The following is a 56,888-nucleotide window of genomic DNA, read 5'->3' as shown; positions in this document are numbered from 1 at the left end:
TCATGCCGGTCCCCGTCGCGATCATCGCGCTGTTCGCGGCCATGAAGGTCCTGCCCAAGCGGCGTGAGGAGAGGGCGGAGAGCGGTCACGACCTCATCGGCGCGGTGACGATCACCGCCTCGATGCTGCTGCTCGTCTTCACCGTCGTCGAGGCGCCCGCCGCGGGCTGGTTCTCCCTGCGCACCATCGGCTCCCTGGTCGGCTCCGCCGTACTGCTCGGCCTGTTCGTGCTGACCGAGTCGAAGGTCAAGCACCCTCTGGTACGGCTCGGCATCCTGCGCTCCGGGCCCATCGTCCGGGCCAACCTCGGACTGGTGATCCTGTTCGGCTCCTACGTCGGCTTCCAGTTCGTGGCCATGCAGTACTTCCAGAACTTCCTGCACTGGTCGGCCCTGGAGACCGCGCTGGCCTTCCTGCCCGCCGGAGTCCTGGTGGCCGTGACGTCGACCAGGATGGGCAGCCTGGCCGACCGGTTCGGCACCGGCAAGCTGATCGCGGTCGGCTCGGCCTCGCTTGCGGGCGCCTTCGCCCTGTTCCTGCGGGTCAACGCCGATCCCAGCCTGGCCACGCTGATCATCCCCGGCATGGTCCTGCTGGGCATCGCCTTCGCCCTGTCCTTCCCCTCGCTGAACATCCAGGCGACCAACGGCGTCGCCGACGACGAGCAGGGCCTGGCCTCCGGCCTGCTCAACACCTCGGGGCAGGTCGGAGGGGCGATCGTGCTGGCCGTCGTGACGGCCGTGCTCACCTCGAACACCGGTGCCGACCCGCTGGACGCCTTCCGCGCCGCGATCACGGTCTCCGCGATCCTCGCCGTGGTCGGCCTGCTGGTCGCCCTCACCGGGCTGCGCCGCCCCCGTTCGGAGTCCGCGGCTGTGGACGCCGGGGACGCCGGAGAGGGCAGGGTGCTGGAGACCGTCTGAGACGCGCGGGCCGTACGGCCCGCGGAACCCGGTCCTCAGGGCCGCCGACGCAGGAACCGGGGCGCGTCGGCGGCCCTGAGGCCGTGTGCCGGGTGTGGATCTTCGCAGGTGGTGAACCCGGACCGGCCTCTGGGCATCTAACCGGACAGGAGGCCATAATGAAGCGCACCCGCGTCGCACTCGCCCTTGCCCCGTTCGTCCTGCTGACCGGTTGCGGCCTGTCCGGCGGCCCGCCCTCGGCCGCTCCGGGGACGACCACCCCGACCACCCCGACCGTCACGGCCACCGTCACCGTCTCACCCTCCGTCTCCTCCGCCGCCCCGGCCTCCCCCGACTTCCCCGGGGAGACCCGGCTCGGGCCCCCGACGAGCACGCGGGAGGTCACGGTCAGGCGGACCACGGACAACCCGCCCCTCGTGCTCGGGGCGCGCTTCGCCAAACACGACGGGTTCGACCGGGTGGTGATCGACCTGAACGGCGGGCAGCCCGGCTACAGCGTGCAGTGGGTGCCCAGGCTGGTCCAGGACGGCTCGGGCGACCCGATCGACGCCCCGGGAGGGGCCTACCTCCAGGTGACCATCACCCCCGCCAACGCGCACGGTGAGACCGGCTCCCCGACCTGGGTCGGCGGCCCGGTCTTCCACGCCGGGCTGGGCAACGTGCGCAGCGTGGTCAAGACCGGAGACTTCGAGGCCGTGGTCGGCGTGGGCATCGTCCTCGACCACCGGGCCCCCTTCCGGGTCCTGGAGCAGCGCGCCCCGCAGCGCCTGGTCATCGACGTCGCGCACTGACCGCGCACACGGGCCGACCGTACGAAGGTCCGCGTGGGGTTCGCCGGCGTGACGGCACCGACCGCGCACACGGGCCGGCCGTACACCGGCGGACCGGCGTGATCTCCGGGGACGTCCCCCGGCGGCGCGGCCGGCCCGCGCGCTGGCAGACTGGCCCGATGGTACGCAGAATCGACAACGCCACCCGCATCCCCGTCCCCGGCGGCAAGACCATCGACGAGTACGTCGGCCGGGTCAACAGCGGCGACACCCAGATCTCGATCGCCCACATGACGGCTCCTCCCGGGTGGGACGAACCCGCCCAGACGCCGGAGTTCGCCGAGTACACCCTCGTGCTCAGAGGCACGGTCGTCGTCGAGCACGACGGGGGCGTCACCGAGGTCGGCGCGGGCCAGGCGTTCGTGAGCGAGCCGGGGGAGAGGATCCGGTACAGCTCCGGCCCCGAGGGCGCCGAGTACGTCGCGGTGTGCCTGCCCGCCTTCTCCCCGGAGAGCGCCAACCGCTCAGAATGACGACCGGAGGGCTCCGGGCTTGACCTGGAGTGCACTCCACATCCCAGACTCCTTTCCCGGGGCCCGCGAACGCCGGGCCGTACCGGAAGGACACCATGAAGTACCGCACCATCGGCACCGACCCGAAGACCCGCCGCGAGGTGAGCGTGATCGCCCTGGGCGCCATGCTCTTCGGGTCGGCGACCGACGAGAGCACCTCCTACGCGATCCTCGACCGCTACGTCGAGGCGGGCGGGACGTTCGTCGACACCTCGAACAACTACGCCTACTGGGTCGACGGAGGCCTGGGCGGGCGGAGCGAGGAACTGCTCGGGCGGTGGCGGCGCAGCCGCGGCGTCGGGGACGAGATCGTCATCGCCACCAAGCTGGGCGCCCGCCCGCTCGTGCCCGGCACCGGCTACGCCGACGGCGCCGACGGGCTGTCCGCGAAGGCGATCAGGGAGTCCGCCGAGGCCAGCAGGCAGCGGCTCGGGGTGGACAGGCTCGACATGCTCTACGCGCACATCGAGGACAGGAGCGTCTCGGCGCGGGAGACCGTCGAGGGCTTCGCCGAGCTGGTCACCGAGGGAACCGTCGGGCTGCTCGGGGTGAGCAACCACGCGGTCTGGCGGGTCGAGCGGGCCCGTGCCATCGCCGCCGAGGCCGGGCTGCCCGGCTACGAGGTCCTGCAGTACCAGCACAGCCTGCTGCGCCCGCGCTACGACATGCCCTACGGCATCTTCCCCGAGGGCAGTCTCGGTCACGCAGGGGCCGAACTGCTGAGCTACCTGAAGGAGGAGCGCGACCTCACCCTGGTCGCCTACTCCCCGCTGATGGGCGGCGTCTACGCCCGGCAGGACAAGCAGCTGCCGCCGGACTACGACCACCCGGGAACGCCCGTCAGGCTCGCGGCGCTGCGCGAGGTCGCCGCGGAGACCGGGGCGACGGTCAACCAGGTGGTGCTTGCCTGGCAGCTCGGCGGGCCGTACCCGATCATCCCGCTGGTCGGCGCCTCCTCCGTCGCGCAGCTTGAGGAGAGCCTGGCCGCCGTTGACCTGGAGCTGACGGAGGACCAGCGAGCCCGCCTGGACGTGTTCTGACGGCCGTCAGGCCGTCTCCCCACGCCCGAAGGCGCCAGGGCCCGCGTGGAAGAGGCCGATGAGCAGGACGCTCACGCCGATGGAGGCGAAGGCCGGTCCGGGGTGCCGGTCGATGTGCGCCCACCACAGCAGCGCGCCGCCGAGGACGAGGCCCGCCCATCCCGCGACGAGGTTGGGGACGGGCCCGTTGCCCAGGGCGCTCGGGTAACGCCTTCTGGTGATGCCGCGGACGAAGTGCGGAAGTCCGTTACCGGCGACGAGGCCGCCGAGGAAACTGAGAACGATCGTCTGCCACATCGTGGAAGTCCTTATGGTCGGTCGAGCTGACGGCTGAGCATGGGAAGCAGCACCGCGTCCACGAGCGTGTGCAGGAAGTGGTCGTCGAGGGGTTCGCCGGTGACGAGGAGACGGGACAGCAGCGCGGCCGAGCCGATTTCGGCGAGGAGCGCGTGGTCGACCGTCTCGGGAACCTCCCCCCTGGCGGCGGCCCTGGCCAGGACGGCCGCGAACACGTCGCGTTTGTGGTCGAGGACGTGTCGCCGTACGGCGTGCGCGAGATCGGGGTCGCGACGCATCGCGACGAGGAGCCCGAGGATGAGCGCGCTGTCCTGACCGGTGAGGCCGGCTCGCAGCTCCAGCAGCACCGCCACCAGGTCGTCACGCAGGTTCGTGGTTTCGGGCGGGGCGGCCACCGGTGTTCCGGCATACCGCCGTACGGCCGTCCCCACCAGCTCGGCCTTGCCCGGCCATCGTCGGTAGATCGTGGCCTTGCTGGCGTGGGCCCGCTCCGCGACGGCCTCGATGGTCAACCGGTCGTAGCCGACCTCACCCAGCAGGCTCATGGCCGCGAGCAGGATGGCTTCCTCCCGGATCTCGCCGCGTCGGCGCGTCGGCATCCCGGCCTCCTGTCGAAACGGTGCCGTTCACATCAAGAAGTGTACGCATGCGTTTCGATTGTGCGGAAGGGATCCTCCCGGATCCGGGCGGGCCGGCCGGTCCGTTCCAGGGCGCCCGGAACGGTCGCGTGGCTGCCGCCGTCCGTTCCGGACCTCGCCCCTAGGATGAGGAGATGAGTCAGCCACTCGCCCTTGAGGAGATCCGTCAGGCTCCCAAGGTGTTGCTCCACGACCACCTCGACGGTGGCCTGCGGCCGGAGACGATCGCCGATCTGGCGCGTGATTCGGGATACGCCGGGCTGCCGACGACGGACCCGGACGCGCTGCGCGCCTGGTTCCGCGAGGCCTCCGACTCCGGGTCGCTCGAACGCTACCTTGAGACCTTCGACCACACGGTCGGCGTCATGCAGACCCGCGAGGCCCTGGTGCGGGTCGCCGCCGAGTGCGCGGAGGACCTGGCCGCCGACGGCGTGGTCTACGCCGAGGTGCGCTACGCGCCGGAACAGCACACCCAGGCGGGCCTCAGCCTCGAAGAGGTGATCGAGGCCGTGATCGAGGGGTTCGAGACCGGCTCGCGGGGCCGCGGCATCAAGGTGGGCACCCTGCTGACCGCGATGCGCCACCAGGCCAGGTCCATGGAGATCGCCGAGCTGGCCGTCCGCTACCGCGACGTGGGCGTCGCGGGCTTCGACATCGCCGGGGCCGAGGCGGGCTACCCGCCGACCCGTCATCTCGACGCCTTCGAGTATCTCCAGCGGGAGAACGCCCACTTCACCATCCACGCCGGTGAGGCCTTCGGCCTGCCGTCGATCTGGCAGGCGCTCCAGTGGTGCGGCGCGGACCGGCTCGGCCACGGGGTCCGCATCATCGACGACATCACGGTCTCCGAGGACGGACAGGCCAAACTGGGCAGGCTGGCGGCCTACGTCCGTGACAAGCGCGTCCCGCTGGAGATGTGCCCGACCTCCAACCTCCAGACCGGGGCCGCCCCCTCCATCGCCGAGCACCCGATCGGGCTGCTGCGGTCGCTGAACTTCCGGGTCACGGTCAACACCGACAACCGGCTGATGAGCGGCACCTCCCTGTCCGAGGAGTTCGCCAAGCTCTCGGAGACCTTCGGGTACGGCTGGGACGACCTGCAGTGGTTCACCATCAACGCGATGAAGTCGGCGTTCCTGCCGTTCGACGAACGGCTGGCGCTCATCAACGGCGTCATCAAGCCCGGGTTCGCACGACTCAAGTGGCGGGCGTGATTCCCCGCGGATGTGTTGAAGTCTCCCGCGATCGGGTTGGATGGAGGTTCGTGACGAGAGTGGGAGCTGTGTGATGAAACAGGCGTTCCGATCGACGGCCGTGCAGGTGCTCGGCTGGATCTGGATGGCCTTCGCCGCCTTCAACGCGGTCGATCTGATCGTCCGGTTCAGCGGGCGGCCCTCGATGATCGCCGCCGCGGTGCTGACCGTGCTGACCGCGGTGGTCCTCATCACCTGCCTGCGCCCGGTGACCAAGTTCGTCGAGGACGGTGTGCTGGTCCGCAACCCCCTCAGGAACTTCTTCGTGCCGTGGCTGCTCGTGGACGACGTCAGCGTCTCCCATTCGATCATGATCACCTCGGGAGGCAGGAAGATCCGCTGCTGGACGCCGCAGGCCTCGGGGCGTGAGCGGGTCTCCGCCATGCGCAGGGCCCTGCCGAGCAAGGGGGGCCGGCTCAGGACCGAGCCCGCGCGGTCGAAGGGCGAGCAGGCGGCGGTCGAGGCGCTGGCGGGCAAGACCCACGCCGACTGGGTCGCCGAGCAGCTGCTCGAACGAGCGCGCTCGGCCAAGCGGACGGCGTCGAAGGCCACCGGCACCGTGCCGGAGCCGGGGACGGTCAAGGTGACCTGGTCGCCGACCGCCCTGGCGGCCCTGGCCGTCTCGGTGGCCATGATCGTCGCCGCCCTCCTCTCCTGACGCCCGGCCCCAGGTGCCGGGCGTCGGAGAGCGCGTCAGAGGGTCAGAAGACAGGGTGGATGCCGAACACCGGGGCGCGGACCCCCGCCGGCAGCAGCACCACCCACTTGGGCAGCAGGCTGCGGTCCTCGATGAGGTTGCGGCCGATGTACTGGTCGGTGCCCGCCAGCCTGATCCTGGCCGTCCGGATCACCTCGCCGGGGCCGTCGGGGGTCAGGTCGGAGGTGGGGCCGGAGGCGAGGTCGTCCTCGATGGGAGTGGCCGCCTCGATGACGAAGACCGAGTGCGGGGGCACATGGCCGGGGCCGCTCACGCGCAGCTGGGTGAAGGGCTCGGTTTCGGGGACGTAGACCAGGCCGTGGGTGCGCTCGTCAAGGAACCGGACGCCGCCGCGGGCGGGCAGAAGGCGGAACCTGGTGGCCGGGGGTGAGGGCAGCAGGGCGGCGAAGACCCTGCCGTCGATGTTCACCACGTGCCCTCCGCCGATGGTGAGCGTCACCCTGGGTGGCAGGGGGGGCCGGGGCGGTCTCGGCGGAGGCGGCGGTGGACAGCCCGGGCACCAGCATGGTGGCCAGAACGGTGGTCAGGGCGGTGGCCAGCACGGCCAGGTGGGCGTGGATCGGACGCATACTCTCTGCCTTCCTTGTGGAGGGAGACCGGATGCGCGAACGCCCCGGCCTCGTCTGCATCAGAAAGCATGCATTCGATTACTCAGAGTAGCTGTAGCCGTGGAGTGAGGGCTGTCCTACCGCCCGGGGCCGACCGGCGGTTCGCCGGCCCGTACCGGCAGGTCGCATTTCCAAGACCGCAGGTCACGGATCCAGGACGACGGGCCGCCGGCCCGGCGTGGCGGGTCACAGGCCCAGGGCGGCGGAGAGGTCGGCGCGCAGGGCGCCGAGGTCGCGTACGGCCCGCTCCCTGGCCGCCGAGACCTCCCCCCCGACCGGCACCACGACCTCCAGATAGCACTTGAGCTTCGGTTCGGTACCCGAGGGGCGGACCACGACGCGGGCGCCCCCGGACAGGCGGTAACGCAGACCCTCGGTCGGCGGCAGCCCGTCCAGGCCCGCACCCAGGTCGTCGACCGCCTCGACCTTGCGCCCGCCGAGTTCGGCCGGGGGTACGGCGCGCAGCCCGGCCATCGCCTCGGTGATCAGCGACAGGTCGGCGACCCTGAAGGACAGCTGGGACGTGGCGTGCAGGCCGTACCTCCTGGCCTGGTCGTCAAGGAGGTCGAGCAGGGTGCGTCCCCGCTCCGCGGCCTCGGCGGCGAGCCCGGCGACGGTCAGTGCGGCGCCGATGCCGTCCTTGTCGTGGACGGGCAGGCCCGCGTCGGAGCCGACGCTGTAGCCCAGGGCCTCCTCGTAGCCGAAGACCAGCCCGGGCCCGGCCTTCATGATCCATTTGAAGCCGGTGAGGGTCTCCGCGTGGCGGACGCCGTACTCGGCGGCGATCTTGCCGAGTAGTGAGGAGGAGACGATCGTGGTGGCGACCAGGCGGTCCTCGCCGGAGGTGTGCCTGATCACGTGCTCGCCGAGGAGCGCGCCGACCTCGTCGCCGGTGAGCATCCGGTGACCCCCGCCGGGCAGGCGCACCCCGACCGCGCACCGGTCGGCGTCGGGGTCGTTGGCCAGCACGATGTCGGCGTCGATCCGCCGGGCCAGCCCGAACGCGAGGTCCATCGCGCCGGGTTCCTCCGGGTTGGGGAAGGCGACGGTGGGGAAGTCCGGATCGGGGGCCGCCTGCTCCTCGACGACCACCGGGGCGTCGAACCCGGCCGCCAGGAAGGCACGTGCCGCCAGGTCGCCGCCGACGCCGTGCAGCGGGGTGTAGGCGACCCGCAGCCGCCTGGCCTCGCCGATGGGCAACGCCGTCACCGCCTCCAGATAGGCGGCCACGACGTCGTCGCCGAGTTCGGTCCACGACGAGCCGAGCGGCAGCTCGGAGACCGGCCCGACGGCGTCGATCGCGGTGGAGATCTCCGTGTCGACCGGCGGCACGATCTGCGAGCCGTCCCCCCAGTAGACCTTGTAGCCGTTGTCCCTCGGCGGGTTGTGGCTCGCGGTGACGGTCACCCCGGCGTCCGCCCCGAGACGCCGTACGGCGAAGGCCAGCACCGGGGTCGGCAGCGGGCCGCGGAAAACCGAGGCCCGCAGCCCGGCGCCGGTGAGCACGGCCGCGGTGTCACGGGCGAAGACGTCGGACTTGTGCCTGGCGTCGTAGCCGATCACGACGTGCGCCCCGGGGCCGAGGGCCCGGGCGAGTCCGGCGGCGGCGCGCATGACCGTGACCCGGTTCATCCGGTTGGGGCCCGCGCCCAGCTCACCGCGCAGCCCGGCCGTACCGAACTCAAGCCTGGTGTGGAAGCGCTCGCGCAGCGCCTCCAGGCTCTCCGGGAACCGGTCGAGCAGATCGGTCAGCTCGGCCCTGGTCTCGGGGTCGGGGTCCTGGGCGAGCCAGGCCCGCGCGCGCCGCAGGAGATCGTCGCTCATCGTGGCCTCCCGCTACAGCTTGCAGACGACCTGGGCGAGCAGGTCGCCCATGCGCGAGGCGGTGGCGCGGCCGACCGCCAGCACCTCCTCGTGGTTGAGCGGCTCGCCGACCAGGCCCGCGCCCGGGTTGGTGACCAGGGAGACGCCGAGCACGTCCGCCCCGCCCTCCCTGGCCGCGATGGCCTCAAGCACCGTGGACATCCCGACCATGTCGCCGCCGAGAATCCTGCACATGCGGACCTCGGCGGGCGTCTCGTAGGTCGGCCCGCGGAAGGCCACGTAGACGCCCTCGGTCATGGACGGCTCGACCTCCCGGACGAGGTCGCGCAGCCGGGGGGTGTAGACGTCGGTCAGGTCGACGAAGGTGGCGCCGGTGATCGGGCTGGTGCCGGTCAGGTTGATGTGGTCACTGATCAGTACGGCCTCGCCGACCCGCTGGGTCTCCGGGCGCAGCCCGCCCGCCGCGTTGGTCAGCACGATCGTCCCCGCGCCCGCCCTGATCGCGGTCCGCACCCCGTGCACGACCGGGTCGACGCCCCTGCCCTCGTAGAGGTGGGTGCGGCCGAGGAAGATCAACGCGTTCGTGCCGGACCCGGTGCGCACCGCGCGGATCCTGCCCGCGTGTCCCTCGACCGCGGGAGGGGCGAACCCGGGCAGGTCGGTCACCGGGATCTCGGCGATCGTCTCACCGATCGCGTCGGCGGCCGGGACCCAGCCCGAACCCATCACCAGGGCGACATCGAAGGAGCTCACGCCGACGGCCTTCCTCAGGGCGGCTGCGGCGTCCGTTGCGAGGGCATAAGGGTCGTTGGTCACGAACTGAGGGTACTCGTCCCGCCGTGGGAAACGGCGGGACGGAGCCGGTCAGCCTCCCGCGGACGTGCAGGGACGGCCCCGCAGCCGCCTGACGTAGTCGTCCGGCGCGCCCGCCTTCTCCGCGGCCTCGGCCAGGATGCCGAGATAGCGCGCGGACGGCAGGCCGCCCTCGTAACCGTCGATGACGTAGAACCAGGCGACGACCTCGCCGTCCAGGGTCTGCACTCGGAGCCTGACCTTGTGGTAGAGGCCGCGCGCGGCGCCCTCCCACTGGTCGAGGGAGGTCTCGTCCCACTCGGGCACGTCGTAGAGCACGACGAAGACCTCTTCGAAGGAGTCCTCCACGATGGTGGCGAGGGCGCCCTCCCAGCCGAGGTCGTTCCCGCCGAAGGTGAGGCGCCAGCCCTGAAGCCAGCCCGACCCCCTCATGGGGGAGTGAGGGGCCCGCAGGGCCATCTGCTTCGGGTCCATGTTGGTGCCGTAGGCGGCGTAGACAGGCACAGCGTCCAACACTAATCGAAGATCCGGCGGGTGCTCACGTGTGTCGGTGTGGTGTCGGTGTCTTTTGTCCCACGCCGGTGCCCACCGTACCCGGGTGTCCTTTGCCATAACCGGTCCTTCTGCGACAAGCGAAGGGGCCCCAGGGGGCGAATGCCGCAAAGGATGCGGGACAATGGGGTACGTGACGAGGATCGTGATCATCGGTGGCGGGCCCGGCGGATACGAGTCGGCTCTGGTGGCCGCGCAACTTGGGGCGCGGGTGACCGTGGTCGAACAGGAGGGCCCAGGAGGGGCCTGCGTCCTGACCGACTGCGTGCCCTCGAAGACCCTGATCGCGACCTCGGTCCGCAAGCAGGCCCTGCTCGACGCCAGCATGCTCGGGGTGCACTTCACCGGCGGCCCCGACGGGGAGGTCGGCGGTGTCATCGCCGACATGCCGCTGGTCAACAGCCGCGTCAAGCACCTCGCCCAGGCCCAGTCGGCCGACATCGCCGCGCGGCTCGCCGCCGAGGGGGTCGAGGTGATCAAGGCCGCCGGGCGGCTGGTCGACCCCCAGGTGGTCAGGGCGGGCGACCGGACGATCCGGGCCGACGTCGTGATCGTGGCGACCGGCGCGACCCCGCGCATCCTGCCCTCCGCCGAGCCGGACGGCGAGCGCATCCTCACCTGGCGGCAGATGTACGACCTGGAGGAGCTGCCCGAGCACCTCATCGTGGTCGGCTCCGGCGTCACCGGCGCGGAGTTCGCCGGCGCCTACCGCTCACTCGGCTCCGAGGTCACGCTCGTCTCCTCACGCGACCGGATGATGCCCAACGAGGACGCCGACGCCGCCGAGGTCCTGGAGGAGGTCTACCGGCGCCGTGGGATGAACGTCATGGGCCGCTCCCGCGCCGAGTCCGTCAAACGCACCGCCGACGGCGTGGTCGTCACGCTTGAGGACGGCAGGACGGCCGAGGGCACGCACTGCCTGATGACGGTCGGCATGATCCCCAACACCTCGGGCATCGGCCTTGAGGAGGCCGGGGTCACCCTCGACCGGGGCGGGTTCATTCAGGTGGACAAGGTCTCCCGCACCTCCGCCCCCGGTGTCTACGCGGCGGGCGACTGCACCGGCGTGCTGATGCTGGCCTCCGTCGCCGCCATGCAGGGCAGGATCGCCGTCTGGCACGCGCTGGGGGAGGCCGTGCAGCCGCTGCGCCTGGCCACCGTCGCCTCCAACATCTTCACCGACCCCGAGATCGCCGCCGTCGGCGTCACCCAGAAGGCCATCGAGGCCGGTGAGATCGTGGCCAACGTCGTCAAGCTGCCGCTGGCCACCAACGCCAGGGCCAAGATGCAGGGCTTCAACGACGGCTTCGTGAAGCTGTTCTGCCGCCCGAACACCGGCATCATCCTCGGCGGCGTCGTGGTCGCGCCCCGGGCCTCCGAGCTGATCCTGGCGGTCTCGGTGGCCGTCCAGCAGCGGCTCACCGTGGACCAGCTCGCCCACACCTTCGCGGTCTACCCCTCGCTTTCCGGGTCCGTCACCGAGGCGGCCCGCCGCCTGATGCAGCCGATGACCCCCAGCGGGATCTGACCTCGCCAACCGACGGGAGCGCCATGACACGTCTCGACGTCAACGGGATCGGGCTCAACGTCCAGGTCGAGGGGGAGGGGCCCGCCGTGCTGCTCGTGCACGGCTACCCCGACAGCCACACCTGCTGGCGCTACCAGGTGGCCGCGCTGAACGCCGCCGGATACCGTACGATCGCACCCGACCTGCGGGGATACGGCGACTCGGACAAACCGGCCGGGCTTGAGGCGTACGAGCCCCGGCTCTTCGTCGGCGACCTGCTCGCCGTCCTCGACACGCTCGGCGTCGAGCGGGCGCACGTGGTCGGACACGACTGGGGTTCGGCGCTCGCGCAGTTCCTCGCCGTGTTCGCCCCGGAACGGGTGGCCAGCCTCACCTGCCTGTCGGTCGGCCACCCCGCCGCGCTGGCCGCCGCCGGCTGGCGGCAGCGGGAGAAGTCGTGGTACATGCTGCTGTTCCAGTTCGCCGGTGTCGCCGAGCGATGGCTCAGCCAGAACGACTTCCGCAACGCCAGGGAGATGCTGGAGGGGCATCCCGACGCCGAAGAGGTCGTCGCGCGCATGCGCGATCCGGAGGCGCTCACCGCGGGCCTGGCGATCTACCGGACCGGCGTGCCCCCGGAGAGCCTGGTCGCCCCGCCCTCGGAGCCGCCCGCCCTGCGGGCCCCCACGCTCGGGGTGTGGAGCAGCCGCGACCGCTTCCTCACCGAGGAGTCGATGACCGGTACGGCCGCGCACGTCAGCGGCCCCTGGCGCTACGAACGTGTGGACGGGGCGGGCCACTGGCTGCAGCTGGAGGCATCCGACCGGGTCAACGAACTCCTGCTCACCCACCTGGCCCGCCACCCGGTCTGAGCCCGTCTCAGCGGGACGTCCTGGCGCGCAGCCTGTTCAGGGCGTTCCTGCCGTCCTGTACGGCCCGCGCGACGAAGTGCAGTTCCTCGTCCCGCCTGGCCATCACCAGCGCGTTCTTGGCCGCCTCGTAGGCGTCGAGGGCGTGCCGCCAGTCGGCGTCGGCGGTCATGCCGCCCCGCCCGCTGATCTGGAACTCGTAGTCGAGCTGGTCGATCTCCTCGCCCAGGCGGGTGATGTCCTCCTCGGCCCCGCGCCGCATGAGCGCGAACCTGGCGTTGCGCCTGTTGCGCCGCTGGGCGCTGACCCCCCAGGCCACCACGGTGACCGCCAGGCCGAGCGCGCTGAGCACGACCATGATGAGCCCGACGGACGTCCCTCCCCGTGAGGCCTGGGCGTCCGGGGTGGCCGTGCTCTCCGGCTCGTCGTCGCTCGCCTGCTCCTCGGCGGGCGTCGGCACGGAGAACGGCCCGTCGATGCCCTTGGGGGTTCCCCGGGCACCGGTCAGGTCGGCGTCGTCGGCCTGGGTGAAGGAGGCGTCGTCGACCAGGGCGCCGACGAAGGAGGCGCCGTCGAGCTCGGCCTGGTCGAACACGGCCTCGCGCAGGTCGGCGTCCTTGAAGACCGCGAAGCCCAGGTCGGACTGCCCCATCTTGGCCTCGTGCAGCTTGGCCCGGGTGAAGTCGGCCTTGCGTCCCTTGATCTGGCCGGGCCTGCTCTCGTTGAGGTCGGCGTCGACCAGCTTGGCGTTGACGAAGTTGACCTGGGTCAGCACGGCCCGGGTCAGCTTCGCCCCGGTCAGGTTGGCGTAGGGGAACTCGGCCTGCCCGGCCTCGGCGTCGACCAGGATCGCCCCGCGCAGGTCGGCGTGGTCGGCGTGCATCTGTCCGAGGTCGGCCTCACTGAGGTTCGCCTCACGCAGGTCGGCGTACTTCAGCGTGGCCTGGGTGAGGTTGGCCTGCCTGAGGTCGGCCCCGCGCAGGATCGCTCCGGTCAGGTCCTTCTGGATGAGCTCGACGCCCCCCAGCTTCGCCTTGGTCAGGTCGGCGCAGCGCAGGCTGTACGGCAGCGCGGCGCCCTTGGTGAAGTCCCTGCCGCGCAGGTTGGCGCCCTGGCCGGGCCTGCACGGCCCGGCCGCGGCCGAGGCCGCCGTCTCGGCCTGGGCCGTGACGGGAGAGATCATGGCCCCTGACAGCGCGAAGATCGCGGCGAGGAGTGTCAGGGAAACGGAACGACGCACGGGAACCTCCTTGGAACAGTCCCGATCGTGTCAGTGGATCATTGCATCCCGCTAGACGGAGGCTTGCACGTCGCGGGGGTGTGCCGCACCCCGCGTGCCGGATGTCATCGGGCCACGGCCAGGCGGTAGGCCTCGTCGGAGGCGAGGAGGTTGTGGTGGGTGTCGTCCGCGGTGACGGTGCCGCCGTCCAGGACGAGGACGCGGTCGGCGGCGCCGAGGAAGGCCGGGCTGCTGGTGATCACGATGGTGGTGCGGTCGCGGCGCAGCTTCGCGATGTTGTGCGCGATGAGTTGTTCGGTGACCGCGTCGACGGCCGTCGTCGGGTCGCGCAGGACCAGGATGCCGGCGTCGGAGGCGAGGGCCCGGGCCAGGGACAGCCGCTGGCGCTGCCCGCCGGAGAGGTTCGCGCCGCGGTCCCGGACGCCGTGGTCGAGACCCTCACGGTGGAGGGCGACGACGTCGGTCAGCATGGACGCCTCGACGGCCTCGTGGATCATACGGTCGCCGCCCGCCGGGACGATGTTCGTGCGGAGGGTGCCCGAGAAGATCTCCCCGTCGAACGGGTTGACCAGCATGCGTTCGCGGACCGTCTCGACGGACAGGTCCGCCAGCCTCCGCCCGCCGATCCGCACCGCGCCCTCGTAGGAACCGGGCGGGGCTTCCATGGCCAGCACCGCCACGAGGTCGGCCGCCACGCGCGGCCGGTAGGCGACGATCGCCACGAACTCCCCGGCGGGCACCTGGAACGTCAGATCCCGCAGGCAGCCGTGCCGGACGCCGTCCAGCACGAGATCTCCGCTCTCCTGCAGAGGCTCCCGCCCCGGGGTCGTCACCGCGGGCGCGGCCAGCACCAACGCCATCCGCTCCGCCGAGGCACGCGCGATCATCACGTACTTCGGCATCTCGGAGAACAGTTTCAGCGGTTCCATGATGAACTGCGCCAGGCCCACGGCCATGACGAGTTCCCCGACGGTGATCCGGCCGTCGAACGCCAGCCAGCCCGCGGTGAGGGTCACCGCCGTGGCGAGGAGGGCGTTGAGCGCCAGCGCGACGCCCGCGTACGCGCCGTTGACCCCGGCGACGGCGACCGCCTGGTCCCTGGCCTCCGCGCTGACCCTCCGGTAGGACAGGAACGCCGCGTGGTTGCCGCCGAAACCGTGCAGCGGGCGCAGGCCGGCGATCAGGTCGGCGACCTTCGCGGCCGCCCGGGCCACCCTGGCCTGCTGTTCACCGGTGGCGGTGCCGATCCGTCTGGACATCACACTCAGGACGGACAGGGTCGCGGCGGTGCCCACGATCACCAGCAGGCCGAGCCGTACGTCCGCCGCGCCCAGGGCGACCGCGGCGACCAGCACCGCGACCAGTGAGCTGACCAGCAGCGGCACCACCTCGATGATGTCGGCGGTCTGGTCGGCGTCCTCGGTGGCGACGGTCAGGATCTCGCCGGACCTGAGGTCGAGGTCCCTGGCCACGGGCTGGAGTCCGCAGGCCGCGACCCGCACCCGCCAGCGGTGCGCCTCGGCGGTGTTGGCCTTCTGCAGGATTCGCATCCCGAACCGCCATGAGAGGGAGACGGTCGTGATGATCACGGCCAGCGCGGTGATCGACAGGGCGAGCGCGCCGAGACCTCTGTCCCGCAACGTGTGCTCGACGATCAGGCCGAGCGCGATGGGAAAGGCGGTCTCACCGGCCTGGTACAGGCCCATGAGGACGGTGCCCCAGGCCATGGCGCCCGCGTTGCGCCGCAGTGCCGTACGGAGGATGCCGGTTCCCGTGTGGAACCGTCGTTCTTCTGAGGTCGTCATCTCAGGTGCGCCGACCGTCCTGTCGCCACGCGTGCCACAGCCGCGCGTACCGGCCGTCCAGGGCCACCAGCTCCTCGTGGGTCCCCTGTTCCACGACGCGTCCGGCGTCCAGTACGGCGATGCGGTCCGCCGTCGTCGCCTGGGTCAGCCGGTGGGCCACCAGCAGCGTGGTCCGGCCCAGGCACGCGGCGGACACGGCCCGTTCCAGCTCGGCGGCGCTCTGGCTGCCCGCCTCCGCGGTCGACTCGTCGAGCACGACCACCGGTGAGCGGCCCAGCACCAGCCTGGCCAGGGCGATCTGGGCGGCCCTGGCGCCGTCAAGGCGTTCGCCGCCCTCGCCGACCGGGGTGTCCAGCCCGTCGGGCAGCGTCGCGACCCACGTGTCGGCGCCGCTCCCGCGCAGCGCGTCCATCAGCTCGGCGTCGGTCGCCTCCGGCGCGGCCAGCCGCAGGTCGTCGGCGAGCGTGCCGGAGAACACGTGTGTCTCCTGCGTGAGGACGCTCACCAGGGCCCGTGCCCCGGCCTCGTCCAGGTCGGCGAGATCGGTCGACCCGATGCGGACCGTCCCTGCCTGCGGGGTCACGACGCCCGCGACCAGCGCCGCCAGGGTCGACTTGCCCGCGCCCGTCGCCCCCACCAGCGCGAGCGAGCCGCCCGCCGGGATCACCAGGTCGACGTCCCGCAGGACCGGCCGGTCCGAGCCGGGGTAGCCGAACGTCACCCCTTCCACGACCACCGGGTACGGCCCGGCGCCCGCCGTGGCGGTCGCATGACCCACCAGCCTCTCCTGCGTCGCCTCGCCGAGCACGCCGACCAGCCGGGTCAGGCTCGCGCCCGACTTCTGTGCCTCGTCGAAGGTGAACATGATGGAGCCCAGCGGGTTGAACAGCCGATGGAACAGCAGTGGGGCCGCCGAGGCCTCGCCCAGGGTGACGGCGTCGGCCTCAAGCAGGACGTATCCCACCACGATGATCAGGACCAGCCCGACGAACTCGGCGCGGTTCTCCCTGCCGACGAACCGGCCGAAGAGCCGGAAGACCTCGACGCCGAGGTCGCGCACCCGTGCCGACTCGCCGGTGACCTTCTCACGGAAGGCGGCCTCAAGACGGTAGGCCCGTACCGTGCCGATCCCGTTCAGGCCGCTGATCAGCGCCTGCGCGCGATCGGCCTGGGCCTCCCGCTGCCTCCGGTACAGCGGCGCGGACCGGGGGAGGTACCAGCGCAGGGCCAGCGCGTACGCGGGCAGCGCTCCGACGCCCGCGAGCCCGAGTCGCCAGTCCAGCCCGAACATGCCGGCCGTGGCGATGACGACCAGCACTCCCGCGGAGAGCACGGTGGGAACGGCCGTGCGGATGCCCTTGGACAGCACGGCCACGTCGTCGCCGACCCTGGACAGCACGTCTCCCCGGCCCGCCTGTTCGACACGCGCGCTCGGTGTTCCCAGCACCGCGCGGACGGCGCCCTCCCGCAACCTCGCGAGCAGGTCCGCGCCCAGCCGTCCGATCAGATACGTCGAGGCCGCGACGGCCGCCGCGCCGAGGAGCGCGGCGGCCAGCATCAGCGCGCCGATCGTGATCAGCGTCGACCGGGGCTCGCGGTCGATCACCCCGTCGACCACCCGGCCGAGCAGGAGCATCGGCAGCACCTGGAGGGCGGCCCCGGCCACCGTGGTGAGCACGGTGGCGGCCGTCAGCCACGGCGCCTCGCGGGAGTGCGCCGCGACCCAGCGGGCCGCCTCCCGCCCGGTCGCCGTACGCAGCGGGGCCGGGGCGACGGGGGTGTCCGCGGTGTTCACACCGGGACCGCAGCGGGACGGGGGACGCTCATCGGTGACCTCAGCCGACCGACTTGACGAGTTCGTCGATCGCGTACGGCAGGGACAGCAGGGTGCTCTGGGACAGGGCCGCGCCGATCGCCGGGCCCTCGCTGTCCAGGAGGTAGGAGACCTTCCCGTTCTTGACCGCGGACAGGTTGGTGAAGAGCGCGAACTTCTTCAGCGCCTCCTGGTCCGCCTGGTCGGCGATGACGAAGATGCGGTCGACGTCGACGAGGTCGATGCGCTCGGGGGAGAGCACGGTGTAGAACTTGCCGCCCGCGATCTTGTCGATCTCCGTCGCGCCCTTGAAGCCGATGCCCGTCACGAGCCGTCCGCGTACGTCGGTGGTGGCGAACGGCGCGACCGAGTCCTTGTACCAGGACAGCGCGACGGCGGTCTGGTCCGCGAACTCCGGGTGCGCCTTACGGGCGGCGTCGAGTTTGTCCTGGATGCCCTGCACCAGCTGCGCGCCCTCGTCGGCCTTGCCGAGCGCCTTGGCGATGTGGAGGGCGTTGTCCTGCCACGGCGCGCTGAACGGCTCCGCCTCGCCCTTGGTACGGCCGACCGTCGGGGCGATCTTGGAGAGCCGGTCGTAGGCGGACTTGTCGATCTCCGAGTAGACCGCGATGATCAGGTCGGGTCGCAGGGCGGCGATCTTCTCGTAGTTCGGGCCGGAGTCCCCGTTGCTCATGATGACCTCGGGGCGGGCGTCGCCCCACCTGTCCTTCACCCAGGGCCACTGGGTGTTGATATCGGGGGTCTTGCCCGGCGGGTTCGGGTACTGGTCGACCATGCCGACCGGCTTCACGCCGAAGGCCAGGATGGCCTGGTCGTCGGTGTAGCCGACGGAGACGACCCGTTGCGGGGCCTTGGTGATCTGCGTGGACCCGAACGCGTGCTCCACGGTGACCGGGAACGCGCCTCCCGGAGCGGCGGCCACGTCGCCGGCCGGCTTGTCCGCGGGTTCGGAACCGCATCCCGCGAGGAGGCCGACGCCGAGGGCCGCGGCGGAGAACGCCGTGGCGAACCGCCGCAAGGTCTTCGTGGTCGTTGTTCGGTGGAGGAGCATCCCGGAATCCCTTGCTTTCGTACAATCCGCCACAAAACTAACCAGCGGTGGGGAAACCGTAGCATGGAGGGATTAGGCAAGCCTAACCTCACCTCGGTTGGCCGGTCATCCCGCCCTGAGGTTCGCCCGCACCAGCAGGTAGACGAGGAAGGGGCCGCCGATCGCGGCGGTGACCACGCCGACCGGCAGGGAGATCGGCAGCACCGTACGCGCCACCAGGTCCGCGCAGATCAACAGCAGCGCGCCCGTCAGCCCGGAGGCCACGAGCGGCGGCGCCGGGTAGCGAACCAGGCGCATCGCCACCTGCGGCGCCACCAGCGCGACGAACGGGACCGGGCCCGCGGCGCTCACCGCCATGCCCGCCAGCGAAACCGCGCACAGCAGCAGGATCGCCCGCACCGTCGAGTGCCGGACGCCCAGGCCCGTCACGACGTCGTCGTCCAGTTGCAGGGCCCTGAGATGGGGGGCGACGCACACCACGACGGCCACGAGCGCGAGCGTGCCCCACAGCGCCACCCGGACCTCCGCCCACGACCGGTCGTTCAGCGAGCCGACCAGCCACGCCTGGGCCCGTGCCACATCCCTGATGTCGGCCGTGACCAGCAGCCAGGTCGTGACGGCCTCCATCACGGCGCTCACCGAGATGCCGATGAGGATGAGCCGGAGACCGTTGATCCCACGCCGCCAGGCCAGGAGGTACACCAGCAGGCCGGTGCCGAGCCCGCCGGCGAGCGCCGCGGCGGACAGGCCGACGGAACCGGCGACCGTCGCGGCGGCCCCGCCGGAAACCGTCACCAGGGTCACCGCGACCGCGCTCGCGCCTCCGGTGATCCCCAGAACGTCGGGGCTGGCCAGCGGGTTGCGTGCGATGGACTGCGTGATCGCCCCGGACACCCCCAGCGCGATCCCCACGACGAGCCCGGCCAGGGCACGTGGCATCCGAAGATCCATGATCACGAACTCGTCGACCTGCTCCCCCCGGCCGAGGAGGGTGGCGACCACCTGGCGCAGGCCGATGGGGAAGTCGCCGACGCCGATGGACAGGCAGAACGCCACGAAGGCGGCCGCCGCCAGCAGCAGCGTGACGAGCACCATCCAGGGCCGCCACACGAACGACACGGGACCGAGCCGCACGCCCGGTGCCGACGACCGCTTCATCGTTGTCTCGTTCATGCCGTCTTGAACTTTCCACGCCACACCAGCGCCGCGAAGAACGGGGCGCCGACGAGGGCGACGACGATGCCGGCCTGCAACTCGCCGGGCCGTGCGACCACGCGCCCCACGATGTCGCAGACCAGCAGGACAAGGGCGCCGAGCAGGCCCGCGCACGGCACCAGCCAGCGATAGTCCGGTCCGATGAGATACCGGGCCACGTGGGCGACCATGAGGCCGAGGAACGCGATGGGGCCGCACGCGGCCGTCGTCGCGCCCGCCAGCAGGGTGATGGCGGCGATGCCGACCGTCTGGCTCAGCGTGACGTTCACCCCGAGCCCTCGTGCCACGTCGTTGCCCAGGCTGAGCAGGTTGACGGCGGGCAGCGTGACCGCCGCCAGGGCCAGCCCGGCCACGACGAACGCGGTCAGCGGCCAGATGACGTCGAATCCGACACCGGACACCGAGCCCGCGTTCCAGAAGCGCAGCGCGTTCAGCGAGGCCTGGTCCGTCAGCGCGACCGCCGTGGTCATCGCGGCCAGGAACACCGCGACCCCCTGACCGGTCAGCGCGAGCGTCAGCGGGCTGCCCGCTCCCCGGCCGAGACTCGCCAGCCCGAACACGATGACCCCGGCGATCCCCGCCCCCAGGAAGGCGAACCAGACGTACTGGTACGGATTGCTGATCCCGAACAGAGTGATCACCGAAACGACGGCGAACGAGGCGCCGGAGTTCACCCCCAGCAGCCCCGTGTCGGCGATCGGGTTGCGCGTGTATCCCTGGATCAACGCCCCGCCGACCCCCAGGGCGACTCCGGCCACGATCGCCAGCACGGTCCTGGGTATCCGCACGGTCTGCACGATGAGCGTTATCTCGGTGAGCCGCCGGTCGGAACCCGGGGCCGTGAACAGCCCGTGCCACACCTCCGCAGGACTCAACGCGCGGGTACCGACGGCCAGCGAAACCGTCCCCACGAGCAGGAGAACGACCACGAGCGCGCCCAGGCCCACCCCTTGCCGTCGCCGGCGGACCCCCGTGGCCGCAGACATGGGACGTTTCACCACAGACGCACTCATTCGACGTACGTTATCCCTTTGGTCCGCCAGGGAATCCCTCCGGTCCACGGGACAGACGGCCGCAGGCCCCTCGAACGGCCGGGGCCGTACGGCGCGCGAACGACGACGGGCGCGTCCCCGAGGGAACGCGCCCGTCCTGATCTCTGGCCGGTGAGGGCTCTCAGCCGGTGACCGTGGTGGCCGCCGGATCCGTCAGCGGTGACTACCAGTCGCCGCCACCGAAGTCACCACCGCCGAAGTCGCCGCCGCCGAAGTCACCCCAGCCTCCGCCGCCGAAGTCGCCTCCGCCGCCGCCGAAGTCACTGCCGCCACCGCCGTCGGCCAGGCCCTGCTCGTAGCCGGCGCCGTAACCGCTGTGGCCCCAGCCGCCGCCCAGCATGCTTCCCATCATCGTGCCGACGAGCATCGCGCTCATGACGTCGCCGAAGCCGCCGTAGTAGCCGTAGGCGTAGGGCTGGTAGGCCGGGCCCGCGTCGTAGTAGGGGCGGTAGTGGCCGTCCACCATGACCTGACGGGTCTGCGGCTCGAAGCCACGCTCGATGGCCTCGGCGTCGGCCGCGCAGGCGGGCACGTCGCGCACCGCGCCGCCGGGCGGGGCCCAGCGGACGTCACGGACCGAGGGACCGTGCTGCGGGTTGAAGAAGCACGGCGAGCGCCGCTCGGGGAGCGGCTGGTTGTTCACGCGCGCCTTCACGCAGGCCAGGGCGTAGCGGCCCTCCTCAAGCGCGGTGGTCACGCCGCGGAGCTCGTCGGGGCGGTTGACCGCCGCGAGCTCCACCTTGGCCCGCTCGTAGGAGTCGAGGGCGCGCTGCCAGTCCTGCAGGTGATCGGAGCCGTTGCCGAGCAGCTTGACGTCGGTGTCCAGGTCGGTGATCTCCTCACCGAACTTGGTGACGTCCTCGTCGACGGTCTGCTTGACGGCGGCCAGCTCGGCGGCCTCACGGGCCTCGCGCTGCCGCTTCTTCTTACGGGAGTAGAAGAAGATGCCCAGACCGCCCGCGACGGCCAGCACCAGGATGCCGATCAGCACGCCGCCCGAGGAGCCCCCGGAGGAGCGGGAGGGGCTGGAGCCCAGCCCGGCACCGGTGGCCGCGTCGTCGGCCAGCTTCACGAAGTTGACGATGTTGTCCGTCGGGCTCGAGGTCGTGGCCGCCCTGCTGAGCAGCTCGTCCACGTCGATGCCCTTGACGTTGGAGACACCGAACGGCTGCTTGCCGTTCATGACCAGGATGGTCGCCTTGCCTCCGACGTCCTTGCGCAGGGACGTCAGCAGAGTCTTCGCCTGGGACTGGCTGGTGATCGAGCCGGAGGGCAGCAGTGCCACGTAGACCGTCGAGGTCTGCTCGGCGGCGCTGCTCATGGCGTCCTGGGCGCTGGCGGGGATGTCCGCCGCGGGGTCGGCGTAGAAGTGGTCGCCGTCCTTCAGGCCGGACGCGATCGTGCTCGGGTCGGGCGCCGCGGCGTTCGCCGCCGGGGCGATCATGAAAATGGTCAGCAGCCCGGCGAGCAACGCGATGATCGCGGCACCGAGGCGACCTGACGCTGTTTGCTTGGTGGTCACGGCAGAAAGCCCTCCTTCGCCCTGGAAGACGAGCGAGTGGACGTCAGAGTTCCCCCCTGACCGTAATCCTTTCCAAACCTGGACGCGTCACCCGGGAGAAGGAGGGGTCAGTTGTCGCGGATGTCACAGATGGCGGCACCCGCCGTGACGGTCTGCCCGACCGCCGCGTTCAGCCCGGCGACGACTCCGGCCCGGTGCGCGGTCAGTGGCTGCTCCATCTTCATCGCCTCCAGGACCACGATCACGTCTCCGGCCGCGACCACGTCCCCGTCGGCGACCGCGACCTTCACGATCGTGCCCTGCATCGGGCTGACCAGTCCGTCCCCGCTCACCGCCGTGGCACGTCCGGCGCCCTGGCGCCTGCTCGCGCGCCTGCCTCCGGCGCCGCCCTGGGCCGTCACGCCCGCGCCCTGCCCGCCGACCAGCCCGGCGGGCAGGACGACCTCAAGCCGCTTGCCGCCGACCTCGACCGTGACCCGCTCGCGTTCGGCCGTCCCCGGCTCGGCGACCGGCCCGGCGTACGGCTGGACCGGGTTGACGAACTCGGTCTCGATCCAGCGGGTGTGCACCGCGAACGACGACGCGCCGTCCGGCGCGGTGAAGGCCTCCTCCTCGACCACGACCCGGTGGAACTCGGCCACCGTCGGCATTCCCTCAAGGTGCAGCTCGGCGAGAGCCCGCCTGGCCCGGGCCAGCGCCCGTCCCCGGTCGGCCCCGGTCACGATGACCTTGGCCACCAGCGAGTCGAACGCGCCGGGGACGGTCATGCCCGCCTCGTATCCGGCGTCGACCCGCACGCCCGGCCCGGAGGGCCAGCGCACCGCGGTGATCGTGCCCGGCGCGGGCAGGAAGCCCCGTCCCGCGTCCTCGGCGTTGATCCGGAACTCGATGCTGTGCCCGCTCACCCGCGGGTCGTCGTAGCCGAGCGGCTGCCCCTCGGCGATCCGCAGCATCTCGGAGACCAGGTCGAGCCCGGTGACCTCCTCGCTGACCGGGTGCTCGACCTGCAGCCGGGTGTTGACCTCAAGGAAGGAGATCGTGCCGTCCTGGCCGACGAGGAACTCGCAGGTGCCCGCCCCGACGTAGCCCGCCTCCCGCAGGATGGCCTTGGAGGAGGAGTACAGCAGCTCCATCTGCTCGTCGGTCAGGAACGGCGCCGGGGCCTCCTCGACGAGCTTCTGGTGCCTGCGCTGCAACGAGCAGTCACGGGTGGAGACCACCACCACGTTGCCGTGCGTGTCGGCCAGGCACTGCGTCTCCACGTGCCGGGGCCGGTCGAGATAACGCTCGACGAAGCACTCGCCCCGGCCGAAGGCCGCGACCGCCTCGCGGACCGCGCTGTCGTACAGCTCGGGGATCTCCTCAAGGGTCCTGGCGACCTTCAGGCCCCGCCCTCCACCGCCGAAGGCAGCCTTGATCGCGATCGGCAGGCCGTGCTCGGCGGCGAAGGCCACCACCTCCTCGGACCCGGAGACCGGCTCGGCGGTCCCGGCGACCAGCGGCGCCCCCACCTTCTGCGCGATGTGCCTGGCCTGCACCTTGTCGCCGAGGGCGACGATCGCGGCGGGGGGCGGCCCGATCCAGGTCAGCCCGGCGTCGATGACCGCCTGGGCGAAGGCCGCGTTCTCCGCCAGGAAGCCGTACCCGGGGTGGACCCCGTCGGCGCCGCTGGTCTCGGCGACCGCGAGCAGTTTGGCGATGTCGAGGTAGGTCTCGGCGGGGGACTGGCCGCCCAGCGAGTGGGCCTCGTCGGCGAGCTGGACGTGCAGGGCGTCCAGGTCCTGCTCGGCGTAGACCGCGACGCTGGCCAGGCCCGCGTCCCTGCAGGCGCGGATGATCCGTACGGCGATCTCGCCACGGTTGGCGACCAAGACCTTCTGCACCGACATGGTTCCCTTCATCACGTGCGAACGGGGGGCTGGCGGGCCTCCAACGGAGTTTAGGCGCCGTACGGAGCCTGGGAAGAGCGGGGTCCCGCCCGCCGGGATTGGGATATGTCATGGGTTGTTTTTGGATGGCCGTATTGGTGATGATCCCCGTGCGCCGGAGCGGGCACGGCCGCCGGCGCATGGCGCCTCTCGGATGACGATTCCCGGTATGACATGTGACTTACGGCGAATGACGCGTTATCCGGTCCGTGGGTATGGGAAGATCCATAGCCGCTCGGCATAATCCGAGTATCTCCGTGATCCACTCACCTATCGTGATGTCGTTTGGTGAGCCCCCGACACCGATCCAGAAGGAGTGCTGGCATGAGCCAGAACTTGCTTGGTGGCAATCCCGCGGAAATGCAGCAGATGGCCACCCAGTTCACCCAGCAGGCCGACCAGGTGAGGGCCACGATGGCGGCTCTGGACCGTGAGGCGGGAAAGGTCGGCACCGCCTGGACCGGCCCGGGTGCCCAGCGTTTCACCGAGGCCTGGCAGAACTACCGTGCCGCCTTCCAGCGCATGTCCGAGGAGCTCGCCGAGGCCTCCCGCGTGATCAACACCTACCGCGGCAACATCGAGTCCGCCACGCGCTGATTCGGCCGCCACGCCGCCCCGGTCTCGTGAGACCGGGGCGGCGTTTTCGTTGCCCCGCCGTACCTCAGCCGGGCAGGGCCGTCTGGACGGCGGTGGCCGTGCCCAGCGTCACCAGCAGGCCCCGTCCCGGCGGGCCGCCGACCGCGCCGCGGGGGAGCCGGATGGTGAACAGGTCGCCGTCCGCGGGGCTCTGCACCGAGAGCAGCAGACCGGTGCGGGCCTTCCTGGCCTCGGCGACGAAACCCCGGTAGGCGGTGGTCAGGTCACCCGTCGTACCGCCGATGACGAGGCCGTGCTCGCTGTCGCGGCCGGTGCGCAACACCTGCTCAAGGGACATGCCCAGGGGCGAGTCGGGGGAGACCAGCTCCGCGTCGTCCACGATCGCCACGTACCGTTCGTGCCCCGCCACGGCCCTGTCGAGGTCGCCGTCCGCGCCGAGTACGGCCAGCACCCCCTCCTGCCCGGCCAGCGTGCTGAGCGGGCTGCGCCTGGGGGTGACCACCACCACGGGCGTCCCCCTGTCGAGCAGGGAACGGGCGGCGGTCAGCAGCGCCGAGGAACGCCCGGAACGGGACGGCCCGGCGACGACCGCGCCGGGTCCCTGGGCGAGCAGGTCGACGCCGAGCGGGGTCAGCGAGTCGCCGCCGACGCCGAACAGCGCCCACAGCGGGGAGGGCGGCTCGAAGGAGGGCACCAGCTCCAGCGCCTGCGCCGAGGTGATCCGCATCGGCAGCGCGTCGACCCGCAGTGGCGGCTCGCCGTTCCACGGCCACCGCCCCGGCTCGGCCGTACCGGGGGAGGCGCCGAAGCGGCCGGGCACCTCCCTGGACAGCGCCTGCAACGCGGCGACCTGGGCGGGGCCGGCGGGATCGTCGCACAGCAGCGCGATCTGGCTCTCGACGATCCCGTGCTCCCCGGTGGCCAGCGCCCTGCCGGGGGCCAGCGCGGCGGGCAGGTCCTTCACCGGCAGCCCGGCCAGGCCGTAGTCGGAGGGGTCGGCCAGGCGCAGGATCAGCCGGTCCTCGAAGACCGTGGAGATCTGCCCGAGCAGCACCGACCTGTCCCCGGTCACCACGGCGCGCAACCCGACCGCGGGTCCCTCCCTGAGCAACTGCATCGTCGACTCGATCAGCCGCCCGTAGTCGTAGCCCTCGAACGCGGCGACGAACCCCTCCCACCGGTCGAGCATCAGCACCATCCACGGCAGCCTGGGCCCGGTCGCGGCGGCGCGCAGCTCGGCCAGCGACGCGTAGCCCGCCTCGGCCAGCAGTTGCTGGCGCCGCCCGACCTCGGCGCGCAGCCGGGCCAGCAGCCGTTCGACCCGGTCGAGCTGGTCGCGGGTCACCACGGCGCCGCAGTGCGGCATGGCCATCAGCGGCAGCAGTGCCCCGGAACCGCAGTCGATCGCGTGCAGGTGCACGTCCTCGGGGGAGGCCCCGGCGGCGATCGCCCCGGCGAGTGTGCGCAACGCGGTCGAACGCCCGCTGCGGGAGGCGCCCGCCAGGAGCAGGTGACCCCCGGCGGCCAGGTTGAGCGCCAGCGGTCTGCGGGCCTGCGCCCACGGCAGGTCGGTCGTCCCGAACGCCAGCGGCGGCACCTCCTGGACCCCCACCCGGTACGGCGGCGCGTCCCCGGGGGCCACGGTGACCCCGGGGGCCACCAGCAGGTCGTCGAGCGGCGGCAGCCAGGGACTCGGCTGCCTGGGGACACCGGTGACACGGGCGGCCTCGACCAGGGCGTCGACCAGCACGGACAGGTCGGTGACCGCGGCGTTCTCCGTGGCCGTCTCCGGCGGAGCGAGCGGCTGCCCGAGCGCCCGCCAGCCGACCTCCGTCACCCTGGCCCGCACCTCGCTCTGCGCGCCGGGTCCGCGTCCGCCGATCCGCGCGGTCTGCACCGCCGTGGGCGTGCCGACGCCCGACTTCACGTAGCACCGTCCCGGGGTGGCCTTGGAGATGTGCGCGGCGTCCGGCCTGTCGATGACGTCGGAGGACTCCGCGGCCTCCGTCACCCGCAGCGCGATGCGCAGCGAGGTGTTGGCCTGGATGTCGGCGGTGACCACGCCGCCGGGCCGCTGGGTGGCCAGGATCAGGTGGATGCCCAGCGAACGGCCCCGCCTGGCGATGTCCACCAGGCCGGTCATGAAGTCGGGCAGCTCGCTGACCATGGCCGCGAACTCGTCGATGACCAGCACCAGGCGGGGCAGCGCCACCAGCGGGTCGGCGCGCAGGGGCAGCTGCCTGACCGCCGAGCCCGCCCCGGCCACCATCAGGTCCCGTGAGGCGCGGGCCCGCTGCGCGTCGCGCAGCTCGTGGTAGTCCTCGATGTCCTTGGCCCCGGCGGCCAGCAGCAGCCGTTCGCGGCGGCGGATCTCGGCGGCCAGGGAGGCCAGCGCCCGCTGGGTGAGGTGGCCGTCGAGGTCGCTGACCATGCCGACCGTGTGCGGCAGCCGTACACACTCCTTGAAGGCGGCCCCGCCCTTGTAGTCGATCAGCACGAACGTCATCTCGTCGGGGCGGTTGGCCACCGCGAGGGAGCAGATCAGGGTCTGCAGCAACTCCGACTTGCCCGCGCCGGTCGTTCCCGCGATGAGCGCGTGCGGCCCGTCGGTGCGCAGGTCGACGGAGAAGACGCCGTCGGGGCCCGCGCCGATCACCGCCCGTGTCGTACGGCCCCAGCGCTCGGCCAGGACGGCGCCGGAGACCGAGGGCAGGTCGAGCAGGTCGAGCAGCCTGGCGGAGCCGGGCAGGGCCAGGGCGGCCTCGTCCCGGCTGACGTCGCGCACCGGGGCCAGGGAGCGGGCCAGCCGGTCGCACCAGGAGGAGGAGACCTGGTCGGCCAGGATCTCGCCGAGCCCGTCCAGGCCGCCTCCGCGCAGCCGTACGGTGCCGTCCCCGGCCACGTCCGCCACGGTGGCGCACTCTTCGGGCAGCAGCCGCTGGTCGTCGTCGAGGGCCAGGGTGTAGACGCCCGCCCTGGGGCCCTGGCGCAGGACCTGCGGCATGCCGGGCAGGGCGCGCAGGACCTGGGCGCCGTCCAGGACGACCAGCACGTCGTAGGGCCGCTCGTCGTATACGGGCGCGACGTCGGCGCCTGCCGGGGCGCCGTCGCCCCATCCGGAGGCGATACGGCCGAGCTTGGCCGCCGACCCCTCCTCCTCGCCCTGGCGTCCCTCGATCAACGCGGTCAGCTCGGTCACCCTGCGGGCGGCGGCCTCGGGGTCGGCGCCGACCAGCGCGACACAGTCCTCGCCGCCGCGCGGGGCGCAGTGCGGCAGCCAGCGCACCCAGTTCCAGTTCTCCTCCCCGTCGCGGTGCGCCGACAGCACCACGATCGCCAGGTCGCGGGGGCTGTGCAGGGCGGCCGCCTGGCCGACCAGCCACCTGGCCAGCCCCGTGACGGCCGGTCTGTGCCCGGTCAGGCCGGCGACGCCGAGACGGCGCATGGCCAGGGCCACGGGCACCGCGTGGCAGTCGGGCGGGTCGGGGAGCACGCAGTCGGCGGGGGCGGAGCGCTCCGGGGTGAACTCCAGGTCGGCGGGCAGGTCGGCGAGCCCGACCCGCAGCCTGAGCGCGTCCTGGTCGTGGTCACGGCGCTCCCACAGCCGCCGTCTCGGCCCGGTCGCGGTGAGCAGCACCTCGGCCGGGTCCGGCGCGGCGGTACGGCGCTCCGCCTCGTCGTCGGCGCGGGCGCGCTCGACGTCCGCCTCGAAGTCCTTCAGGCGCTTCCTGTACTCCTTCATCCGCTGGCGGTACTGCTTGCGGCCGTGCCGCCGGTCGCTCCACCACTGGCCGATCATGATCAACGGCGTCATCAGCGCCATCAGCAGGAAGTACCAGACGTGCAGGGTCCAGGCCATGACCACGCCGAGCGCGGCGGGCAGGAAGGCGGTCAGCAGCTGCAGCCGCATGGTCTCGGCGCGTTTGGGCTCCGCGGGGACCTCGAAGCGCCGTGTGCTCGGCGGGGTGCGCAGCCTGGGCGGCCGGTTGTAGGCGAGGCCGCCGTCGGGCTGGGCGTCCAGGTGCGCGTCCGGAGGCTCGACGGCCCTGAGGGTCAGCACGCTCGCGCCACAGGTCAGCACGGCGTGCTCCCGCCAGGGCGCCGGGCCTTCGAGCGGTTCCCGGTCGAGTCTCGGCGTGGCGCCCTCCCCCGCCTCGACGGTGATGGCCTCGGGAGTGAGCCGGACGACGGCGGCCCTGGGGGGCAGCATGGGGTCGGCGACGGAGACCGCGCAGGCCGGGTCGGAGCCGATGGTGTGCACACCCAGGCTGATGCGGTGCACGGACCCGGCGGCGGGCCCGCCGACGACCCGGATCTCCACGATGCCGCCCGGTTCCTCGGCGAGTGTCGCGGCGGCCAGGTCGCGTTCGAGGGTGACGAGGTCGCCGTCGCGGAGCAGGCCGAGGGCGGGCGCGGACGGTTCGAGGAGGCGGCCGTCGAGCCACATGGGCGGGGGTTGTGACCCGATGTCGCGGTCCAGGCCGTAGGGGGCCTTGCTGCGCGTCAGCCGTACCACGTTGCTCGGCCGCTCACCGCCCTGGCCGGCGAGCGCCTCGGCGAGCCTGGCGACCGTGGTCGTGTCGTCGCCCTCGACCACGACATCGCGGTCGGTGTGCTCGCTGAGCACGGTGAGCATGATCCGCATCGACGCTCTCCTCGGGTCGGAGCCCCGGTCCACGGTACAGAGTGGCACTTGTCGCGAAGGAGTGGTTTGCGGCAATGCCATAGGTTGTGGAGCGGTATGTGGAAAACGTGGCGGCCTGTGGAAAACCGCCTGATGACAGTGGCCGGTCGTGCCGTTTTAAATGGGCGTTCGCTCATCGGGCCGCGCACGGGAATGGCCGGGTGGGGCTGTGGAAAACTCAGGCCGCCGCCTCGCCGTACGGCCTGACCTGGGAGGTCGTGGCGGCGGGACGCGGACGGCGGGCAACGGGAGACGCCGTCTTCGCGTATGTGGTTTCGCGGTGACACGGGTGATCCGTTTTCCTGAGGGGGAACCGCATCCGGTGTGGGGCCGGGGCGGCGTACCCGGACCACTTCGCCATGACGCAAGCCATGACGCAAGGATGACACACGGTGAACGGCCTTCCGGCCGGATGGTGAAGGGCGCGGGTCTTTCCCGCCGAATGAGCCCCCTAAACGCCGGGGTGGACGCCGTACGAGTTAATCAGATGCCCTTATCACCCCGATAAGTCTCTTGTCATCTCACCGAACCGTCAGCATCCTTGCGATCGGCGTTGACAGACCTGTTCCTATCAAACGAGCATGGGACCTGGATTTTGTCTGCCTGTTCATCGGTGCGGTGCGCATAATGGCGTAAATTCGAGCAGTAGTCCCATTTGCGAAGACTCTGGGAGTCCCCCTACCCATGAGGACCAGTGAGAAGCCGGGCGGCCGCCCCCCGGCGAACGCCGAGCGGCCGGGCGCGCAACCAGGGCTTTCCGGCCCGGCGTCGCGCAAACTCCCCGTGTCCCCGCGTGAGCGCAAACCCGCGCTCGCGGCCCTCGCCCTGTTGCTCATCCTGGGCGGCGCGCTGGCCACCACCCTCCTGGTGCTGCGCAGCGGAGACCGGGTCTCCGCGATCCGGATCGTCAAGCAGATCGGCGCCGGGCAGCAGATGCTCGTCACCTCCATGCAGGAGGTGCAGATCGCCGACACCGGCATCGACTACGTTCCGTGGTCGCAGAGCGCCCAGGTCGCCCATGACTTCGCCAGCGTCACCCTCCTGCCGGGCACCCTGCTGACCCCCAGGATGGTCGCCTCGGCGAGCGGGGAACTCGGGCCGGGCAAGGCCATCGTCGGCCTGTCGCTCAAACCCGGCCAGCTGCCCATCACCCTCGACGAGGGCGACCGGGTCCAGGTGATCTACGTGCCGGGCCGGGGCGGCGACGGGACGCAGAGCCGGGTCCTGGCGCAGAGCGCGCTCGTCCACCGGATGACCGCGACCAGCAGGGGAACCCCGGCCGGTCCGCTGGCGATCGTGGTGGACGTCAAGGACGCGCCCCTGATCAGCACCTACGCCTCAAGCGGCGAGGTCGCGGTGGTCGAGCTCCCCGGGGCCCGCTGAGATGGCGCTCATCGTGCTGGCGGCCGACAAGGGGGCGCCCGGGGTCACCACGGCGGCCACCGCGCTCGGCGCGGTCTGGCCCCGTTCCGTCCTGCTCGCCGAGTGCGACCCGGCGGGAGGCGACCTGGCCTACCGCCTGCCCGCGCAGGACGGCGGCGTGCTCAACCCGGGCAGGGGCCTGCTCACCCTGGGGGCCACGGCCCGCAGGGGGCTGCAGCCCGAGCAGATCCACGAGCACACCCAGCGGATCGTCGGCGGGCTCGACGTGCTGGCCGGGCTGACCCACGGCGAACAGGCCGCGGGCCTCACCTGGCTGTGGGGGCCGCTCGGCCGCGCGTTCGCGGCGCTGCCCGGCGCCGACGTGCTGGCCGACTGCGGGCGCCTGGGCGGCCACCCCGAGATGACCGAGCTGGTCACGGAGGCGGCCCTGGTGGTGCTGTTCACAAGGGCGAGCCTCGACCACGTCGCCCACCTGCGCGAACGCCTCCAGGTGCTGCCCTCGTCGGTGCAGACCGCGGTCGTGGTGATCGCCGACCCCCGCCAGTACCGCACGACGATCGACGACGTCCGCCGGATCGTCACGGCGACCGGCAGGCAGGTCGCCTTCGTCACCGGCATCGCGCACGACCCCAAGGGCGCCGAGCTGCTGCGCGGCCAGTGGGGCGGGCGCCTGGACCGCTCGCTGCTCATCCGCACCGCCCGTGAGCTGGCCGGACGCCTCGCCGCCCAGATCCGCGCCCCGGAGCACGTCCTGTGACCATAGACCACACCCTGGTGAAGCGCTTCCGGCAGGAGGTCGGCGACCGGCTGGCCCACCAGCGCCGCCTCGACCAGGCCAGCGGCCTGCCGCCGATGAGCGGCGAGGACGAGCGCCAGTTCGCCCGCGCGCTGATCGCCCAGGTGCTTGAGGAGTTCGCCCGCGGGGAGATCGGCGTCGGCCGTACCCCGCCGACCGCAGAGGAGGAGGAGGCCCTCGCCGGCGGAATCCACGCCGCGCTGTTCGGCGTCGGCCGCCTGCAGCCGCTGCTCGACGACCCCGACGTCGAGAACATCGACATCAACGGCTGCGACCGGGTCTTCGTCGGCTACGCCGACGGCCAGGAGCTCATGCGGGAGCCGGTCGCCGACTCCGACGAGGAGCTCATCGAGCTGATCCAGGTCCTCGCCGCCTACAGCGGCCTGTCCAGCAGGCCGTTCGACACCGCCAACCCCCAGCTCGACCTGCGCCTGCCCGACGGGTCCCGGCTCTCCGCGGTGATGGACGTGACGGTCCGCCCCGCGGTCTCCATCCGCCGCTCCCGCCTGGGCAAGGTCTTCCTCAGCGACCTGGTCGGCAACGGCACCGTGACCCCGGAGATCGGCCGCTTCCTCTCCGCGGCCGTCGCGGCCCGCAAGAACATCATGATCTCCGGCTCGACCAACGCGGGCAAGACGACCCTGCTGCGCGCCCTGGCCAACGAGATCCCGCCCCACGAACGCCTCATCACCGTCGAACGCGCCCTCGAACTCGGCCTCGACCAGTTCGCCGAGCTGCACCCGAACGTGGTGGCCTTCGAGCAGCGGCTGCCCAACTCCGAGGGCCAGGGCGAGATCTCGATGGCCGAGCTGGTGCGCCGCTCGCTGCGCATGAACCCCTCCCGGGTGATCGTCGGAGAGGTCCTCGGCGACGAGATCGTCACCATGCTCAACGCGATGACCCAGGGCAACGACGGGTCCCTGTCCACCATCCACGCCAACTCCTCGATGGAGGTCTTCAACCGCATCGCCACCTACGCCCTCCAGGCCGCCGAGCGTCTGCCGATCGAGGCGACCCACATGCTCATCGCGGGCGCGATCGACTTCGTGGTCTTCATCGAGAAGCGCAACGACTACGCCAAGGGCGGCAGACTGCGCCGCTTCGTCTCCAGCGTGCGCGAGGTCGCCGGTGTCGACGGGCGGGTGCTCTCCTCCGAGGTCTTCGCCACGGCCCCCGACGGCCGGGTCCTGCCGAACGCCCCCCTGTCCTGCATGGAGGAGCTGGCCCACCACGGCTACGACCCCGGAGGCTGGGCGTGAACGGTCTTCCCCCCGGCCTGTTCGACCCGCTGGTCATGCTCGCGGGTGCGGCGCTCGGCGCCGGGCTGTTCCTGCTCGGCCTGGCCCTGTACGGCCTGCGCCCCCGGCCCGCGACCCCGGGCAGGAAGGCGGGAAGACGCGAGCTTCTCAAGGCGCTGTCCACCCGCTCGGCCATCGGCGCGATCGTGGGCGTCCTGGTGCTCGTGGTGACCGGATGGCCGGTCATGGCGGCCGGGGCCGTACTGCTCGCGCTCGGATGGCGGGGCCTGGCGGGCGGCGCGGCCGAGGAGCGTACGGCGATGCGGCGCCTTGAGGGCCTGGCCGCCTGGACCGAGTCGCTCCGCGACACCATCGCCGGGGCGGCGGGCCTGGAACAGGCGATCCCGTCGTCGATCAGGGCCGCCGCGCCGACCCTGCGGCCGCACCTGCTGTCGCTGGTCGACCGGCTGCACACCAGGATGCCGCTGCAGGACGCGCTCAGGCTGTTCGCCGACGAGCTGGACGACCCCTCGGCCGACCTCGTCGTGGCCGCGCTCATCCTCAACTCCAAGCTGCGCGGCCCCGGCCTGCGCGACGTGCTCGGCGCGCTGGCCGTCTCGGCCCGCGAGGAGCTGGACATGCGCCGCCGCGTCGAGGCCGAGCGCCGCTCGACCCGGCGCAGCGTGCAGATCGTGGTCGGTACGGCCATCGCCTTCGCCGTGGCGCTCGTGGTGTTCAACCCCTCCTACGTCGCCGAGTACGACAGCGCCCTCGGGCAGGCCGTGCTCGTGGTCGTGGCCGGGTTCTTCGGCGCGGGCTTCGCCTGGATGCGGCGCCTGGCCCGCTTCGACAAGCCCGCCAGACTGCTCGGCCTGCCCACCGGAGGGGCCGTGGGAGGCACCATGGGAGGCGAGGCGCGCGATGCCGACTGACGCGCTGTTCGCCGGGGGCGTGTTCGGCCTCGGCCTGTTCCTGCTGATGCGGGCGCTGTTCCCGGCCAGACCGGGGCTGGTGACCAGGCTGCTGGCCCTCGACGCGGCCAGGGAGGGCACCCAGGCGCCCAGGGCCAGGCTCATCCTGCCGGACGAGGACGTCAGCGCCCTGCGCAGGGAGCTGGGCGTACGGCTGGCCCGCCTGTACGCGGCCAGGGGCTGGCAGGCGCGCTCGGCCAAGTCCGACCTGGCCCTGCTCGGCAGGTCGTTCGAGGCGTTCCTGGCCACCAAGGTGCTGCTGGCCGTCTCCGGGCTGCTGGCCTTCCCCCTGCTGGCCGGTTGGCTGGCGCTGATGAGCTGGGACGCCTCGCTCACGATGCCGCTGTGGGTCGCCCTCGCGGTCTCCGGGGTGTTCTTCGTCCTGCCCGACCTCCAGGTCAAACGGGACGCCGCACGGATGCGCCGCGACTTCCGGCACGTCGTCGGAGCCTTCCTCGACCTGGTCGCGATGAACCTCGCGGGTGGCCGGGGCGTGCCGGAGGCGTTGCTGATGGCCGTCTCCGTCGGCGCGCCCGCCGGGGACGAGGAGGAGGCGAACTGGGCGATGGCCCGCATCCGTGAGGCGCTCGGCAACGCCAGGATCGTCGGCATCACCCCGTGGCAGGCCCTCGGACAGCTCGGCGACGAGATCAACGTGGACGAGCTGCGCGACCTGTCCGCCGCCCTCGGGCTGGTCGCCGACGACGGCGCCAAGGTCCGCTCGTCGCTGACCGCGCGCGCCGCGACCCTGCGGCGGCGGGAGCTCGCCGAGATCGAGGGGCAGGCGGGTGAGCGTTCCCAGTCGATGCTCGTCGCGCAGCTTCTGCTCTGCGCCGGCTTTGTGATCTTCCTGAGTTTTCCGGCAGCGATGAAGATGTTGGGGTCCTGACATGCTGAACCATCCGTGGATCGTCTACGCGACGACCTTCCTGAGTGTGCGGATCGACCGGGCGCGCAACGCTCCGAGCAGGGGCGCCTCAGCGGTCGAGTGGGTCATCATCACCGCCATCATCGCCGGGGTCGCCCTCGGCCTGGCCACCCTCATCAGGACCCTCGTCGAGGGCAGGCAGGGGGAGATCTCCGACCAGTTCGGCGGCGGAAGCGGTGGCGGTGGCGGGGGCGGCGGCACCGACGGCGGAGGTGGCCCGGTTGGCGGCAACGGCTGAGGCGCCCGCGCGCCGCTCCCGGCGCGTGCGCGGACGGGACGGCGAGCGCGGCGCCTCCGTCGTCGAACTCGCGATGATCATGCCGGTCGTGCTGGCCGTCGTGCTGCTCGTCGTGCAGTTCGCCCTGTGGTTCCACGGCCGCCAGGTGGCCGACGCCGCGGCGCGGGAGGGGTCACGGCTGGCCAGGATCGACTCCGACTCCTGGCAGGAGGACGCGACCTCCAAGGCCGAGGAGGTGCTCAAGGCCATCGGCCCCAAGCTTCTCGACGGCGCGAAGGTGACGACCTGGGAGGAGGGCGACCAGCGGGGGGTCGAGATCACCGCGACCGCGGTCCAGGTCGTCCCGCTGCTGCCCTCGACGAGCCTCACCATCACCTCGCGCTTCGGCGGCCCCGTCGAGTGCTTCCGGCCCGACGACGGCGGTGAGGGGTGTCAGGAGTGACCAGGAGAGCGGGCGGGGACCCCGAGCGGGGGTCGCTGTCGGCGGAGGCCGTGCTCCTCGCACCGGTCTTCCTGCTGTTCCTGCTGTTCCTGGTGGGCGCCGGACGGATCGTCGAGGCCCAGGGCGAGGTGAACGGAGCCGCCAGGGACGCCGCGCGGGCGGCCTCCGTCGAACGCACCCGCTCCGACGCGGAGAGCGCCGCGGACGAGGCCGCCAAGGGGTCCCTGTCCGGGCAGTGCGAACCGGACGTCAGCCTCGCCGGCACGGACTGGAAGGCGGGCGGCCAGGTCAAGGTGACGGTGACCTGCTCACTCGACCTGGACTTCCTCGGCTTCGGCGCGGCCAAGGACATGCGGGGGGACGCGGTGGCCCCGCTTGAGCAGCTCCGGAGGGTGGAGAAATGACCTCTGCCCGCCGACCCGGAGACCGGGGGTCGATGTCGGTCTTCACGGTGATCTTCTCGGTGATGGTCTTCATGCTGGCCGGGCTCCTCGTGGACGGCGGGGGCGCCATCAACGCCAGGCTGCGGGCCGCGGACATCGCCGAGCAGGCGGCCAGGGCCGCCGCCGACAAGATCGACGTCGAGTACCTCAGGGAGACCGGTCAGGCCCGGCTGCTGGGCGAGGACGAGGTCTGCGCGGAGGCGAAGAAGATCGTCTCCGGCTACGCGGGCTCCGACGTCCGCCTCGGCGAGTGCTCCCTCGGCGGCGGGCAGGGCGAGGTCACGGTCCGGGTCTCCGCGGCCTGGACGTCGTTCTTCCTGGCCGCGCTCGGCTTCCCCGGCTCCGACATGGAGGCCTCGGCAACCGCGGGGCCCGACATGGGGGACGACGGGTGACGGGCGCGGGCCGTACCGATTGAGGCGAACGGCTGGCGGAGCCGGCTGAGGACGAAGAACCTGGACACGAAGGGAGACGCATGCCCACGCGACAGCCAACGCGCATACGACCGAGACGTACGGCGGGCGACCTGGCCGCCGGTCTCGGCGCGCTGGTCGTGCTGGTCGCACTGGTCGGCGGGGTTCCCTACGCGCTGCTGAGGCTGGCCGGGCCGCCGTTGTCGCCCGAACTGCTCCACCTGAACCTGCTGACCAGCCAGGTCGGTACGAGCATGATCGTGGCCATCCTCGTGCTGCTGGTCTGGCTGGCCTGGCTGCAGCTGACCGTCTGCGTGATCGTCGAGATCTACGCGGGGCTGCGCCGGGTCGGCATGCCCGCCAGGGTGCCCTTCTCCGGCGGCACCCAGATGCTGGCCAACCGGCTGGTTTCCGCGGTCCTGCTGCTGTTCACCGTCTCCGCGGTCGTCGTGCCGATCGTCAGGCCCACGGCGACGCCCGCCGCCCCCGCGACCGCGGCGGCCTCGGTCACCACCCCGGAGCCCGAGGAACGGGCGCCGCTGGTGCACGTCGAGAAGGCCAGGAAGGTCTACGTGGTGCAGCCGCCGCACGGGCGCCACCACGAGAGCCTGTGGGAGATCGCGGAGAAGTGCCTCGGGGACGGGCGGCGCTATCCGGAGATCTACCGGCTCAACCAGCACAAGGAGCAGCCCGACGGCAGCCGCCTGCACATGGCCGACCTCATCAGGCCGGGCTGGGTGCTCGACATGCCGGACGACGCCAGGAACGTGCACATCGTCCCGGCCTCCCAGCCGCGCGGGGAGACCCTTGAGGACCACCCGGGCAAGCCCGCGGAACTCGACGGCCACACCCAGGACATCTCGGCCAAGGGAGGCTCCGACCTGCCGGGCGAGGCCCGGCAGGAGGCGGGCGGCGGGGAGAACAGGGGCGAGGCCCGCAGACCCGCCGACTCCCGTGAGGAGAGCGCCGACAGCGGCAGGCGGGAGCCGTACAGGACCAAGGACCAGGGACAGGAGCAGAGCCAGGACCAGGGCCGCGACCAGGGGCAGCAGCAGGGGCTGGAGCTGCTCGACTACCTGGCCGGGGCCTCGCTCGCGGCGGCCGGGCTGCTGGCGGCCCTGGGCCGCAGGCGCAGACAGCAGCTGTGGCACAGGGCGTTCGGGCGCAGGATCGCCAGGCCGAAGGACGACGCGGCCAAGGCGGAGGTGGCGCTCAGACTGGGCGCCGACGCCCCGGGCAGCCGGATGCTGGACATCGGGCTGCGGCTGCTCGGCCGCTCCCTGGCCGCGCAGAAGCGCATCCCGCCCACCATCTACGCCGCCCACCTGTCGGCGCAGAGCCTCGACCTGTGGATCCACCCGCCCGTGGCCGAGGCGCCCGCGCCCTGGAGCGCCCACGACGGCGGCCAGGTGTGGAAGCTGCCCGCCCACGAGGGCAGGATGCTCGACGAACGGGCGCTGTCCGAGGCGCCCGCGCCGTACCCCGGGCTGGTCTCGCTCGGGTCGAACGGCGAGGGGCGCGTGCTCGTCGACCTGGAGGCGGCGCACGGCCTGATCAGCCTCGACGGCCCGCGCAGCACCGAGGCCCTGGCCGCGCTCGCCGTCGAACTGGCGACCAATCGCTGGTCGGACCTGATGACCGTCACGCTCGTCGGGTTCGGCGAGGAGCTGACCGTGATCGCCCCCGACCGGGTCAGGCACGTCGCGACCCTCGCCGAACTGCTGCCCGAGCTTGAGGCCAGGGCCGCGGAACGCGGCCAGGGCGGGGACGTGCTGACCGGCAGGATCCAGGGGCGGGCCGCGGAGCCGATCTGGCCGCCGCACTACGTGCTCTCCGCGCTCGTGCCGAACGAGGAGGAGGGGCACCGGCTGGCCGTGCTCGCCAGGAAGGGCGTCAGGACCGCGGCCGGGTACGTCGTGGCGGGGAAGGTCCCGCACGCCACCTGGAACTGGGAGGTCACCGAGGACGGCAGGGCGAAGGTGGACGCGCTCGGCTTCGAGGTGGACGCCCAGTTGCTGCCCCGCCGCCACTACCGTGCCCTGATCGACCTGTTCGAGACCGCGGGACGGCTCGACGGCGAGCCGATGAGCGACCGGCCGGAGCCCGTCCCGGCGAACGCCTCGGTCGAGGTGCGGGTCCTCGGCCCCGTGGAGATCGCGGGCCCCTCACCGATGGAGGAGGGACGGGCCACGCTCGCGGTGGAACTCGTCGTCTACCTCGCGACCCACCCGGGCGGCGTCCACCCGGTCGTGCTCGGCGGCGTCCTGTGGCCACGCGGCGTGCAGGCGGCGGTCAGGGACGCGACCATCGCCAGGGTCGTCGACTGGCTGGGCACCGACGGCGCGGGGCGCCCCAACCTCTACGCCGACGAGGCGGGCAGGTTCCGCCTCGGCCCCGAGGTGCGGACCGACTGGATGGTCTTCCGCGATCTGGTCCGCCGCTCCCACACCGACTCCGGGGTGCGCGCCGTACTGCTCGAACGGGCGCTGAACCTGGTGCGCGGGCCGCTGCTCAACGGCCGCCCGCGCGGCCGGTACGCCTGGCTGGCCGACGACGACCTGGAGTACGACGTGACGGCGGCCGTCGCGGACGCCGCGCACCGGCTCTGCGACATCCGGATCGAGGAGGGCGACGGGGGACGGGCCGTCGCCGCGGTGCGGGCGGGCCTGCTGCTCGCCGCCGACGACGAGGGGCTCTGGCGTGACCTGCTGCGGGCCACCCACCTCACCGGAGACCAGGCGCGGCTGCGGACCGTGGTCGAGGCCCTGAGCAGGAGGGCCGCCGCCCAGCCGGGCGGGAGCGGGATGGCCCCGGAGACCGAGGCCCTGATCGACGAGCTGCTGCCCTCGTGGCGGATGCACTCGGCGCCGTCCGCATGAGGGCGGGGAGGGCCCTGGCGGCCGGGGTCGCGGTGGCAGGAGTCCTGCTCGCGGGCTGTACGGCGGAGCCGGACAGGTTCGTCCCGCAGGGCGACGCCGGTGGGGTGAGCGCGACGCCGGACCTCTCAAGGGCGCCCGTCGCGACCCCCACGGCACGGACGGAGACGGTCGAGGTCGCCCCCGGCGTACGGCTGGTCGTCGAGTGGCCCGCCGCCCCCGACCGGGACACCGCCGGGATGGTCGCCGCCTTCCGCGACCACCTGGCCGGGTCGTTCAGGGCCGTCGTCACCGGCGGCAGGGACATCGGCTATCTCGACGCCGTCACCGGTGACGCGGTCGGCGAGCTGAGCACGTGGGTGGGGGAGTTCCTCGACCAGCACCGTTCGGTACGGGGCACCGCCCGCGTCTACGCGCTGACCGTCGGCCCCGTGGACGGCAGAGGGGCGCAGATGGAGGCGTGCATGGACGAGTCCGGCATGCGTCTGCTCGACACGGCGACCGGGAGGCCGCTCGCCCGCCAGCCCGCGTGGACCCGTGAGCCCTTCCTTCAGGCGGCCGGGATGCGGCTCGGCGACGACGGGGTGTGGCGGGTCGCGCTGCTACGGCACACGGAACTTCCCAGCGAACGGGTGAAGGGATGTTTGCGATGATCGGGAGAACGGCTGTCGCGGGGCTGGTCCTGCTCGCCGTCACGAGTCCCTCCGTCGCCTTCGCGGCCCCTCCCGGAGGGGGCGGCGGTCCCGAGGCCACGGGCTTCCAGGGGGGCGAGGGCAACGAGAAGGTCGGCGTCGTCCTGAAGGACTCCCGGATCGTCGTGTCCGGGAACGGGACGGGCGGCAAGAGCGACGGCTACCGGGTCAAGCGCCCCTGCTGGTACGAACCTGGCGGAAACGCCGAGGACATGCTGAAGAAGCAGGAGGGGAGCAAGCCCGAGTGGATCCCCGAGACGGAGTGGCGCAGGCACCTGGACGACCTCAAGCAGTTCAAGGACAAGGTCGGCAAGGAGGGGAACTGGTGGACGCGCGCCTACAACGCGGCCGACCCGAACGCGCTGTCCTGCCTGGCGGGGCTCGAACCGTACGTGTTCGTCCCGCCGAACACCACCCCGCCCGCCGGGATCACCGTCAGGGAGCTGGCCGACATCGCCAGGGCCGCGCTGACCGTGCCCAAGCCGAAGATCGAGGTCAATCCGAACGTCAAGAGCTACGTCAACCTGGACACCTGGGTCTGGCTCGGTGACACCGGCGCCAAGACGCGCTCGGTGACCGCGACGCTGCCCGGCGTCATGAGCGCCACGGTCACGGCCACCCTCGGGAGCCTGCAGATCAAGTCGGGCACCACGGGCGATCGCGCCGACGTCAAGCAGAACTGTGCGGGGGGCGGCAAGCCGTACAGCAAGGGGGAGAAGGACAGGTTCAGCTGCGGGGTGACCTACCGGCGGGCCTCGGCCGACCAGCCGCGCGGGGTCTACACGATGACCGTGACCGCGGTGTGGCCCGTCACGGCGCCGGGGGTCGACTTCGACTACGCCCCGGTCCAGGTGAGCGCGGACCGGGACGTGGCCGTCGGCGAGGTGCAGAGCGTCGTCAAGGGAGACGAATGAGGCCGGCCGGTCAGGGCAGGAGGGCGCCCTCATGGGTGAGCAGCCACCGCTTGACCGGGACGCCGTAGTAGTAACCGCCGAAGCCGCCGGTCGAGGGCAGGACGCGGTGGCACGGCACGAACGGGGCGATCAGGTTCTGCGCGCAGGCGCCCCCCGCGGCCCTGGCCGCAGTCCTGGGCAGCCCCGCCCGTTCGGCCAGCTCGGCGTAGCTGACCGTGACGCCGGGCGGGACCTGCCGCAGGGCGTCGAGCAGCCGCTGCCGTTTCGGGGTGCCGGGCTGCGTCACCTCGACGCTGTCGAGGGCCTTGAGGTCGCCGTCCAGATAGTCCCGTACGGCCCGCGCGGGCAGGCCCAGGTCGTCGGTGACGACCAGGTCGAGGGCCCTGAGGGCGGGCGGGAGCCGTACGAACATCTCCTGGGGGTCGGCGGTGAAACCGGCCGCCACGACGACGCCCTCGCGCGCGAGCAGCGCCAGCGGGCCGATGGGGGTGGGGAGGACCTGTGCCTCGACGGTCATGCGGCGCTCCAGAGGTGTAGCGCGGCGTAGGCCCGCCAGGGCCGCCACCGCTCGATGTGATCTTCGGGGATGTCCAGGCGGGCCATGGTCCTGCGCAGCACCAGGTCGCCGTCGGGCCAGGCGTCCGGGTCGCGCAGCGCCCGCAGCGCCACGTAGCTCGCCGTCCACGGCCCGATGCCGGGCAGCGGCAGCAGCCGGGAGACGACCTGGGCGGGTTCCTGCGCGCCGTCCAGGTCGATCTCGCCCTCGGCGACGCACGCGGCGAGCGCCCTGAGCGTGGCGACCCGCCGCCCGGTCAGCCCGAGCCCTTCGAGGTCGGCTTCGAGCAGCTCGCCGGGGGCCGGGAACAGCACGCCCCCGTGGCCCGCGCGAGCGACGATCCTGCCCAGCAGGGTACGGGCGCCCGCGACGGAGATCTGCTGGCCGACCACGGCGCGCACGGCGACCTCGAAGCCGTCCCACGCGCCGGGCACCCGCAGGCCCGGGTTGGCGGTGACCAGCGGGCCCAGGGAGGTCCCCCCGAGCGCGTCGGCGATGGCCTGCGGATCGGCGTCGAGGTCGAGCAGACGGCGGCAGCGGGCCACGACGCGGGCAAGCCCCCGGGTGTCGTCGAGTTCGACATCGAGCCGCACGTGGCCGGGCAACGGGGTGAGGGTGACGGCACCGCCGGGGACCACCCTGCTGTAGGAGGTCTCGTCGACGGTCTCCAGGCCGGGGATCGCCCTGGCCCGCAGGAACCGCAGCAGCGCCCGCGAGTCGTACGGCTCGCGCCGGTGCAGCCGCAGCGTCAGCGAGGTGTCGGCCACGGCCCTGCCCCCGTTCCTGCCCCCGTCCCTGCTCGCGGTCGCCCGCAGCTCGCCGGGCGTGAAGCCGTACGTCTCCTTCATGGTGGCGTTGAACTGGCGCACGCTGCCGAAGCCGGAGGCGAAGGCCACGTCGGTGATCGGCAGGCCGGTCTCGGTGAGCAGCTGTTTGGCCAGCAGCAGGCGTTTCGTCCTGGCGACGGCCAGTGGACCGACGCCGATCTCGGTGGTGAACAGGCGGTGCAGGTGCCGTTCGGTGATGTGCAGGCGACCGGCCAGCCTGGCGACCCCGCCGTCGTCGGCCACGCCCTCGTCGATCAGCCGCAGTGCCCTGCCGATCAGGTCGCCCCGGTGGTCCCAGCCGGGGTCTCCGGGGCTGAGCTCGGGGCGGCAGCGTTTGCACGGCCGGAACCCGGCCGCCTCGGCGGAGGCGGCGTGGCGGTAGAAGCGCACGTTGCGCGAGGCGGGTGTGCGGGCGGGGCAGATGGGCCTGCAGTAGATGCGGGTGGAGGTGACAGCTGTGTAGAACCGCCCGTCGAACCGGGCGTCCCTGGCGGTCACCGCGCGGTAACAGGAGTCGAAGTCAAGCTCTGCGACGGACATGTCCTCAACGATATGAGCAGCGTAGAGGGTGTGACCGGCGGGATTCGGACGTGACCGTGGATCACCGCGGGGAGATCACTTCGAGGAGATGCCGACCCCGATCTCGAACTCGCGGTAGACCCTGGCCCAGAAGCCGTCGCGCAGCCAGACCCTGGCCTCTGGGTAGGGGCGCAGGGAGTGGCCCAGCTCCTTCTCGGCCTCGATGAGCAGCTCGGTGTCGATGACCGTGGGCAGGATCGGGCCGGGCAGCAGGTCGCGGATGTTGTCGCGGCCCCGGGTGAGGATCCACTTCTGGGCCACGTGCTCGCCGACGTCCTCGACCCGGGGGCGGCTCGGCCCGAGCTTGGCGGGCTGACCGGCGGGGGCCTTCGGCTTGGCGGCGGTACGGCCGGCGAAGACCTGGGCCGGGGAGGGCGTCACCGGCGGCACCGGGACGGGGACGGGCGCGGGGGCGCGGCTGAAGAAGGAGCGCAGGAAGTCGGCGCTGATGATCTCGACGGTGTCGGACTCCCAGACCAGGCGCTCGGCCTGGTTGGTGCCGTAGGGCGGCTCGACGCCCCACAGGTGGATGCGCACGCCGTAGGCCTGGGCCGCCTCGACGGCGGGGACCATGTCCTCGTCCCCGGCCAGCAGGATGGTGTCGCTCACCGCGTGGTGCCTGGCCAGGGCCTCCAGGTCGCTCCTGATCTGGGCGTCCACGCCTTTCTGCTGGCCGCGGGCGTTGAGGTTGCCGAGCCGGACCTTGACCCAGGGAAGCTGGGCGATGACGCGCTGGTCGACGGTCGGCACCCGGTCTCTGGCGGCGTCGTACCAGTAGATCCGCAGCAGCTCGCCGTGGATGCGCGCCTCGGCGTGCTTCTGCAGCGCCTGGATGAGTTCGTCGGCGGCGACGCGGTACTCCTTGCGCTCCTTGGCGCCCAGGAGGACCTCTCCCGCCGCCGCGTAGAGATAGCCGACGTCCACGAGGACGGCGTACTTGGCGGCGACGGGATGCGTTGTGAGGTCCAGGATGGTCATCTCGTCCTCCAGGCCTCGGAACTCACTGATCGGGCTGACTATATGCGCCCATTTCTTAGATAGTCCCAAGTCTCGTGCAACTTGACACCCCGTTCCATGGATCTAACGAGGCAGTCCGCTTGATCTCCAAGCACCATGTCCGGTGGGCAGATACTTTCGCATGCGGTGTGAGGGATTACGCCAATTTTCGCGCTTTGGTACTGCTTTCGCCGCCGGGGCCGTCCGTGCGGCGAGGGCGACCACCAGCGCGACGACCTCCTCCTGTGTCGCTTCTCCATGAACGATCTTCAGGTGTGTCATAGCGGGATGTTCCCATGCTTCTTGGGGGGCAGGACCGTTCGCTTGTTGCGCAGGGCGCGCAGGGCCCTGACGACCTGGACTCGGGTGTCGGACGGGCGGATCACGGCGTCCACATACCCTCGTTCGGCCGCGAGATACGGGTTGGCGAGGGTGTCTTCGTACTCGGTGACGAATCTGGCCCGCTCGGCGTCGGGATCGGCGGCCGAGGCCAGCTCACGCCGGTAGAGGATGTTGACCGCGCCCTGGGCGCCCATCACCGCGATCTGCGCGGTCGGCCAGGCCAGGTTGACGTCCGCGCCCAGGTGCTTGGAGCCCATGACGTCGTAGGCGCCGCCGTACGCCTTGCGGGTGATCACGGTGACCAGTGGGACGGTCGCCTCGGCGTAGGCGTACAACAGTTTGGCCCCGCGGCGGATGATCCCGTTCCATTCTTGATCAGTTCCCGGAAGGAATCCCGGTACGTCCACAAAAGTAAGAACGGGAATGTTAAAGGCATCACAAGTACGGACAAATCTGGCGGCTTTCTCGGAGGCCGCGATGTCCAGCGTCCCGGCGAAACTCATCGGCTGGTTGGCGACGATCCCTACCGAACGTCCCTCGACCCGGCCGAAACCCACCAGGATGTTCGGCGCGAACAGCGCGTGCACCTCAAGGAACTCGCCGTCGTCGAGCACGTGCTCGACGACGGTGTGCATGTCGTACGGCTGGTTCGCCGAGTCGGGGATCAGCGTGTCCAGCTCCCTGTCCTCGTCGGTGGTCTCCAGGACCGGCTCCGCGTCCAGCACCGGGGCCTCGTCCAGGTTGTTCGAGGGCAGGTAGGACAGCAGCGCCCTGGCGAACTCCAGGCAGTCGGCCTCGTCGACGGCCTCGTAGTGCGCCACGCCCGACCTGGAGTTGTGCGTGTGCGCGCCGCCGAGTTCCTCGAACGTCACCTCCTCGCCGGTGACCGTCCTGATGACGTCGGGGCCGGTGATGAACATGTGCGACTTCTCCGACACCATCAGCACGAAGTCGGTGAGCGCGGGGGAGTAGACCGCGCCGCCCGCGCACGGGCCCATGACCAGCGAGATCTGCGGGACGACGCCGGAGGCGTGCACGTTCCGCTTGAAGATCTCGGCGTACAGGCCCAGGGAGACGACGCCCTCCTGGATGCGCGCCCCGCCGGAGTCGTTGATGCCGACCACCGGGCAGCCGGTCTTCAGGGCGTGGTCCATGACCTTGACGATCTTCTCGCCGAAGACCTCGCCGAGGGAGCCGCCGAACACGGTGAAGTCCTGGGCGAAGATCGCCACCGGCCTGCCGTCGACCGTGCCGTGCCCGGTCACCACGCCGTCGCCGTACGGCCTCTCGCGGTCGAGGCCGAAGTTGGTCGAACGGTGCCTGGCCAGTTCGTCGAACTCGACGAAGCTGCCCTCGTCCAGGAAGGAGAGCACACGCTCCCTGGCCGTCATCTTGCCTTTGGCGTGTTGCTTGTCGACCGCGCGCGCCGAACCGGCGTGAGCCGCCTCGTCCAGGCGGCGTTCCAGGTCGGCGAGCTTGCCCGCGGTCGTGTGGATGTCGATCCCCGGGGCTGTCGGCTCGGCGCTCATCGGGTCCTTCACTCCTCGCTGCGTTCGTGACAGGCGCGTCCGGGCGTGGCGGCCGTTGTGCGGCCTGACGTTCCCGGGCGCGCGGGCGCTTTCCCCGCTCGTTTCCAGCAGGGTAGCCCTCCGGTGATCCCGGAACCCAGAGGGGTCCCGGACCGTTCTGAGCTGGGAGGTATGACTTCCAAAAGGTTAATTCTGGCAAAATAGAGGTCATGATGGACAGCGCCGAAGCGGTACGAACACAACAGCTCTTCAAGAGATTCGGGCAGCAGGTGGCCGTCGGCGGTGTCGATCTCGTCGTGCCCCGCGGCAGTTTCGCCGGACTGGTCGGTCCGAACGGCGCGGGCAAGACGACCACGCTCAGCATGGTCACCGGTCTGCTCCGCCCGGACGGCGGCGCCATCCACATCGACGGCCTCGACGTCTGGCGCGACCCGGTCCAGGTCAAGGCCCGTATCGGTGTGCTGCCCGAGGGGCTGCGCCTGTTCGAACGCCTGTCCGGCAGGGAACTGCTGTCCTACAACGGCCAGCTCAGGGGCATCCCCAAGGCCGAGGTCGAACGCAGGGCCGAGGAACTGCTGCGGGTCATGGACCTGACGGAGTCGGCGGACAAGCTCGTCGTCGACTACTCCACCGGCATGCGCAAGAAGATCGGCCTGGCCTCCGCCCTGCTGCACAACCCCAGGGTGCTCTTCCTCGACGAGCCCTTCGAGGGCGTCGACCCGGTCAGCGCCAACACACTGACCGAGGTCCTGCGGCGCTACACCGAGTCCGGCGCGACCGTCGTCTTCTCCAGCCACGTCATGGACCTCGTCGAGCGCCTGTGCGACTGGGTCTCCGTGATGAGCAGGGGCCAGATCGTCGCCCAGGGGCCGCTGGACCAGGTCCGCGCGGGACGCAGCCTCAACGAGGCCTTCCTCGGGCTGGTCGGCGCGGGCGGCCACGGACACGGCGACGGCGGAGGGGAGGGTCTGTCATGGCTGGGCGCGACCTCGGCGTGAACGAACGGGCCGCGCGGGTCGGCCCCATGCTCTTCGTACGGCTCAAGCTCAGGCTGATCGCCGGGAACCTGCGCGGCAACGGCGCGCGTGTCGCCGGGTTCGTCTTCACCGTGCTCGCCGCCGTGGTCGTCGCCGGTCTCGGCTTCGTCGGGGTCTCCGCGCTGCGGTTCGCCCCCGCCGAGATCGCGGCCGACGTCGGGGTGGTGCTGTTCACCGTCTTCGTGGTGTGCTGGGCCATCGGGCCGCTGCTGGTCTTCGGTCTCGACGACACGCTCGACCCGTCGCGCCTGGCGCTGCTGCCGCTGACCACCGGCAGGCTCGCGGCCGGGATGTTCGCCGCCTCGATCACCGGTGTCTGGCCGATCTCCGCGCTGATCGTCATGTCCGGCGCGGTCGTCGGCATCGCGAGCGGGATCGGCGGAGTGCTCCTCGGGGTCGTCGCGGTGCTGCTGCAGTTCGCGCTGTGCATCGTCACCTCACGGCTGGTCACCACCTCCCTGTCCGGCGTCATGCGCACCCGCAGGGGACGCGACGTGCTCGCCGTCTCCGTCGTCCTGTTCGTCCTGGCCGGGCAGATCCCCAACCTGGTGCTCAACGGCGGCTTCTCCGCCGACCCGGGGCGGATGCTGCACGCCGTGGCCTCGGTGCTGCGCTGGACCCCGCCGGGCCTGGCCGCCCACGCCGTCGCGGACGGCGGCCTGGTCGCCGTCGCCGAACTGCTGGTGCTGGCCGTACTGGTGCTGGTGATCGGGCGGCTGTGGATCGCCGCGCTGCGCAGGGCGCTGGTCACCCCGGACGCCTCGACCCAGGGCGCCTCGGTGCGCAACTCCCGGGGCCTGCTCGCCAGGTTCCTGCCGGACGGGCAGCTCGCCGCGGTCGCGACCAAGGAGCTGAAGTACGCCCGCCGCGACCCCAGGGGCAGGGTCGTCTGGTTCACCTCCCTTGTGGTCACCGGCATCATGGCCTTCTCCCTGAGCAGGGGAGAGGGGATGGGCGGTGCCGGCCTGGTGGTCGGCCCGGCCTGCCTGGGCGCGGTGATGATCGCCCTGCAGTCGGCCAACTCCTTCGGCATCGACGGCCGCTCGCTGTGGATGAACGCCGTGGTCTACGGCACCGGCGGAGACTGGCGGACCGACCTGGCCGGGCGGCACCTGGCCGTCGCGACGATCGCCGTGCCGCTGCTCGCCCTGGTGGCCGTGATCGCCTCCCTGCTGGCCGGTGACCCGATGCTGGCGATCCCCGGAGCGCTCAGCGGCTGGGGCGTCCTGGGCGTCGGGCTCGGGGTCGGCGCCCTGACGAGCGTGCTGGTGCCGTACTCGGTGCCGGAGCGGCTCAACGCCTTCACCGGCGCGGTGCCGGGACAGGGCGGCCTCGCCTTCGTGGCCTCCTTCGGCGCGATGATCGGCGGCGGCCTGCTGTCGCTGCCCGTCGTCGTGCCCGTCCTGCTCGGCGCCACCTGGGTCAGCGTGCTGGCGGTGCCGTACGGACTGCTGGTCGCGTGGGCGGGACGGAGAATGGCGGGGAGCGTCGGTTTCCGCAGGTATCCGGAGCTCGTGGGGGCCGTCTCCCGAGGGGGTTGATTGGTCTAGTCCAATAGGTGGGACCGGTCTGCGGTGAAGAATTCGGACTGACTACGCTGACGATTATGTCCGCTATCGCGAACACCGCAGAACGTTCATCCGCTGTCACCGAGATGCCCGACGAGCTCCGCGCGGATGTGCGGCTGCTCGGTGGGCTCCTGGGGCAGGTGATCGCCGAGCACGGAGGCGACGACCTGCTCGCCGACGTCGAACGCCTTCGCAAGGCCGTCATCGACGCCCGTCGCGGGAAGGTCTCCGGCGACGAGATCACCGAGATGGTCGCGCAGTGGCCGGTCGACAGGGCAGTGCTGATCGCCCGCGCCTTCACCTGCTACTTCCACCTGGCGAACCTCGCCGAGGAGCATTTCAGGATCCGCACCCTCCGTGTCCGTGACACAGGGGAGGAACCGCTGCCGGAGTCCATCGCGCAGGCCGTACAGGAACTGGGCGGTGAGCGCGTCGCCGAGCTGGTCGAGGGGCTGCGGCTGCACCCGGTGCTGACCGCGCACCCGACCGAGGCCCGCAGGCGCGCGGTCGTCACCGCGATCCAGCGGATCAGCGGCAGGCTCGCCGCCTACAACAGTCCCGACCGGGGCGCGGCCGAACGGGCCGAGACCCGGCGGCGGCTCCTTGAGGAGATCGACCTGCTGTGGCGGACCGCGCAGCTCAGGTCGACCAAGCTCGACCCGCTCGACGAGGTGCGCACCGCCATGGCCGCCTTCGACGAGACGCTGTTCCGGGTCGTGCCGCTGGTCTACCGCTCGCTGGACGCCGCGCTCGGCGAGGGCACCGGCACCCGTGAGCCGCTGGCCAGGGCCTTCATCCGCTACGGGAGCTGGATCGGCGGCGACCGCGACGGCAACCCCAACGTCACCGCCAAGGTGACCAGGGACGCCGTGCTCATCCAGTCGGAGCACGTGCTGATCGCGCTGGAGAACGCCGCGCTCAGGATCGGCAGGTCGCTCACCCTGACCTCCTCCTACGCGCCCGCCTCCGCGGAGCTGCGGGCCGCGCTGTACGCGGCGGAGAACGACCACCCCGAGCTGGTCTCGGAGATGGCCACCCGTTCGCCGCAGGAACCGCACCGGCAGTGGCTGCTGTTCGTCGCCGCCAGGATCGCGGCGACCAGGAAGCGCGGCCTCGACCTGGCCTACCGTTCTCCGGAGGAGCTGCTGGCCGACCTGCGCCTGGCCCAGGAGTCGCTGGTCGCCGCCAAGGCGTCCCGGCAGGCCTACGGCGAGCTGCAGCACCTCGTCTGGCAGGTGGAGACGTTCGGCTTCCACCTGGCCGAGCTTGAGGTGCGCCAGCACTCGCAGGTCCACGCCCAGGCGCTGGCCGAGTTGGCCGAGGGCCGTACCTCGGAGCGCACCGACGAGGTCCTGGCCACCATCAGGACGATCGGCTGGATCCAGGAGCGGTTCGGCACGACCGCCTGCTCCCGCTACGTGGTCTCCTTCACCCGTTCCGCGGACGACGTCGCCGCCGTCTACACGCTGGCCGGGCACGCCCTGGGAGATCGGGCGCCCAGCCTCGACGTGGTCCCGCTGTTCGAGTCGGGCGCCGACCTGGCCAACGCGCCCGCCGTACTGTCCGGCATGCTGGACATCCCCGGCATCCAGGACAGGCTCGCGGTCAACGGCCGCCGGCTTGAGGTCATGCTCGGCTACTCCGACTCCGCCAAGGAACTCGGCCCGGCCGCCGCGACGCTGAAGCTGTACGAGGCGCAGGAGGCGCTGACCGCCTGGGCCGCGGAACACGACGTACGGCTGACGCTCTTCCACGGCAGGGGCGGCGCCCTGGGCCGGGGCGGCGGTCCCGCCAACCGCGCCGTGCTCGCCCAGGCGCCCGGTTCCGTCGGAGGCAGGTTCAAGGTCACCGAGCAGGGTGAGGTCATCTTCGCCCGCTACGGCCACGCCGCCATCGCCCGCCGCCACATGGAGCAGGTCACCTCGGCGGTGCTGCTCGCCTCGACCCCGACCATCGAGGACCGTACGGCCAAGGCGGCGGGACGCTTCCGCGGCCTCGCCGAGCAGGTCGCCTCCGCCTCGGAGCGGGCCTACCGGTCGCTGACCGAGGCCTCCGGCTTCCCCGAGTGGTTCTCCCTGGTCAGCCCGCTTGAGGAGCTCGGCCTGCTGCGCCTCGGCTCCCGCCCCGCCAGGCGCGGCCTCGGCGCGCCCAGGTCCCTGGACGACCTGCGGGCCATCCCGTGGGTGTTCTCCTGGGCGCAGACCCGGGTCAACCTGCCCGGCTGGTACGGCCTGGGCAGCGGCCTTGAGGCGGCAGTCGCCAAGTCGGGCATCGACGAGCTGCGCGCCGCCTACCGCGAGTGGCCGCTGTTCGCCTCGCTGCTGGACAACGTGGAGATGTCGCTGGCCAAGACCGACCGGGACATCGCGGCCCGCTACCTCGCCCTCGGCGGACGGGACGACTTCGTCGAGCAGGTGCTCACCGAGTACGACCGCACCCGCCGTCTGGCCCTTGAGGTGACCGGCCACAGCCGCCTGCTGGAGAACCGCAGGGTGCTCTCCCGCGCGGTCCAGCTCCGCGACCCGTACGTGGACGCGCTCTCGCACCTGCAGCTGCGCGCCCTGTCCGCCCTGCGCTCCGGCGACACCCTGACCGAGGAGGAGCGCGAGCGGCTGTCCACGCTCCTGCTGCTGTCGGTCAACGGCGTGGCCGCGGGCCTGCAGAACACCGGCTGACCGTTCGAGCGGGTGACCGGGTCCTCACCCGGTCACCCGCTCGGCACCCGCGTAGAGGTTGAAACGCTCCTCACGCAGGAAGCCGACCAGTGTCATCCCGAACTCCCTGGCCAGGTCGACGGCCAGGGAGGAGGGGGCGGAGACGGCGCAGACGACCGGGACGCCCGCGCTCAGCGCCTTCTGCGTGATCTCGTAGCTGGTGCGCCCGCTCACCATCAGGACGTGCTCGGTCAGCGGCGTCATGCCCTTCATCAGGGCCCAGCCGACCAGCTTGTCCAGCGCGTTGTGCCGTCCCACGTCCTCGCGCAGCGCCACCAGGTCGCCCTCCGGGGTGAACAGCCCGGCGGCGTGCAGCCCCCCGGTCTTGCCGAACACGCCCTGTGCCCGTCTGAGGCTCTCCGGCAGGCCGTACAGGGTCTCGGGGGAGACCCGCACGTCACCGGCGGGCAGCGGGGCGCACCGGTCGCGCAGCGCGTCCAGGCTGGCGCTGCCGCAGACGCCGCAGGCGCTCGACGTCACGAAGTGCCGGTCGAGGGAGGGCAGGTCGGGCAGCGGGCCGCGCAGCCGTACCGTGACGGTGTTGTAGCGGGCCTCGGGCGCCACGTCCTCGTCCGTGCAGTAGGCGATGGAGACGATCTCCGCCGCCGAGGCCAGGCCCTCGCCGTGCAGGAACCCGGCCGCCAGCTCGAAGTCGGCCCCCGGCGTCCGCATGGTGATCGCCACCGTACGGCGCGCGCCGTCCGACTGGACCCTGATCTCCAGCGGCTCCTCGGTCGCCAGGTCGTCACGCCTGTCCCGCACGACCCCGCCGGCCACCTCCCTGACCCGGGTCCTGGTGCTGGGGCCGGGGCGCCGGACGACCCCTCCGGGCACCGGATGACGTGAGTCTTCGTTCATGGTTCCCATCCTGGCGCTCCAGGCGTGCGTCGTCGTCACCGCCCCGGTGTTGCCTGCTCATCGCCCTGCTTCGGTAACGGATGGTCGCCTGGGGAGGGAAGATGGACGGGTGCTCGACTCGCCCTTCTCCGATCTCGACCGCCCGCCGCTGTCCCAGACGGCGCTCACCCGCGCCCTGGTCCGTCCCGGCGGTCTGTGGTCGGACATCACCGTCGTCGGCAGGACCGGCTCGACGAACGCCGACCTCGCCCAGGCCGCACGCGACGGCGCCCCACAGGGAACCGTCGTCGTCGCGGAGGCGCAGTCCGCGGGCCGCGGCAGGCTCGGCCGCGTCTGGAGCGCGCCGCCCCGGTCCGGGCTGGCCTTCTCGGTGCTCCTGCGCCCCGAGCCGTCGCCGTCGCGGCAGGGCTGGCTGCCGCTGCTCGTCGGCCTGGCCGCGGCCTCGGCCGTCCGCAGGATCGCCGAGGTCGAGGCCCGCCTGAAGTGGCCGAACGACCTGCTGGTCGGGGAGCGCAAGCTCGCCGGGGTGCTCGCCGAGCGGGTGGACGGCGCGGTGGTCGTGGGCGTCGGGCTCAACGTGAGCATCCGCGCGGAGGAACTGCCCGTCGAGACCGCGACCTCGCTGGCGATCGAGGAGGCCGCCTGCGTCGACCGCGACCCGCTGATCAGGGCGGTGCTGCGGGAGATCGAGACCCACTACCACGAGTGGTCGCGGGCGGACGGCGACGCCGACGCGTGCGGGCTGCGGGCGGCCTATCTGGGGCTCAGCGCGACGGTCGGCCGCGACGTCCGGGTCGAGCTGCCGGGCGAGCGGGTGCTCACCGGGCGCGCCGTCGGCGTCGACGGGGCGGGACATCTGCTCGTCGAGTCGCAGGGGAGCACGCACACGCTGAGCGCGGGAGACGTCGTGCACGTGCGTCCGCACCTCCCGTGACTAACGGGGTCGGGACGTGCCACGATTTGCCCCATGGGTCTCGCTGATCACCACCTGGCGGAGGGGGAACTGCGCATCCGCACGTTCCACCCCCATTGGAAGCGCCTCGTCACGCCGTTCCTCGCGCTGGTCCTCATCGTTCTGGGGTCCGGCGCCGGGATCTTCTTCATGCCGGTCTTCGCCTACGACGGCTACGCGCGCATCGCCGTCGCGGTGATCGCGGTGGGGCTGCTGACGGTGTGGTCGTTCGTGCCGTACCTGCAGTGGAAGAACACCACCTACGTGCTGACCTCGCACCGGCTGGCCATCAGCAGAGGGGTGCTGAACAAGTCGACCGAGGACATCCCGATGACCAAGGTCAACACGGTCAGCGCCGACCAGACCCTGCTCGAACGGCTGTTCGGCTGCGGCACGCTCAACGTCGAGTCGGCGGGGGAGCAGGGACACGTCACGCTGCGCGACATCCCGAACATCCAGGACGTACGCGCCGACCTGTTCCGCGCCGTGGACGAAGCCGACGACGAGGAACCCCGCGAACCCCGCCCTGTCTGAGCTCCGGGACACACGGGCGGGCCGGGGGAGGTGCGGCCCCCGGCCCTTCCCTCAGGGAGAGCCCACTCCCTTGAGGGAGATCGGGGTCACAGGCCGAAGGCCAGCAGGACCGAACCGTGGTCGGGGTTGGGGTACGGGGTGAACATGTAGCCGGAGTTGACGTAGACCATCCCGTGCGAGACGACCGCGCCGCCCGCTCCGGAGACGGCGCCACCGCGTCCGGGCAGGCCGTTGACGCCCTGGACCTCGGTGATCGTGTCGTGGGTCCACAGCACCTCACCGGTGCGTGAGGAGTAGGCCCGCATCTTGCCGTCCATGCTGCCCAGCCACACCAGGCCCGGGGTGGTGGTCACCGCGGGGCCGTGGCCGAGCTGGCAGATGTTCGGGTACTGCGCGGCACCACCGGTGGTGCAGCCGTCCGCCGGGTTGGGGGTCTTCCAGATGATGTGGCCGTCGGCCGGGTTGATCGCGAACAGGGTGCCCGGCCTGCCCATGTAGGTCGAGACGTACAGGCGCCGGCCGTCGAAGCTGGTACCCCACTGGATGCCGGACAGGCCGCCGCTGGGCATCGGCTCGGAGAGCTGACGCTGCCAGACGATCTTTCCGGTCCTGGCGTCGAGCACGTGGTAGACCCCGGCCTTCTGCCCGATGCCGACCAGGTGCCTGCCACCGGCCGTGAAAAGGTTGGGCGCGGCGCCCAGGTCGAAGTCGAGCGCGGTTCCCTGGTCGAGGTTCGGGCAGTACTGCTTGTCCTCGGGGGTACGGGCCGAGCACTCGATCCGCCAGGTGTCGACGTCGGTCATCTTCCTGGTCCAGCGGGCCTTGCCGGTCGTGAGGTCCAGCGCCAGGACCGAGTCGTAGTTTCCGGCGCTTCCGGTGTAGTTCTGCCCGGTCCCGACGTACAGGGTGCGGGTGACCGGGTCGATGGCCGGGGTGCTCCACACACCCGCCCCGGACGGCTCGTACCTCGGCACGCCGTTGGGCCAGGTGCCGTTCTGCTTGGGCTCGGGCACCGTGTAGTAGCGCCAGACCTGCTCGCCGGTCTCGGCGTTCAGCGCGTCGATGTGGCCGCGGAAGGTGCAGCAGGGGAAGGTCTTGCCCATGATGTTCTGGCCGCTGGAGACACCGACGTAGACGCGTCCGCCGAAGACGATCGGCGAGCTGGTCACGCCGGAGGAGACCTCGGTGTCGATCTGCCGGGCCCAGGCCAGTTTGCCGGTGCGCTGCTCAAGGGCGTAGAAGTAGCCCCGGCCGTCACCGAAGTAGACCTTGCCCCCGGAGACGGCGGCCCCGTCCTGCACCACGGCGCGGAAGCTCGCGGGACCGACGGTGCTCAGGTCGAAGTCCCACTTCGCGGCGCCGGTGCGCGCGTCCCGGGCGTAGAAGTGGCCGTCCGGAGCGCCGAAGTAGATCGTGTCGCCGACGACGGCGGGCTGACTGTGCGGTGTGCCCGCGTTCTTGGGGAAGGCGAAGGCCCACTTCAGCTTGAGCTGCCCCACGTTGGCCGGGGTGAGCCTGCGCTCGAAGGGGTTGGAGCGCGAACCGCTCAGGTCCTTCTGCCAGGACGCCCAGTCGCCGGGGAGGGAGTGCCCGCCCCCGCCGAGTGTCTCGGTGGTCTGCGCGGTGTCGTCGGGGGGTGCGGCGTTCGCCGTGAGAGGCGTGTTCAGCAGCAGGGTCAGGCACGACGCGGCGACGACCGCGGTCGATCTGAGCACTCTTCCACTGCGGATGGAACGTGTTCCCATGATCTTCTCTCCATGTGTGGTCCCGGCGGCGGGGCGCGCCGTACCGGGAACGGGGAGGCCGGTTGTCGCGTGGGCCGGCCTCTTTCGGTGCGGCCCACGGGACCCGGGGCGGTCCTTTGGGCCGGTTACGACGGGCGGGCACGATGGTGGAGGACGGTCAACCGGCACGCGGAGGCAGGGCGAACAGCCGGTGAGCCGGGCCGTACACGGGAAGGTGTGCGTCGGATCGTCCGGTCACCGGCTGTGGCGTGCCGCTCAGCGCGTGAAGGCCGCGTACTTCTGCCAGAAGCCGCAGTGGTGCTGCTTGGCGATCTCCTCGGTCAGCTGGCTGTCACCGGCCGGCACGAGCGACATGACCGTCGGGTGCGAGCGGGTGTACCTGGACCAGTACGGCGTGCCGTCCACCGTCGGGTTGCCGGTCTTGGCGAACCCGGTCCACTGGGAGACCAGCTGCCTGCCGAAGGTCTGCTGGTTGCCGCTCAGGTCGGTCCTGGGGAAGATCAGGAACGGCACCTCGTTGATGTGGTACGACCCGTTCGGCTTGGTCGCGTCGAGGAAGAACAGCGGCGGGGCGTCGGCGTTGTCCACCTGGAAGCCGAAGACCGGGATGTGCCGGGACAGCCGCTCGTCGTTCAGCAGGGCGGGGCAGACGGAGTTGGAGTCGGCCACGATGGTGCGGTAGGCGATGAACGCCGCGGGCTCGGGGAAGCGCTTCAGCGGGTAGCGCTTGAACACCTCGGGGGCGAGGGTGTCGTACTGCTCCTTGACCAGCCTCTCGTAGTCCGCCGGGGTGTTGGCCCCGGGGAGCTGGGTCTCGTCGCGGTCGACGCCGTGCATGAGGGAGACCCGGTTTATCCGGCCGGTGGCGAACGCCTCGGCGGGTGACAGGGGCAGCACCGTGCCGTCCACGATCGGGGCCAGCGTGCCCTTGTCGGGGCCGAGGCCGTCGCCGGCCTTCTCCAGCAGGGTCTTGGCGGGCACCGCGCGCAGGCAGGCGGCCACGTCCGCGGCGTCCCCGCAGCCGACGGCGGCGGCGAACCGGTCGCCCGTCTGCTGCGCCTCCGCCTCGGTCGGCAGGTCGGCCTTGCAGTCCTGGGTCTGCCACATGGCCTCGTGGCCGCGCAGCGAGTTGTACTCGCCGCTCTGCGAGATGCCCTTCTGGAACAGCCCCCGCGACAGCGGCGAGGTGGTGTGGGCGCACACGCTGGACCCTCCGGCGGAGGCGCCGTAGATGGTCACGTTGCGCGGGTCGCCGCCGAACCGGGAGATGTTGCGCTGGACCCAGCGCAGCGCCTCCTGCTGGTCGCGCAGCGCCCAGTTGCCCGAGCGGGCGCCCAGCGCCTTGTGCGCCAGGAAGCCGAGGATGCCGAGCCGGTAGTCCACGCTGACGTGGACGACACGGCCCGCGCCGGCCAGGTAGGTCCCGTCGGAGGAGGAGCCGAGCCGGAACCCGCCGCCGTGGAACTCGACCATCACGGCCAGCGGCGTGCCGCCCGCGTCGGCGGGAGCGGCGACGTTCAGCTTCAGGCAGTCCTCGTTGAAGGTCTCGGGGGTGAGGAACGCGGGCTGCGGGCAGGGCGTGGAACGCTGGGTGGCCTGCAGGGTCTCCGTCCACGGGGCGTGCCGTTCGGGCGGCGCCCAGCGCAGTTCGCCCACGGGCGGCGCGGCGTAGGGGACGCTGAGCCAGGACTTGACGCCGTTGGTGACCAGGCCGCACACCGGACCCTGGTCGGTCTGCACGGTGGTGTCGGGGGCACAGTCGGGGGCCGCCGTCTGCGGGGCCGCGGCGGTCGGCGCGCCCGCCGGAGCGCTCGGCGCGGCGGAGGCCAGAGCGGTGGGGACCGAGGAGGTGAGGGTCAGGGCAGCCGCGACGAGTGACACGCCCACGGTGAACGTGAAGTGCCGTTTCTTCGTCTTCATGTTGGGTTTCCTTTTGGGACCGACAACAGAGCTGGGGGGATCGGCCGGTGGGGCCGACTTCGATCTGCCGGGCAAATGAACACGA

At 71.8% G+C, this 56,888-nt stretch carries 49 protein-coding genes (1 of these 49 running past the window's edge); 26 read left to right on the top strand and 23 right to left on the bottom strand.

Annotated elements, in window-relative coordinates; translation table 11 throughout:
* From ABZ463_RS04175 to ABZ463_RS04160, 4 genes are all read left to right on the top strand, one after another.
* On the top strand, window positions 1–923 hold the 3' portion of the coding sequence (locus ABZ463_RS04175) for an MFS transporter (RefSeq protein ID WP_352010037.1). It extends 517 nt beyond the left edge of the window; 923 of the gene's 1,440 nt are visible here — the last part of the coding sequence; its start codon lies off the left edge, out of view; the stop codon is at window positions 921–923.
* 158 nt (window positions 924–1,081) lie between these two features.
* Window positions 1,082–1,714, top strand: coding sequence for a hypothetical protein (locus ABZ463_RS04170; RefSeq protein WP_352010036.1), 633 nt, complete (start codon window positions 1,082–1,084; stop codon window positions 1,712–1,714).
* 158 nt (window positions 1,715–1,872) lie between these two features.
* Window positions 1,873–2,226, top strand: coding sequence for a cupin domain-containing protein (locus tag ABZ463_RS04165; protein WP_362772786.1), 354 nt, complete (start codon window positions 1,873–1,875; stop codon window positions 2,224–2,226).
* 95 nt (window positions 2,227–2,321) lie between these two features.
* Entirely contained in the window at window positions 2,322–3,305 is a 984-nt protein-coding gene (locus ABZ463_RS04160; RefSeq protein ID WP_362772783.1) for an aldo/keto reductase, read from the top strand.
* A gap of 6 nt (window positions 3,306–3,311) precedes the next feature.
* On the opposite strand, the gene ABZ463_RS04155 is transcribed toward ABZ463_RS04160, so the two are convergent.
* Together ABZ463_RS04155 and ABZ463_RS04150 are read right to left on the bottom strand one after the other, a co-directional pair.
* Window positions 3,312–3,602: a hypothetical protein gene (locus tag ABZ463_RS04155; RefSeq protein ID WP_352010033.1), complete on the bottom strand. Its 291-nt coding sequence runs from the start codon at window positions 3,600–3,602 to the stop codon at window positions 3,312–3,314.
* Window positions 3,603–3,613: 11 nt separating this feature from the next.
* Window positions 3,614–4,201 carry a TetR/AcrR family transcriptional regulator gene (locus ABZ463_RS04150; protein ID WP_352010032.1) on the bottom strand — a complete coding sequence of 196 codons (588 nt, stop codon included), beginning with the start codon at window positions 4,199–4,201 and terminating at the stop codon, window positions 3,614–3,616.
* Between the two features lie 173 nt (window positions 4,202–4,374).
* Between ABZ463_RS04150 and ABZ463_RS04145 the strand changes: the two genes are divergently transcribed.
* Window positions 4,375–5,454, top strand: a complete 1,080-nt coding sequence (locus ABZ463_RS04145) for an adenosine deaminase (protein WP_352010031.1) — start codon at window positions 4,375–4,377, stop codon at window positions 5,452–5,454.
* 73 nt (window positions 5,455–5,527) lie between these two features.
* Window positions 5,528–6,151, top strand: a complete 624-nt coding sequence (locus ABZ463_RS04140) for a hypothetical protein (RefSeq protein WP_362772778.1) — start codon at window positions 5,528–5,530, stop codon at window positions 6,149–6,151.
* A 43-nt stretch (window positions 6,152–6,194) separates the two neighbouring features.
* Here ABZ463_RS04140 and ABZ463_RS04135 read toward each other — a convergent pair whose 3' ends face one another.
* The 4 genes from ABZ463_RS04135 to ABZ463_RS04120 all read right to left on the bottom strand — a co-directional run bounded on the left by ABZ463_RS04135 (window position 6,195) and on the right by ABZ463_RS04120 (window position 9,960).
* Complete coding sequence (locus ABZ463_RS04135; protein WP_362772775.1) at window positions 6,195–6,623, bottom strand: hypothetical protein; 429 nt, start codon at window positions 6,621–6,623, stop codon at window positions 6,195–6,197.
* 382 nt (window positions 6,624–7,005) lie between these two features.
* Window positions 7,006–8,643: a phospho-sugar mutase gene (locus tag ABZ463_RS04130; RefSeq protein WP_362772772.1), complete on the bottom strand. Its 1,638-nt coding sequence runs from the start codon at window positions 8,641–8,643 to the stop codon at window positions 7,006–7,008.
* Window positions 8,644–8,655: 12 nt separating this feature from the next.
* A complete protein-coding gene (locus ABZ463_RS04125; RefSeq protein WP_352010027.1) occupies window positions 8,656–9,459 on the bottom strand; it encodes a purine-nucleoside phosphorylase in 804 nt (267 codons plus the stop codon).
* A 48-nt stretch (window positions 9,460–9,507) separates the two neighbouring features.
* Complete coding sequence (locus ABZ463_RS04120; RefSeq protein WP_352010026.1) at window positions 9,508–9,960, bottom strand: gamma-glutamylcyclotransferase; 453 nt, start codon at window positions 9,958–9,960, stop codon at window positions 9,508–9,510.
* 181 nt (window positions 9,961–10,141) lie between these two features.
* Here ABZ463_RS04120 and ABZ463_RS04115 point away from each other — a divergent pair, with 181 nt between their 5' ends.
* Together ABZ463_RS04115 and ABZ463_RS04110 are read left to right on the top strand one after the other, a co-directional pair.
* Window positions 10,142–11,536 carry an NAD(P)H-quinone dehydrogenase gene (locus ABZ463_RS04115; protein WP_362772768.1) on the top strand — a complete coding sequence of 465 codons (1,395 nt, stop codon included), beginning with the start codon at window positions 10,142–10,144 and terminating at the stop codon, window positions 11,534–11,536.
* Between the two features lie 23 nt (window positions 11,537–11,559).
* Window positions 11,560–12,387 carry an alpha/beta fold hydrolase gene (locus tag ABZ463_RS04110; RefSeq protein ID WP_352010024.1) on the top strand — a complete coding sequence of 276 codons (828 nt, stop codon included), beginning with the start codon at window positions 11,560–11,562 and terminating at the stop codon, window positions 12,385–12,387.
* A gap of 7 nt (window positions 12,388–12,394) precedes the next feature.
* On the opposite strand, the gene ABZ463_RS04105 is transcribed toward ABZ463_RS04110, so the two are convergent.
* The 8 genes from ABZ463_RS04105 to ABZ463_RS04070 all read right to left on the bottom strand — a co-directional run bounded on the left by ABZ463_RS04105 (window position 12,395) and on the right by ABZ463_RS04070 (window position 23,986).
* Window positions 12,395–13,624: a pentapeptide repeat-containing protein gene (locus ABZ463_RS04105; protein WP_352010023.1), complete on the bottom strand. Its 1,230-nt coding sequence runs from the start codon at window positions 13,622–13,624 to the stop codon at window positions 12,395–12,397.
* Window positions 13,625–13,728: 104 nt separating this feature from the next.
* The gene (locus ABZ463_RS04100) at window positions 13,729–15,429 is read right to left on the bottom strand and encodes an ABC transporter ATP-binding protein (RefSeq protein ID WP_362772763.1); all 1,701 of its coding nucleotides are present in this window, start codon (window positions 15,427–15,429) and stop codon (window positions 13,729–13,731) included.
* A gap of 1 nt (window position 15,430) precedes the next feature.
* A complete protein-coding gene (locus tag ABZ463_RS04095) occupies window positions 15,431–17,224 on the bottom strand; it encodes an ABC transporter ATP-binding protein (protein WP_362772760.1) in 1,794 nt (597 codons plus the stop codon).
* Between the two features lie 40 nt (window positions 17,225–17,264).
* A complete protein-coding gene (locus ABZ463_RS04090) occupies window positions 17,265–18,314 on the bottom strand; it encodes an iron-siderophore ABC transporter substrate-binding protein (RefSeq protein ID WP_362772757.1) in 1,050 nt (349 codons plus the stop codon).
* A 105-nt stretch (window positions 18,315–18,419) separates the two neighbouring features.
* Window positions 18,420–19,487 carry an iron chelate uptake ABC transporter family permease subunit gene (locus ABZ463_RS04085; RefSeq protein WP_362772754.1) on the bottom strand — a complete coding sequence of 356 codons (1,068 nt, stop codon included), beginning with the start codon at window positions 19,485–19,487 and terminating at the stop codon, window positions 18,420–18,422.
* On the bottom strand, window positions 19,484–20,515 hold the full coding sequence (locus ABZ463_RS04080) for an iron ABC transporter permease (RefSeq protein WP_362772751.1): 1,032 nt from the start codon (window positions 20,513–20,515) through the stop codon (window positions 19,484–19,486). The genes ABZ463_RS04085 and ABZ463_RS04080 overlap by 4 nt, the downstream gene beginning before the upstream one ends.
* A 229-nt stretch (window positions 20,516–20,744) precedes the next feature.
* Window positions 20,745–22,103: a hypothetical protein gene (locus ABZ463_RS04075; RefSeq protein WP_362772748.1), complete on the bottom strand. Its 1,359-nt coding sequence runs from the start codon at window positions 22,101–22,103 to the stop codon at window positions 20,745–20,747.
* Between the two features lie 107 nt (window positions 22,104–22,210).
* Entirely contained in the window at window positions 22,211–23,986 is a 1,776-nt protein-coding gene (locus ABZ463_RS04070; protein WP_352010175.1) for a biotin carboxylase N-terminal domain-containing protein, read from the bottom strand.
* Between the two features lie 369 nt (window positions 23,987–24,355).
* Between ABZ463_RS04070 and ABZ463_RS04065 the strand changes: the two genes are divergently transcribed.
* A complete protein-coding gene (locus tag ABZ463_RS04065; protein WP_012888044.1) occupies window positions 24,356–24,628 on the top strand; it encodes a WXG100 family type VII secretion target in 273 nt (90 codons plus the stop codon).
* A gap of 64 nt (window positions 24,629–24,692) precedes the next feature.
* On the opposite strand, the gene ABZ463_RS04060 is transcribed toward ABZ463_RS04065, so the two are convergent.
* The gene (locus ABZ463_RS04060) at window positions 24,693–29,273 is read right to left on the bottom strand and encodes an FtsK/SpoIIIE domain-containing protein (RefSeq protein ID WP_362772744.1); all 4,581 of its coding nucleotides are present in this window, start codon (window positions 29,271–29,273) and stop codon (window positions 24,693–24,695) included.
* A 723-nt stretch (window positions 29,274–29,996) separates the two neighbouring features.
* Here ABZ463_RS04060 and ABZ463_RS04055 point away from each other — a divergent pair.
* From ABZ463_RS04055 to ABZ463_RS04000, 12 genes are all read left to right on the top strand, one after another.
* A complete protein-coding gene (locus ABZ463_RS04055) occupies window positions 29,997–30,695 on the top strand; it encodes a hypothetical protein (protein ID WP_352010015.1) in 699 nt (232 codons plus the stop codon).
* A 1-nt stretch (window position 30,696) separates the two neighbouring features.
* Entirely contained in the window at window positions 30,697–31,452 is a 756-nt protein-coding gene (locus ABZ463_RS04050; RefSeq protein WP_352010014.1) for a hypothetical protein, read from the top strand.
* Window positions 31,449–32,750, top strand: a complete 1,302-nt coding sequence (locus tag ABZ463_RS04045) for an ATPase, T2SS/T4P/T4SS family (protein WP_352010013.1) — start codon at window positions 31,449–31,451, stop codon at window positions 32,748–32,750. The genes ABZ463_RS04050 and ABZ463_RS04045 overlap by 4 nt, the downstream gene beginning before the upstream one ends.
* Entirely contained in the window at window positions 32,747–33,661 is a 915-nt protein-coding gene (locus ABZ463_RS04040; RefSeq protein WP_352010012.1) for a type II secretion system F family protein, read from the top strand. Before ABZ463_RS04045 ends, ABZ463_RS04040 begins: the two co-directional genes overlap by 4 nt.
* Window positions 33,651–34,589 (top strand): type II secretion system protein, encoded by a 939-nt coding sequence (locus ABZ463_RS04035; RefSeq protein ID WP_352010011.1) that lies wholly within the window; start codon window positions 33,651–33,653, stop codon window positions 34,587–34,589. The genes ABZ463_RS04040 and ABZ463_RS04035 overlap by 11 nt, the downstream gene beginning before the upstream one ends.
* A gap of 1 nt (window position 34,590) precedes the next feature.
* On the top strand, window positions 34,591–34,866 hold the full coding sequence (locus tag ABZ463_RS04030) for a hypothetical protein (RefSeq protein ID WP_352010010.1): 276 nt from the start codon (window positions 34,591–34,593) through the stop codon (window positions 34,864–34,866).
* Window positions 34,850–35,308 carry a TadE family protein gene (locus tag ABZ463_RS04025; protein ID WP_362772737.1) on the top strand — a complete coding sequence of 153 codons (459 nt, stop codon included), beginning with the start codon at window positions 34,850–34,852 and terminating at the stop codon, window positions 35,306–35,308. Before ABZ463_RS04030 ends, ABZ463_RS04025 begins: the two co-directional genes overlap by 17 nt.
* Window positions 35,305–35,712, top strand: a complete 408-nt coding sequence (locus tag ABZ463_RS04020; protein ID WP_352010008.1) for a TadE/TadG family type IV pilus assembly protein — start codon at window positions 35,305–35,307, stop codon at window positions 35,710–35,712. The genes ABZ463_RS04025 and ABZ463_RS04020 overlap by 4 nt, the downstream gene beginning before the upstream one ends.
* The gene (locus ABZ463_RS04015; protein ID WP_362772733.1) at window positions 35,709–36,146 is read left to right on the top strand and encodes a pilus assembly protein TadG-related protein; all 438 of its coding nucleotides are present in this window, start codon (window positions 35,709–35,711) and stop codon (window positions 36,144–36,146) included. The genes ABZ463_RS04020 and ABZ463_RS04015 overlap by 4 nt, the downstream gene beginning before the upstream one ends.
* An 80-nt stretch (window positions 36,147–36,226) precedes the next feature.
* Window positions 36,227–39,043 carry a hypothetical protein gene (locus tag ABZ463_RS04010; RefSeq protein ID WP_362772730.1) on the top strand — a complete coding sequence of 939 codons (2,817 nt, stop codon included), beginning with the start codon at window positions 36,227–36,229 and terminating at the stop codon, window positions 39,041–39,043.
* Entirely contained in the window at window positions 39,013–39,693 is a 681-nt protein-coding gene (locus tag ABZ463_RS04005) for a hypothetical protein (RefSeq protein WP_362772727.1), read from the top strand. The genes ABZ463_RS04010 and ABZ463_RS04005 overlap by 31 nt, the downstream gene beginning before the upstream one ends.
* Window positions 39,690–40,646, top strand: a complete 957-nt coding sequence (locus ABZ463_RS04000; protein ID WP_362772724.1) for a hypothetical protein — start codon at window positions 39,690–39,692, stop codon at window positions 40,644–40,646. Before ABZ463_RS04005 ends, ABZ463_RS04000 begins: the two co-directional genes overlap by 4 nt.
* A gap of 10 nt (window positions 40,647–40,656) precedes the next feature.
* Here the strand turns inward: ABZ463_RS04000 and ABZ463_RS03995 are convergent, their stop codons facing one another.
* The 5 genes from ABZ463_RS03995 to ABZ463_RS03975 all read right to left on the bottom strand — a co-directional run bounded on the left by ABZ463_RS03995 (window position 40,657) and on the right by ABZ463_RS03975 (window position 45,475).
* Window positions 40,657–41,163, bottom strand: coding sequence for a methylated-DNA--[protein]-cysteine S-methyltransferase (locus tag ABZ463_RS03995; RefSeq protein WP_352010003.1), 507 nt, complete (start codon window positions 41,161–41,163; stop codon window positions 40,657–40,659).
* Window positions 41,160–42,569 (bottom strand): AlkA N-terminal domain-containing protein, encoded by a 1,410-nt coding sequence (locus tag ABZ463_RS03990; protein ID WP_352010002.1) that lies wholly within the window; start codon window positions 42,567–42,569, stop codon window positions 41,160–41,162. The genes ABZ463_RS03995 and ABZ463_RS03990 overlap by 4 nt, the downstream gene beginning before the upstream one ends.
* Window positions 42,570–42,644: 75 nt before the next feature.
* Window positions 42,645–43,586: an NYN domain-containing protein gene (locus ABZ463_RS03985; protein ID WP_352010001.1), complete on the bottom strand. Its 942-nt coding sequence runs from the start codon at window positions 43,584–43,586 to the stop codon at window positions 42,645–42,647.
* Between the two features lie 102 nt (window positions 43,587–43,688).
* Window positions 43,689–43,886, bottom strand: coding sequence for an acyl-CoA carboxylase epsilon subunit (locus ABZ463_RS03980; RefSeq protein WP_352010000.1), 198 nt, complete (start codon window positions 43,884–43,886; stop codon window positions 43,689–43,691).
* Entirely contained in the window at window positions 43,883–45,475 is a 1,593-nt protein-coding gene (locus ABZ463_RS03975) for an acyl-CoA carboxylase subunit beta (RefSeq protein ID WP_352009999.1), read from the bottom strand. Before ABZ463_RS03975 ends, ABZ463_RS03980 begins: the two co-directional genes overlap by 4 nt.
* Before the next feature lie 209 nt (window positions 45,476–45,684).
* Between ABZ463_RS03975 and ABZ463_RS03970 the strand changes: the two genes are divergently transcribed.
* The 3 genes from ABZ463_RS03970 to ABZ463_RS03960 all read left to right on the top strand — a co-directional run bounded on the left by ABZ463_RS03970 (window position 45,685) and on the right by ABZ463_RS03960 (window position 50,755).
* Entirely contained in the window at window positions 45,685–46,473 is a 789-nt protein-coding gene (locus tag ABZ463_RS03970) for an ABC transporter ATP-binding protein (protein ID WP_362772717.1), read from the top strand.
* On the top strand, window positions 46,449–48,053 hold the full coding sequence (locus ABZ463_RS03965) for a hypothetical protein (protein WP_362772714.1): 1,605 nt from the start codon (window positions 46,449–46,451) through the stop codon (window positions 48,051–48,053). The genes ABZ463_RS03970 and ABZ463_RS03965 overlap by 25 nt, the downstream gene beginning before the upstream one ends.
* Window positions 48,054–48,118: 65 nt before the next feature.
* Window positions 48,119–50,755 carry a phosphoenolpyruvate carboxylase gene (locus ABZ463_RS03960; RefSeq protein ID WP_352009996.1) on the top strand — a complete coding sequence of 879 codons (2,637 nt, stop codon included), beginning with the start codon at window positions 48,119–48,121 and terminating at the stop codon, window positions 50,753–50,755.
* Window positions 50,756–50,779: 24 nt separating this feature from the next.
* Here ABZ463_RS03960 and fdhD read toward each other — a convergent pair whose 3' ends face one another.
* Complete coding sequence (fdhD, locus tag ABZ463_RS03955; protein WP_362772710.1) at window positions 50,780–51,652, bottom strand: formate dehydrogenase accessory sulfurtransferase FdhD; 873 nt, start codon at window positions 51,650–51,652, stop codon at window positions 50,780–50,782.
* A 109-nt stretch (window positions 51,653–51,761) separates the two neighbouring features.
* On the opposite strand from fdhD, the gene ABZ463_RS03950 reads away from it, so the two are divergent.
* On the top strand, window positions 51,762–52,586 hold the full coding sequence (locus tag ABZ463_RS03950) for a biotin--[acetyl-CoA-carboxylase] ligase (protein ID WP_352009994.1): 825 nt from the start codon (window positions 51,762–51,764) through the stop codon (window positions 52,584–52,586).
* A 33-nt stretch (window positions 52,587–52,619) separates the two neighbouring features.
* The gene (locus ABZ463_RS03945) at window positions 52,620–53,138 is read left to right on the top strand and encodes a PH domain-containing protein (RefSeq protein WP_352009993.1); all 519 of its coding nucleotides are present in this window, start codon (window positions 52,620–52,622) and stop codon (window positions 53,136–53,138) included.
* Between the two features lie 86 nt (window positions 53,139–53,224).
* On the opposite strand, the gene ABZ463_RS03940 is transcribed toward ABZ463_RS03945, so the two are convergent.
* Together ABZ463_RS03940 and ABZ463_RS03935 are read right to left on the bottom strand one after the other, a co-directional pair.
* Window positions 53,225–54,883, bottom strand: a complete 1,659-nt coding sequence (locus ABZ463_RS03940; RefSeq protein WP_362772705.1) for a PQQ-binding-like beta-propeller repeat protein — start codon at window positions 54,881–54,883, stop codon at window positions 53,225–53,227.
* A 255-nt stretch (window positions 54,884–55,138) separates the two neighbouring features.
* Window positions 55,139–56,803 carry a carboxylesterase family protein gene (locus ABZ463_RS03935; RefSeq protein ID WP_362772702.1) on the bottom strand — a complete coding sequence of 555 codons (1,665 nt, stop codon included), beginning with the start codon at window positions 56,801–56,803 and terminating at the stop codon, window positions 55,139–55,141.
* Window positions 56,804–56,888: the final 85 nt, after the last annotated feature.

The sequence above is a fragment of the Streptosporangium sp. NPDC020145 genome (assembly GCF_040631275.1).
Lineage (GTDB): Bacteria > Actinomycetota > Actinomycetes > Streptosporangiales > Streptosporangiaceae > Streptosporangium.
This window is presented reverse-complemented; position numbering and strand designations above follow the sequence as displayed.

Excerpts from the sequence above, each read along its gene's own strand:
- ABZ463_RS03945 (WP_352009993.1), top strand. The coding sequence starts at position 52,620 with ATGGGTCTCGCTGATCACCACCTGGCGGAGGGGGAACTGCGCATCCGC.
- ABZ463_RS03960 (WP_352009996.1), top strand. The coding sequence starts at position 48,119 with ATGTCCGCTATCGCGAACACCGCAGAACGTTCATCCGCTGTCACCGAG.
- ABZ463_RS04060 (WP_362772744.1), bottom strand. The coding sequence starts at position 29,273 with ATGCGGATCATGCTCACCGTGCTCAGCGAGCACACCGACCGCGATGTC.
- ABZ463_RS04065 (WP_012888044.1), top strand. The coding sequence starts at position 24,356 with ATGAGCCAGAACTTGCTTGGTGGCAATCCCGCGGAAATGCAGCAGATG.
- ABZ463_RS04090 (WP_362772757.1), bottom strand. The coding sequence starts at position 18,314 with ATGCTCCTCCACCGAACAACGACCACGAAGACCTTGCGGCGGTTCGCC.
- ABZ463_RS04100 (WP_362772763.1), bottom strand. The coding sequence starts at position 15,429 with ATGACGACCTCAGAAGAACGACGGTTCCACACGGGAACCGGCATCCTC.
- ABZ463_RS04165 (WP_362772786.1), top strand. The coding sequence starts at position 1,873 with ATGGTACGCAGAATCGACAACGCCACCCGCATCCCCGTCCCCGGCGGC.
- ABZ463_RS04170 (WP_352010036.1), top strand. The coding sequence starts at position 1,082 with ATGAAGCGCACCCGCGTCGCACTCGCCCTTGCCCCGTTCGTCCTGCTG.
- ABZ463_RS04035 (WP_352010011.1), top strand. The coding sequence starts at position 33,651 with ATGCCGACTGACGCGCTGTTCGCCGGGGGCGTGTTCGGCCTCGGCCTG.
- ABZ463_RS04080 (WP_362772751.1), bottom strand. The coding sequence starts at position 20,515 with ATGTCTGCGGCCACGGGGGTCCGCCGGCGACGGCAAGGGGTGGGCCTG.
- ABZ463_RS03940 (WP_362772705.1), bottom strand. The coding sequence starts at position 54,883 with ATGGGAACACGTTCCATCCGCAGTGGAAGAGTGCTCAGATCGACCGCG.
- ABZ463_RS03935 (WP_362772702.1), bottom strand. The coding sequence starts at position 56,803 with ATGAAGACGAAGAAACGGCACTTCACGTTCACCGTGGGCGTGTCACTC.
- ABZ463_RS04050 (WP_352010014.1), top strand. The coding sequence starts at position 30,697 with ATGGCGCTCATCGTGCTGGCGGCCGACAAGGGGGCGCCCGGGGTCACC.
- ABZ463_RS03980 (WP_352010000.1), bottom strand. The coding sequence starts at position 43,886 with ATGACACACCTGAAGATCGTTCATGGAGAAGCGACACAGGAGGAGGTC.
- ABZ463_RS04130 (WP_362772772.1), bottom strand. The coding sequence starts at position 8,643 with ATGAGCGACGATCTCCTGCGGCGCGCGCGGGCCTGGCTCGCCCAGGAC.
- ABZ463_RS04155 (WP_352010033.1), bottom strand. The coding sequence starts at position 3,602 with ATGTGGCAGACGATCGTTCTCAGTTTCCTCGGCGGCCTCGTCGCCGGT.
- ABZ463_RS04085 (WP_362772754.1), bottom strand. The coding sequence starts at position 19,487 with ATGAACGAGACAACGATGAAGCGGTCGTCGGCACCGGGCGTGCGGCTC.
- ABZ463_RS04150 (WP_352010032.1), bottom strand. The coding sequence starts at position 4,201 with ATGCCGACGCGCCGACGCGGCGAGATCCGGGAGGAAGCCATCCTGCTC.
- ABZ463_RS03995 (WP_352010003.1), bottom strand. The coding sequence starts at position 41,163 with ATGACCGTCGAGGCACAGGTCCTCCCCACCCCCATCGGCCCGCTGGCG.
- ABZ463_RS03965 (WP_362772714.1), top strand. The coding sequence starts at position 46,449 with ATGGCTGGGCGCGACCTCGGCGTGAACGAACGGGCCGCGCGGGTCGGC.
- ABZ463_RS03985 (WP_352010001.1), bottom strand. The coding sequence starts at position 43,586 with ATGACCATCCTGGACCTCACAACGCATCCCGTCGCCGCCAAGTACGCC.
- ABZ463_RS04160 (WP_362772783.1), top strand. The coding sequence starts at position 2,322 with ATGAAGTACCGCACCATCGGCACCGACCCGAAGACCCGCCGCGAGGTG.
- ABZ463_RS04030 (WP_352010010.1), top strand. The coding sequence starts at position 34,591 with ATGCTGAACCATCCGTGGATCGTCTACGCGACGACCTTCCTGAGTGTG.
- ABZ463_RS03975 (WP_352009999.1), bottom strand. The coding sequence starts at position 45,475 with ATGAGCGCCGAGCCGACAGCCCCGGGGATCGACATCCACACGACCGCG.
- ABZ463_RS04010 (WP_362772730.1), top strand. The coding sequence starts at position 36,227 with ATGCCCACGCGACAGCCAACGCGCATACGACCGAGACGTACGGCGGGC.
- ABZ463_RS04055 (WP_352010015.1), top strand. The coding sequence starts at position 29,997 with ATGAGGACCAGTGAGAAGCCGGGCGGCCGCCCCCCGGCGAACGCCGAG.
- ABZ463_RS04140 (WP_362772778.1), top strand. The coding sequence starts at position 5,528 with ATGAAACAGGCGTTCCGATCGACGGCCGTGCAGGTGCTCGGCTGGATC.
- ABZ463_RS03990 (WP_352010002.1), bottom strand. The coding sequence starts at position 42,569 with ATGTCCGTCGCAGAGCTTGACTTCGACTCCTGTTACCGCGCGGTGACC.
- ABZ463_RS04110 (WP_352010024.1), top strand. The coding sequence starts at position 11,560 with ATGACACGTCTCGACGTCAACGGGATCGGGCTCAACGTCCAGGTCGAG.
- ABZ463_RS03970 (WP_362772717.1), top strand. The coding sequence starts at position 45,685 with ATGATGGACAGCGCCGAAGCGGTACGAACACAACAGCTCTTCAAGAGA.
- ABZ463_RS04000 (WP_362772724.1), top strand. The coding sequence starts at position 39,690 with ATGATCGGGAGAACGGCTGTCGCGGGGCTGGTCCTGCTCGCCGTCACG.
- ABZ463_RS04015 (WP_362772733.1), top strand. The coding sequence starts at position 35,709 with ATGACCTCTGCCCGCCGACCCGGAGACCGGGGGTCGATGTCGGTCTTC.
- ABZ463_RS04145 (WP_352010031.1), top strand. The coding sequence starts at position 4,375 with ATGAGTCAGCCACTCGCCCTTGAGGAGATCCGTCAGGCTCCCAAGGTG.
- fdhD (WP_362772710.1), bottom strand. The coding sequence starts at position 51,652 with ATGAACGAAGACTCACGTCATCCGGTGCCCGGAGGGGTCGTCCGGCGC.